Source organism: Arthrobacter sp. SO3 (assembly GCF_020532825.1).
GTDB lineage: Bacteria > Actinomycetota > Actinomycetes > Actinomycetales > Micrococcaceae > Arthrobacter.
Genome location: NZ_MQTS01000163.1, coordinates 4,584 through 53,730, shown reverse-complemented (window position 1 = coordinate 53,730; position 49,147 = coordinate 4,584). Strand labels below are relative to the sequence as shown.

Annotated in this window: 36 protein-coding genes, 3 tRNA genes, 1 pseudogene and 1 riboswitch; of the genes and pseudogenes, 18 read left to right on the top strand and 22 right to left on the bottom strand. The window is 68.1% G+C overall.

Going from position 1 to position 49,147, the window contains the following annotated elements; all coding sequences use genetic code 11:
- The 3 genes and pseudogenes from BJQ90_RS15300 to BJQ90_RS15290 form a co-directional block, all read right to left on the bottom strand.
- Window positions 1–371 (bottom strand): annotated as a pseudogene (locus BJQ90_RS15300) (hypothetical protein); the annotation flags it as partial.
- Between the two features lies 1 nt (window position 372).
- A riboswitch (cyclic di-AMP (ydaO/yuaA leader) is annotated at window positions 373–557 on the bottom strand.
- 77 nt (window positions 558–634) lie between these two features.
- Window positions 635–2,371 (bottom strand): ATP-binding protein, encoded by a 1,737-nt coding sequence (locus tag BJQ90_RS15295; protein WP_226761087.1) that lies wholly within the window; start codon window positions 2,369–2,371, stop codon window positions 635–637.
- 3 nt (window positions 2,372–2,374) lie between these two features.
- Complete coding sequence (locus BJQ90_RS15290; RefSeq protein ID WP_226761086.1) at window positions 2,375–3,115, bottom strand: response regulator transcription factor; 741 nt, start codon at window positions 3,113–3,115, stop codon at window positions 2,375–2,377.
- Window positions 3,116–3,739: 624 nt separating this feature from the next.
- Here BJQ90_RS15290 and BJQ90_RS15285 point away from each other — a divergent pair.
- The 5 genes from BJQ90_RS15285 (at window position 3,740) to BJQ90_RS15265 (ending at window position 7,407) form a co-directional block, all read left to right on the top strand.
- Window positions 3,740–4,603 (top strand): winged helix-turn-helix domain-containing protein, encoded by an 864-nt coding sequence (locus BJQ90_RS15285; RefSeq protein ID WP_226761085.1) that lies wholly within the window; start codon window positions 3,740–3,742, stop codon window positions 4,601–4,603.
- Between the two features lie 146 nt (window positions 4,604–4,749).
- On the top strand, window positions 4,750–4,953 hold the full coding sequence (locus tag BJQ90_RS15280) for a dodecin family protein (protein ID WP_024366200.1): 204 nt from the start codon (window positions 4,750–4,752) through the stop codon (window positions 4,951–4,953).
- Window positions 4,954–5,007: 54 nt separating this feature from the next.
- A complete protein-coding gene (locus BJQ90_RS15275; protein WP_226761084.1) occupies window positions 5,008–5,535 on the top strand; it encodes a SixA phosphatase family protein in 528 nt (175 codons plus the stop codon).
- A gap of 117 nt (window positions 5,536–5,652) precedes the next feature.
- Window positions 5,653–6,234 carry a hypothetical protein gene (locus BJQ90_RS15270; RefSeq protein WP_226761083.1) on the top strand — a complete coding sequence of 194 codons (582 nt, stop codon included), beginning with the start codon at window positions 5,653–5,655 and terminating at the stop codon, window positions 6,232–6,234.
- 78 nt (window positions 6,235–6,312) lie between these two features.
- Complete coding sequence (locus BJQ90_RS15265) at window positions 6,313–7,407, top strand: EamA family transporter (RefSeq protein WP_226761082.1); 1,095 nt, start codon at window positions 6,313–6,315, stop codon at window positions 7,405–7,407.
- Window positions 7,408–8,034: 627 nt separating this feature from the next.
- On the opposite strand, the gene BJQ90_RS15260 is transcribed toward BJQ90_RS15265, so the two are convergent.
- From BJQ90_RS15260 to BJQ90_RS15245, 4 genes are all read right to left on the bottom strand, one after another.
- A complete protein-coding gene (locus tag BJQ90_RS15260; protein WP_413463696.1) occupies window positions 8,035–8,694 on the bottom strand; it encodes a TetR/AcrR family transcriptional regulator in 660 nt (219 codons plus the stop codon).
- Window positions 8,691–10,739 (bottom strand): YhgE/Pip family protein, encoded by a 2,049-nt coding sequence (locus tag BJQ90_RS15255; protein ID WP_226761081.1) that lies wholly within the window; start codon window positions 10,737–10,739, stop codon window positions 8,691–8,693. Before BJQ90_RS15255 ends, BJQ90_RS15260 begins: the two co-directional genes overlap by 4 nt.
- The gene (locus BJQ90_RS15250; RefSeq protein WP_226761080.1) at window positions 10,739–11,443 is read right to left on the bottom strand and encodes an ABC transporter ATP-binding protein; all 705 of its coding nucleotides are present in this window, start codon (window positions 11,441–11,443) and stop codon (window positions 10,739–10,741) included. The genes BJQ90_RS15255 and BJQ90_RS15250 overlap by 1 nt, the downstream gene beginning before the upstream one ends.
- 160 nt (window positions 11,444–11,603) lie before the next feature.
- On the bottom strand, window positions 11,604–13,061 hold the full coding sequence (locus BJQ90_RS15245; RefSeq protein WP_226761079.1) for a dihydrolipoyl dehydrogenase family protein: 1,458 nt from the start codon (window positions 13,059–13,061) through the stop codon (window positions 11,604–11,606).
- 107 nt (window positions 13,062–13,168) lie between these two features.
- On the opposite strand from BJQ90_RS15245, the gene BJQ90_RS15240 reads away from it, so the two are divergent.
- A complete protein-coding gene (locus tag BJQ90_RS15240) occupies window positions 13,169–13,930 on the top strand; it encodes a FadR/GntR family transcriptional regulator (RefSeq protein ID WP_226761078.1) in 762 nt (253 codons plus the stop codon).
- 145 nt (window positions 13,931–14,075) lie between these two features.
- Here BJQ90_RS15240 and BJQ90_RS15235 read toward each other — a convergent pair.
- Window positions 14,076–14,149: transfer RNA gene (locus tag BJQ90_RS15235), tRNA-Arg, on the bottom strand.
- A 275-nt stretch (window positions 14,150–14,424) separates the two neighbouring features.
- Between BJQ90_RS15235 and BJQ90_RS15230 the strand changes: the two genes are divergently transcribed.
- Window positions 14,425–16,257 (top strand): phosphoenolpyruvate carboxykinase (GTP), encoded by a 1,833-nt coding sequence (locus BJQ90_RS15230; RefSeq protein ID WP_226761077.1) that lies wholly within the window; start codon window positions 14,425–14,427, stop codon window positions 16,255–16,257.
- Window positions 16,258–16,517: 260 nt separating this feature from the next.
- Here BJQ90_RS15230 and BJQ90_RS15225 read toward each other — a convergent pair whose 3' ends face one another.
- The 4 genes from BJQ90_RS15225 to BJQ90_RS15210 form a co-directional block, all read right to left on the bottom strand.
- Entirely contained in the window at window positions 16,518–17,678 is a 1,161-nt protein-coding gene (locus tag BJQ90_RS15225; RefSeq protein ID WP_226761076.1) for a globin domain-containing protein, read from the bottom strand.
- 150 nt (window positions 17,679–17,828) lie between these two features.
- Entirely contained in the window at window positions 17,829–18,278 is a 450-nt protein-coding gene (locus BJQ90_RS15220) for an RrF2 family transcriptional regulator (protein WP_226761075.1), read from the bottom strand.
- 20 nt (window positions 18,279–18,298) lie between these two features.
- The gene (locus tag BJQ90_RS15215) at window positions 18,299–18,808 is read right to left on the bottom strand and encodes a hypothetical protein (protein WP_226761090.1); all 510 of its coding nucleotides are present in this window, start codon (window positions 18,806–18,808) and stop codon (window positions 18,299–18,301) included.
- Between the two features lie 13 nt (window positions 18,809–18,821).
- The gene (locus tag BJQ90_RS15210) at window positions 18,822–20,240 is read right to left on the bottom strand and encodes a phosphomannomutase/phosphoglucomutase (RefSeq protein ID WP_226761074.1); all 1,419 of its coding nucleotides are present in this window, start codon (window positions 20,238–20,240) and stop codon (window positions 18,822–18,824) included.
- Window positions 20,241–20,392: 152 nt separating this feature from the next.
- On the opposite strand from BJQ90_RS15210, the gene BJQ90_RS15205 reads away from it, so the two are divergent.
- Complete coding sequence (locus BJQ90_RS15205) at window positions 20,393–22,615, top strand: RecQ family ATP-dependent DNA helicase (RefSeq protein ID WP_226761073.1); 2,223 nt, start codon at window positions 20,393–20,395, stop codon at window positions 22,613–22,615.
- Here BJQ90_RS15205 and BJQ90_RS15200 read toward each other — a convergent pair.
- The 4 genes from BJQ90_RS15200 to BJQ90_RS15185 all read right to left on the bottom strand — a co-directional run bounded on the left by BJQ90_RS15200 (window position 22,560) and on the right by BJQ90_RS15185 (window position 28,449).
- The gene (locus BJQ90_RS15200) at window positions 22,560–24,044 is read right to left on the bottom strand and encodes an MFS transporter (protein WP_226761072.1); all 1,485 of its coding nucleotides are present in this window, start codon (window positions 24,042–24,044) and stop codon (window positions 22,560–22,562) included. The two genes, BJQ90_RS15205 and BJQ90_RS15200, sit on opposite strands and share 56 nt — an antisense overlap.
- A gap of 110 nt (window positions 24,045–24,154) precedes the next feature.
- Window positions 24,155–25,786, bottom strand: coding sequence for a phytoene desaturase family protein (locus tag BJQ90_RS15195; RefSeq protein ID WP_226761071.1), 1,632 nt, complete (start codon window positions 25,784–25,786; stop codon window positions 24,155–24,157).
- A 125-nt stretch (window positions 25,787–25,911) separates the two neighbouring features.
- A tRNA-Ser gene (locus BJQ90_RS15190) sits at window positions 25,912–25,999 on the bottom strand.
- Window positions 26,000–26,160: 161 nt separating this feature from the next.
- Entirely contained in the window at window positions 26,161–28,449 is a 2,289-nt protein-coding gene (locus BJQ90_RS15185; protein WP_226761070.1) for a prolyl oligopeptidase family serine peptidase, read from the bottom strand.
- A 117-nt stretch (window positions 28,450–28,566) separates the two neighbouring features.
- On the opposite strand from BJQ90_RS15185, the gene BJQ90_RS15180 reads away from it, so the two are divergent.
- Window positions 28,567–30,549: an FAD/NAD(P)-binding protein gene (locus tag BJQ90_RS15180; RefSeq protein WP_226761069.1), complete on the top strand. Its 1,983-nt coding sequence runs from the start codon at window positions 28,567–28,569 to the stop codon at window positions 30,547–30,549.
- Window positions 30,550–30,709: 160 nt separating this feature from the next.
- Here BJQ90_RS15180 and BJQ90_RS15175 read toward each other — a convergent pair whose 3' ends face one another.
- The 3 genes from BJQ90_RS15175 to BJQ90_RS15165 form a co-directional block, all read right to left on the bottom strand.
- Window positions 30,710–35,281 (bottom strand): ExeM/NucH family extracellular endonuclease, encoded by a 4,572-nt coding sequence (locus tag BJQ90_RS15175; protein WP_226761068.1) that lies wholly within the window; start codon window positions 35,279–35,281, stop codon window positions 30,710–30,712.
- 398 nt (window positions 35,282–35,679) lie between these two features.
- Entirely contained in the window at window positions 35,680–36,489 is an 810-nt protein-coding gene (locus BJQ90_RS15170; protein ID WP_226761067.1) for a VOC family protein, read from the bottom strand.
- A gap of 404 nt (window positions 36,490–36,893) precedes the next feature.
- A tRNA-Ser gene (locus BJQ90_RS15165) sits at window positions 36,894–36,981 on the bottom strand.
- Window positions 36,982–37,167: 186 nt separating this feature from the next.
- Between BJQ90_RS15165 and BJQ90_RS15160 the strand changes: the two genes are divergently transcribed.
- From BJQ90_RS15160 to BJQ90_RS15130, 7 genes are all read left to right on the top strand, one after another.
- Window positions 37,168–38,151 (top strand): NAD(P)H-quinone oxidoreductase, encoded by a 984-nt coding sequence (locus tag BJQ90_RS15160; RefSeq protein WP_226761066.1) that lies wholly within the window; start codon window positions 37,168–37,170, stop codon window positions 38,149–38,151.
- 131 nt (window positions 38,152–38,282) lie between these two features.
- Entirely contained in the window at window positions 38,283–38,819 is a 537-nt protein-coding gene (locus BJQ90_RS15155) for a PadR family transcriptional regulator (RefSeq protein ID WP_226761065.1), read from the top strand.
- Between the two features lie 196 nt (window positions 38,820–39,015).
- Window positions 39,016–41,313, top strand: coding sequence for a carbon starvation CstA family protein (locus BJQ90_RS15150; RefSeq protein WP_413463695.1), 2,298 nt, complete (start codon window positions 39,016–39,018; stop codon window positions 41,311–41,313).
- Window positions 41,314–41,329: 16 nt separating this feature from the next.
- The gene (locus tag BJQ90_RS15145; protein ID WP_226761064.1) at window positions 41,330–41,521 is read left to right on the top strand and encodes a YbdD/YjiX family protein; all 192 of its coding nucleotides are present in this window, start codon (window positions 41,330–41,332) and stop codon (window positions 41,519–41,521) included.
- 176 nt (window positions 41,522–41,697) lie between these two features.
- Complete coding sequence (locus tag BJQ90_RS15140; RefSeq protein WP_226761063.1) at window positions 41,698–42,348, top strand: bacterial proteasome activator family protein; 651 nt, start codon at window positions 41,698–41,700, stop codon at window positions 42,346–42,348.
- Window positions 42,349–42,355: 7 nt separating this feature from the next.
- On the top strand, window positions 42,356–42,811 hold the full coding sequence (locus BJQ90_RS15135) for a hypothetical protein (RefSeq protein WP_226761062.1): 456 nt from the start codon (window positions 42,356–42,358) through the stop codon (window positions 42,809–42,811).
- A 106-nt stretch (window positions 42,812–42,917) separates the two neighbouring features.
- Entirely contained in the window at window positions 42,918–43,763 is an 846-nt protein-coding gene (locus tag BJQ90_RS15130; protein ID WP_226761061.1) for an aldo/keto reductase, read from the top strand.
- Window positions 43,764–43,863: 100 nt separating this feature from the next.
- Here the strand turns inward: BJQ90_RS15130 and BJQ90_RS15125 are convergent, their stop codons facing one another.
- Both BJQ90_RS15125 and BJQ90_RS15120 read right to left on the bottom strand, forming a co-directional pair.
- A complete protein-coding gene (locus BJQ90_RS15125) occupies window positions 43,864–44,043 on the bottom strand; it encodes a hypothetical protein (protein WP_226761060.1) in 180 nt (59 codons plus the stop codon).
- A 39-nt stretch (window positions 44,044–44,082) separates the two neighbouring features.
- Entirely contained in the window at window positions 44,083–45,084 is a 1,002-nt protein-coding gene (locus BJQ90_RS15120; RefSeq protein ID WP_226761059.1) for a hypothetical protein, read from the bottom strand.
- Window positions 45,085–45,155: 71 nt separating this feature from the next.
- Between BJQ90_RS15120 and BJQ90_RS15115 the strand changes: the two genes are divergently transcribed.
- Both BJQ90_RS15115 and BJQ90_RS15110 read left to right on the top strand, forming a co-directional pair.
- A complete protein-coding gene (locus BJQ90_RS15115) occupies window positions 45,156–45,629 on the top strand; it encodes a hypothetical protein (RefSeq protein ID WP_226761058.1) in 474 nt (157 codons plus the stop codon).
- Window positions 45,626–48,544: a cation-translocating P-type ATPase gene (locus tag BJQ90_RS15110; RefSeq protein ID WP_413463694.1), complete on the top strand. Its 2,919-nt coding sequence runs from the start codon at window positions 45,626–45,628 to the stop codon at window positions 48,542–48,544. Before BJQ90_RS15115 ends, BJQ90_RS15110 begins: the two co-directional genes overlap by 4 nt.
- Here BJQ90_RS15110 and BJQ90_RS15105 read toward each other — a convergent pair.
- Window positions 48,541–49,147 (bottom strand): MFS transporter (locus BJQ90_RS15105; protein WP_226761057.1); only part of this gene is annotated, 607 nt, incomplete at its 5' end. The genes BJQ90_RS15110 and BJQ90_RS15105 overlap by 4 nt on opposite strands.

The window sequence follows — 49,147 nt, the reverse complement described above, 5'->3', positions numbered from 1 at the left end:
GGGGCGGGTGCTTCGGCGGGCTTCACCTCGGCTGGCTGGGCCGCGACGACACCGGCGGGAATCACGGCCTGGTTATCGACCCGGACGCGTTCAAAATCGAGGTGCGTCAGCGGATCCGCGGTGGTGGCTGCCTGCGTGGAACTGCCCGCACTGGCATTGCGGGCCGCCGTCTCGGACGCCTGGCCGGCTGCGCCGACCCCCACAATGACCGCACACGCGGCGGCAACAACGGCCACCCGGCGGCCGGTTGCGCCGAGGCCGCTGCCAAACCGGGCCAGGGCTGAAGCGGGCTTAGCGCGGTGGCGCGAGGGATTGGAGCGGGTCGTCTTTGCAGCGTCGTCAGGGCGTGATTGTGCCTGGAATTCAGTCATGAGTGCCTCTCAACGCCTGCGGAGTTAGCTGTCGGGTTCGGATGAGGTCATCCGGCCGCACGGAAATTCACGTGTCGGCTTCACCCCAAGGGCGCAAAGATGCAAAATGCCCGGAAACTCTGGGTCCCCCGCCTCTGCCTGGTCGAACGGAATCCGGGAGGCGGCAGAGCTTGGCGTGCATCCGGATATGCGGCCCTAGTGATGGCCGCACCCTAAAGACCGTACAGGACCTGGACTGCTAAGTCACATTTTGGTAACAGGGATCACGCCAGCGGTGTGGCGTCTTGCGTCGTGTTCAGCAGCCGATGCTCTTTAGCTGCACCCGAGGCTTTTGCCGCACTCGGGGCCTTAGCCGCACCCGGAGCTTCAGCCGCACCCGGGGCCTTAGCCGCCCCCGGAGCTTCAGCCGCAAGGGGAGCGTCCGGCAAAAGAACGGTGAACTCTGTCCGTCCCGGAACCGACGTGACGCTGACAGTCCCGCCGTGCGCCTCAACAATTGACTGCACGATGGACAAGCCCAGCCCGCTGGTTCCCTCGGCGGACGCGCTGGTGATGGTGGCGGCGGAGGCAGCGGCCGCCGGAGACCCCGGAAGCGTGCGGGGCGGGTGGACCGGAAGGCGGGGAAGGTGCGTGTGGCCGGGCGCCGGCGTCGTGGTGGCCACCGGATTCTTCCGGGATGCGTCCGCGCGCGTGAAGCGCGCGAAGACGCGGTCCACGAACCCGGGGGCGATCCCTGGGCCGTTGTCCGTTACGGTCATCACGGCACCCCCGTCCGGGGCGCGCTTCACCCCGGTCACCACCATGGTGCCCGGTCCGGTGTGCTTGCGCGCGTTGGAGAGCAGGTTGGCCAGCACCTGGTGGAGCTGGGTCGCGTCGCCGCGGACCACCACTGGCTCTTCCGGGAGTTCCAGGTGCCAGACCCGGTCCGGGGCGATGACCTTCTCATCGCTTACCGTCTCGATGGCCAGTTGGGTGAGGTCCACCTCGCTGAGTTTGAGGGGCTGGCCTTCGTCCAGCCGGGCGAGCAGGAGCAGGTCCTCCACCAGGGTGGTCATCCGTTCGGACTGGCTCTGCACGCGGGCGAGGGACCTCTGTCCGTCGGGGGTGAAGTGTTCGGTCATCCGCATCAGTTCGGTGTATCCGCGGATGGCAGTGAGGGGGGTGCGCAGCTCATGCGACGCGTCCGCCACGAACTGTCGGACCTTCATCTCACTCTTCTGCCGGGCTTCGAGCGCGTTGGAGACGTTGTCCAGCATCAGGTTCAGGGCATGGCCGACGCTGCCGACCTCCGTTCCCGGATGGGCAGCGGAGTCCGGCACCCGCATGGCAAGTCCCACTTCGCCGGCGTCGAGCGGGAGGCGGGAGACCTGCGTCGCCACTTCGGAGAGCTGGTCGAGGGGCTTCATGGTCCGGCGGATCAGTGCCGTCCCGGCCAGGCCGATCACAACGAGTCCGCCGGCGGAGACCAGCAGCATGGTCCAGACCAGGGACGCAAGGGTGTTCTGTTTCTCGGCGAGCGGCAGCCCGGTCACAATCACGTCGCCGTCCGGGGTCTCGGCGGCAACAAGCCGGTAGGCTCCGGCGGACAGGGTCCGGTCCACGGACCCGTTCCGGGGGGTCAGCTTAAGGAGGATCTCGTCGTCGTCGTCGGTGAGGGACTTGCGGGTGGCGTCATCGGCGAGGAATCCGGCGCTGCGGACCGAATCATCCACGATCCTTGCGTTCAGGGTGCCGATTCCCTGGCCGCGCGCGTCAAGGGGATCGGCGCGGCCGCCGGTGCGGCCAAATTCTCGGGCACGGGCCGCGGCCTGCACCAGTTGGGTGTCGAGCTGCTTGCTCAGGAACGAGTCCATCGAGGCATAGCTGACGAGGCCCACCGCACCGCAGATCGCCACGAGCAGGGCCATGGTGACGAGGACCAGCCGGGTGCGCAGGTGCCAGGTGGACGGGTTGCGCCAATTGAGCCCGGAGGGGCGGATCCTGGCGGGGCGTTCAGGCACGGATCAGTCCGCCGGTTTCAGGACATAGCCGGCGCCGCGCACCGTGTGGATCATGGGCGGGTGGTTGGCGTCGACCTTCTTGCGCAGGTAGGAGATGTAGAGCTCCACGATGTTGGCCTGGCCGCCAAAGTCGTAGTCCCAGACCCGGTCCAGGATCTGGGCTTTGCTGACAACCCGTTTCGGGTTCTCCATGAGGTAGCGCAGCAGCTCGAACTGGGTGGCCGTGAGGTGGAGTTCCTCACCCGCGCGCCGCACTTCCCGCGTGTCGACGTTCAGGACGAGATCGCCGACGACGAGTTCGGCGGTGTCCATGGCTGCCACGCCGGAACGCTGGACCAGCCGGTGCAGCCGCAGCAGCACTTCCTCCATGCTGAACGGCTTGGTCACGTAGTCGTCTCCGCCCGCGGCCAGCCCGGTGATCCGGTCCTGGACGGCGTCCTTGGCTGTCAGGAACAGCGCCGGCACCTCCGGAGCGAAGGCGCGGATCCTGCCCAGCAGCTCAACGCCGTCGAACCCGGGAAGCATCACGTCGAGCACTAGCACGTCGGGGCGGAATTCCTTGGCAAGCTTCACAGCTTCGGGGCCGTCGGCGGCGACGGCGACCGACCAGCCCGCCATTCGCAGGCCCATGCTCATCAGCTCGGAGAGGCTGGGTTCGTCGTCCACGACCAGGGCGCGGATGGGGGAGCCATCCGGGTGGGTGAGCTGGGGGAGATTGTTGGTCATGGAGTGCGAGGTGGCCATGGGACAACTCTCCGATCTGACGGTTAGGCGCGGCTTTGGGGATCCTGTGCGGCACCTGTGAATCCCAGCCTAGCGAGCTGGGCATCCTTAAAGCCGTTGGTGAGGGCATGTTTTCCCGAAGATCGGGTGACCACTCTGTGGGACGCTGGACATCCAAAGGTAAGTAGGCGAACGGTTTGGTGGTTTCCCGTTACAGTGAATAATTTCGGGAAAATGGCGGACCGGAGCGAACATTCTTCGATAAAGGCCCGGAAACTGCCTTGGATGGTCGGAAGTGTGGTTGTTCTGTTGCCACGCCAGAATTGTGATCTGCGCTACAATTCCCCAGTTCGTCTCACATCGTGGACTTTAAGGTCCATTGTTACTTGCAAGTTTTCATTGTTACGTTGCACACTTCAATTGTGAACAAGAACTCAACAGCACCTGCAGCCGCAGTTTTTTGGATCAGCCCACCCGCTGATACCGAAAAGCGCTGTTGTCGAATGCACGCCTAACTTTTACATCCCAAAGGTTTCTAGGCATTCGCCCCCAGCCCAGCGTCGGGCGCCCCTCCCCAGTTTTCATTGCGGGGAAAAGTAGCATTCGAGCCGCGATGACGGCCATTCACATTGAGGTAAGCAATCCATGTCAGTTGCATCCGGATACGTCCACATCTCCGTCCGTAACGCCAGCAAGGCCGGCCAGGCCTCCGGTATCCGCCAGGGTTTCGGCAGCCGCGCCTCCTTCGCCCCCGCCGGATCCGGCAACAGCTTCCCCGCCCCGGGCTATGCGCCGCAGGGATACAACCCGAACTCCTACGGACAGCTCCGCGCTGTTCCGCCGGCGCCGGCCACCGCCCCGACTCCCGTGATTGCTCCGGGAAGCGGCAGCCCCGTCCGTCCCGTCCCGAGCGACAACGTTGCCCGCGGATTCGTGCTCTACATGGGCATCGATGAGGAAACCGCGGCGGCCGCCGGCACTTCCATTGCCAAGCTGGCCCAGGAGATCCGGGCCTACGCCCAGTCCCTGGTTTCCGGCGCCGAAAGCTACGCCGCTGTCGCCGTCGCCCCGGCCGGCGCTCCGGGCTCCGCGCTCGACGTCGTCCGTTCCACCTTTGGTGACCCCACGGTCGGCGCCCGCCAGCGTTCCGAGACGGCCCGCCTGCAGCAGCCGCAGGACCCCCGTCCGGCCGGCGTGCTGATTGACCTTGCCCGCCGCGAGGTGGCGCTCGACGGCGAATCCCTGAACCTTACGTTCAAGGAGTTCGAGCTCCTCAACTACCTCGTCGAGAACGGCACCCGCACCGTGGGCCGTGACGAGCTGCTTGAGGGACTGTGGCGGAATGCCGAAGAGGTGCCCAACGAGCGCACCATCGACGTCCACATCCGCCGCCTGCGCTCCAAGCTGGGCCGCCTCGCCAACACCGTGCGTACGGTCCGCGGCCAGGGCTACCGTTTCTACGAGCACCCCGAAGTTGTTGTCTGGGCCGCTCCGGAATACTCGATCTAGGTTCCAGCCCTTCGCAAAGCGTCCGTCCCTGAACTGGGGCGGGCGTTTCTTGCTTTCCCCGCGGGATTCCCGCGCTGTTGGGGGCTGTTGCGCTTCCTGCCTCCGGCGTAGTCTCGGACCGTTGAGCCGACCATTGGGAGGAAGAAATGTCTGTTGCACGGATTACTACCCTGAGCGCGAACTCCAAGACCTCGTTCGATGCCGCCATCAAGGAGGGCGTCGACCGGGCCAACAAAACCCTGCGCAATGTCACCGGGGCGTGGGTGAAGGAACAGAAGGTTGAAATCAGCGACGGCGCCGTCGTGGCCTGGCATGTCGTGCTGGAGGTGACCTTCGTCCTGGACGACTGAGCAAACGCTGGCGGGATGGGCGCCCGTGATCAGCCGCCGCACTAGGATTGGTCCATGAGCGCGCATCACATCAAACGGCTGGTGCTTATGCGGCATGCCAAGTCGGACTGGCCGGGCGGGGTCGCGGATCACGACCGCCCGCTTGAAGAGCGCGGCCATCGCGATGCCCCGCAGGCCGGAAAATGGCTGTTGAAGCACGGCGTGGTCCCCGATTTCATCCTCTGCTCCAGCGCGCTGCGCACCCGGCAGACCTGCACCTGGGTCTGCAGCGAACTCGGCGACAAAGCTCCGACGCCGAAACTGGAGGACGGCCTCTACGCCGCCTCGGCGTCGCGGATGCTGACGGTCATCAACCACGTCCCGGATACCGTGACCACCCTGATGGTGATCACGCACATGCCCGGCGTGCAGGACCTTGCCATGCACCTCGCCTCCCGCGATTCCAACCATGATGCCTACATGGACGCCGCTACGCGGTACCCCACCAGCGCGCTGACTGTCATGGAGACGGAGAAGTCCTGGGCCGAACTGGACGGCCAGGACGCCAGGCTCACGCATTTCAAGGTTCCCCGGGCCAAATAGCGCCCGGCGGTGCGGGCTGCCTCAGTCCTGGATGCATAGTCATGCAGGCGATTCTGCGGTTTACTGATGCTGTCCACTCGTGGACTACTGGCGATCTGGAGAAAAGGCGGACTCATCGTGGATTCAGGACAGCTCATAGGGATCATTATCGGCGTCGTTGTCGTGCTCGCAATTGTCGTCGTGGCAATCATGCTCAACCGCAGGCGCAAGGTCGAAGCGGACCGCAACAAGGCCGTCGAAATGCGAGAACAGGCCCGGACCGAGGAGATCGGTGCCCGGGAGCGCGAGGCGCAGGCTGCCCGGGCTGAGGCCGACGCGAAGCAGGCAGAAGTCGAGGCCGAGCGCCTGCGGGAGGAAGCCCGCGATCGCCAGCGGGAAGCGGAGCATGTTCGTGCCGGCGCGCAGGAGCAGCTGCGGAAGGCGGACGAACTGGACCCCGACGTCGCCACCACCGAACGTAAGGCCACCAACGGGGAGCAGACGCCCGGCGAAGCCGCAGGCCATGAAGAGCTGCGCCGCGACCGCAGCGCGCGGAACGCTGCCCCCGCGGAACAGGCGCCCAGCCCGGAGAGCGGCCGGGAGCCCAACAGTCAGGGGCCCAGCAGCCAGGTTCCCAACAACGAGGTTCCCAACAGCCAGGTTCCCCAGGAGCCGGTCCGCGGAGACGAGCACCGCACCGACAATCCCCGCAACCTCTGATCATTAGCACTCCACTAATCTCCGGCACGCAGGACGTATCTGGCTGCCGGAGACGTCCGGAACCGGCATAGTGGCAGGGTGAACCCCCGCCACTCCGCCCTGGCCCTGCTCGTCGCTGTGCTCTGGGGCGTCAACTTCGTCGCGATCGACCTTGGCCTGCACCCGGACGGGGCGGAGATGCCGCCCCTGTTGTTCGTGGCGATGCGGTTCACCCTCGTGGTGGTTCCCTGCATCTTCTTCATCCGGAAGCCGGACGTGGGCTGGAAGGCGATTATCGGCGTCGGGCTCCTGATGAGCGCCGGGCAGTTCGGCCTCCTGTATCTGGCCATGGCCCTTGGCATGCCCGCGGGCCTGGCGTCGCTGGTGCTGCAGGCGCAGGTGCTGCTGACGGTGCTCCTGGCGGCTGGCTTGCTCGGCGAGCGGCCGAGCCGGCGGCAGTTCGCGGGCGTGGTGCTCGGCGTGGCCGGTCTCGCTGTGGTGGCGGTCGGGCGCAGCCTGGTCGCCCCGGTGCTGCCGCTCATAATCGTGCTCGCCGCGGCGCTGTCCTGGGCCGCCGGCAACATCGTGGCCCGAAAGGCGAAGGCTGCGTCCGGGCTGGGACTCGTGGTGTGGTCCGGGGCAGTGGTGCCGCTGCCCCTGCTGGGACTGTCGCTGCTGGTCGACGGTCCGCCGGCGGTGGCGCAGGCACTGCTGGACGTCCAGCCCGTTACCCTGCTGAGCGCCCTGTATACGGCCGTTTTCGGTTCCCTGGTGGGCTACGGGGTCTGGAACCGGCTGCTCGGGCTGTACCCGTCCTCCGCCGTGGTGCCGTTTACCCTGCTGGTACCTGTGGTCGGGATGTCTGCGGCGTGGCTCGTCCTCGGCGAGGTGCCCACCCCCGCCGAGGTGGCTGGCGGACTTCTGCTGCTTGCCGGGGTGGCGACGGCCGTGCTGCGCCCCTGGAATCTTCGACGCCGGGACATGCGACGGCGGGACCCGCAGGGGGCTGCCCGGCAGCCGGGTGTTCAGCACCGGCACCCGCGGCCGGGGGCTCAGCGGCGGGTGGAGGTGCGAGCTGCGGGACGTGCCGGGGATTTCGCGGCGGATTTGGCAGCGGACGGACCCCCGCCGGAGGACGCCGGCCGCTTGAGCCCGGAGGCAGCCGCCCGCGGCGCGGAAACGCGCGCCGACTGAGACTGCGCCGACTGGGACTTGGCCGGCTGGGACTCGGTAAGTTGGGATTTGGCCGGCTGAGCCGCTGCCGGCCTGCCTGTCGCGGTCCTCGGTACCGGGCGCGGAGCGGCGGTCCGTGACGGCGCGCGGCGGGTGGCCGCCGCCCGGGGTGCCGGGCGCCGTGAGGCCGCCGGACGTCGCTGCGGCGCGCGGCCGGCGGCGCGTGGACGCCTGCCCCGGCCCGGCAGGACGGTACCGGCAACCAGCAGCAGCAGGGTGGCGGCGCCGGATGCTGCGGCGAGGTAGAAATACAGGTCCGGATGTTCGGCGTCCACCGGGGCCGACAACGCGTCCGGATCAGCGTTGAAAGCCAAGCCCCACTGCCGCAGGAACGCGATGCTGAAGGCGATGAACAGGATGCTCCCGATCCCGCTGGCGGCCAGTGTGCGGTGCCGCCGGCGGATGACCACCTCGGAGACGCACGCCACGTAGGCTGCCGCGGCGGCCGCCAGGAACCACAGGAATACTGTTTCGTGCAGGGTGATAGCGGTCAGCGCCAACAGCGCCAGCGCGGCAAGGAACGCTCCGATGGCAATCCTGCCGCTGTTACCCATGTGGCCCATGTGAATAATCATCGCCGAGCGGAGGCTACTTCACGACGTAGCCGCGCATGGTCGCCATAATCGCCATGACACTTTGCTCCCGGGTCCGCTCCGGGTTGTAGGTCTGCCGGTCCAGGCCCACCACGAAGCACGCCCCGAAGATGGCTGTCTCCAGGCTGCCCCGCGACACGGCCTGATCCACCGGGTAGACGGCAGCCACCGCGTCGATGGCCGCGCCGACCACGGCGAGCAGGAGGCCGCGGAGCTCCGTGAAGGTGTCCTGCCACTCGCTGGGGGTCCGCCAGTTCTCGCTGACCCAGAGCCGGGCAAAGGAGGGGTACTCGTCCATGAAATCCATGGCCTGGCCGATCATTTCGTCCATCGCCGCGAGCGGGTCGGCCGAGTCGTCCCGGACGCTCAGCAGCCGTGCCAGCAGGATGTCCACCCCGTGGCGCAGCAGCTGGGCAATCAGGTCCGACTTGCTGCCGAAGTTGTAGTAGACCGTGCCCTTGGACACCCCGGCGGCCGCCGCGATCTCATCGACCGTCACCCCAGCCACCCCGCGCTCGCCGATCAGTTCCATCGAGGCCTCAAACAGCTTCTGCTTGGTCGCGTTGGTGCGGGCCGGCCGGAGCCTCTTCGCCGCCGCGGCCGGGGTCTCCGCGTCGCCGGAAGACGCCATAATGCTGTCCGTGCGGCTGGTCATACGGTGATCTCCGGTTTCAGGGTCTTCAGGGTCCAGTACTTGTGCTTCCGGACGGCCAGGGTGGACATAGCCGTTCCCAGCACAGTGTAGCCAAGCAGCCCCAGCATCGTAGGCAGGATGACGGCAAGGTCTGCGCCGTAGATCAGGTGCCGCATGCCGTTGACTACGTACCCCATCGGCAGGAGCTGGTGCACCACGTGGAGGGGCTGGGGCGTTGTCTGCCACGGGAACGTGCCCCCCGAAGACACGAGCTGCAGCACCAGCAGGATCAGCACCACGAGCTTGCCGGGGGATCCCAGCAACGCGACGACGCCCTGGATGATCGCACTGAACGCCATGGCGGCGGCCAGCATAAGGAACCACATCAGCCAGGGATGGGCGGGATTGAGCCCCAGTCCCACGTCGACCACCAGGGTAAGCAGGCTCGCCTGGACGGCCGAGACAGCCAGGAACGGAAGCCAGCCGCCGACGGCGATCTTCCACGCAGGGGCGTTCGACGCCAGCGCCCGCTGGGTGATGGGCCGCATCGCCTGGATCAGCATAAAGACGCCGATCCACAGGGCCAGGGTGAGGAAGAACGGTGCCAGGCCTGCGCCGTAGGAGCCCGCCTTGGCCTGCGAGATGTTGCTGACGGCCACCGGGTCCGCCATCACCTTGGCGAGGCTGTTCTTCTGGGTGTCGTCGGGGTTGGGGACCTGGCCGGCGCCCTTGGCGAGTTCAGCTGCGAGAGTTCCGGCGCCGTCGGAGGCCGTTGCCGCACCGCTTTCCAGCTGGGCTGCACCGTCGTCGAGTTTCTGCGCGCCCTCGGAGAGTTTCGCGGCGCCGTCGAGGGCACCCTGCTGTCCGGCGGCGAGGGTGGCGGCGCCCCCGGCCAGCTGGTCCGCTCCGGTGGACGCCTGGCTGATGGCGCCGGCGAGGGCAGGGGTCGCTCCCGCCAGCCTGGCCGCACCCGAGCTGACGCCGGCGGAGCCGTCCGCCAGTTGCTGGATCTGCGCTGCCGCAGTCGTGAGAGAGGCGGCCGCGCCCGTGGATGCCGGCGCCGCAGGGTGGGCGTCGAAGTCGGCCAGGATAGCATCCGCCTGGGCCGGGGTGAGGGTACCGGCAGCGACGAGCCGGCTGTTGGCGGCGACGACCCGGCTGCGCTGTGCCTGGGCGGCTGCCTGTTCGGAGCCAGCCAGCTGGCCGGCGAGGCCCTGCACCTTGGAATTGAGCGCGGCGTTCCCGGCCGCCACCTGCGCTGCGCCGTCCGCGAGTGCCCGGGTATCGGCAGGCAGTGTGGCGGTTTTGTCCTTAAGCTGCGTCAGTCCGCCGCTGAGCTGGGCTGCCCCTGTGCTCAGGGAGTTGGCGCCGTCCCGGAGCTTGAGCTGGCCGCTATAGAGCTCGGCGGCGCCGTTCTTGAGATCGCTCGTGCCCTGATGGAGGGTGACCGTCCCGTCGTGAAGGCTGGCGACGCCGTCGGCGAGTTTGCCGGCGCCGTCCGAAGCTTTAAGCATCTGGGAGTGGATGGTCCCGAACCCGGTGAGGAGCTGGTTGGCGGTTTCCTCGCCGACCTCCGTGGCCACTGTGGTGTGCACGGCGGTGGTGAGTTTGTCCACGATGGTGCTCAGTAGGTAATTGTTCGCGTCATTGGTGGTGACGTTAAGCATGGCCTGGTTGGCGGCGTCGAAGCTGCCGGGGGAGACGAGGTTCGCCGAGAAATCCTTGGGGATCTTCAGGGCGAAGGCGTATTTGCCCGTGCTCACGCCCTGGTCCGCTTCCTCCGTCCCGGAGACCGTCTGCCAGTTGAAGACATGGCCATCCGTGAGGCTTTCCGCGACTTTTTGGCCGGCCTCGAGCCGGGTGCCGTCGGCGGAGGTGGCGCCGGTGTCCTCGACGACGAGTGCCGCGTCGATCTGGTTCAGCTTGCCGTAGGGATCCCAGTTGGCGTAGAGGTACACGGCGCCATAGAGCAGGGGCACCATGGTCAGCGCCAGAATGGTGAGCTTGGGCAGCAGACCGCCGGTCATGCGCTTGAGTTCGGAGCGGGCCAGCCGCAGCACAGTCACTATATTTCCTCAGTTTCGAGTGTGTTGGATGCGTGAAGTCGTGCGGGAGGAGGGCCGCCGGGGGCTGGGGATGCCGCGTTCCCGATCACTGCGGTGGGTCCGGTCCAGCCGGCCGGGACGCTCATCACGGTGGCGACGACGGCGAGCGGACGCCCGGCGTCGTAAGCCAGCTCCATAAGCCTCGGCAGCCAGTCCTCCGGATCGCCGTGGCGGTCCGGGGAGTCCACCACGAGCAGGTCCGTGTGCGGGTTGGTCAGGGCAAGCGCCGTGAGCAGTTCGAGCCGCCGGGCGGCCGGAAGTTGCTCGGTCCACAGCCCGGCGATGTCCTCGAAGCGGTTGACCTTGAGCCAGGGCTTGCTGAGCAGCGAACCCCGGTAGCGGCGTGGGATGAGGGCCAGGTCCTCGGTGACGAGGTCGCGGACGCTGAGGTGCTGCTCGGGCTCGTTCACCCCGGGGGAGTCCACCACGGCGCTCGCCTGTCGCAGGGGCGTGATCCGGGCGCTTCCGTCCCACTCTGCGCCATCCCATTCGAAGTGGCCGGCGGAGGGCTTGAGGCGCCCGCTCAGGGCCAGGGCCAGGGCGGTGCGCTGGGTCTGTCGTTTGTCGCAAACCAGCAGGAGTTCGCCGCGCCGGACCTGCAGGGAGGTAGCCGGCAGCAACTCGTCCCGTCTGCCGTTCACGGAGAGCTGTTGCACGCGGAGCAAGGGGGGCCTTTCGCAGATGAATGTCTACGACAAGGCTAACTGAACTGACCGGTCAGTTCAAATAGGATAGGTGGGGAGTGACGGGCCGGCCATCCCGCCGAGGTGAGACTTGGCGCCCATGTTCATGAAAAACATGGGCGCCAAGTGATACCTCGGCGGGTCAGAGGCCGTACTCCTCGAGCAGCCGGAGCCAGACCTCGCTGATCGTGGGGTAGGAGGGCACGGCGTGCCACAGCCGGTCCAGCGGCACTTCGCCGACGATCGCGATAGTGGCCGCGTGCAGCAGCTCGGCCACATCGGGACCGGCGAACGTGGCGCCCAGCAGCACCTGCCGGTCCTCGTCGACCACGAGCTGGGCCCAGCCCTCATACCGTTCGGAGTGCAGTGAGGATCCGGCCACCTGGATGGGCAGTTCCACGGAGGACGCCCTGAGGCCGCCCTGTTCCGCCTGCCGCACGGTCCGGCCCACATTGGCCAGCTCCGGATCGGTGAACACGACGTTGGGAACGGCGTGGTCGTTGGCCGTCCGGGCGTAGCGGCTCCAGGGGGCGGCCGCGCCACTGAGCCGGCCCCTGGCCCGGGCAGCAATGGCATCGCCCGTGGCGCGCGCCTCGTACTTGCCCTGGTGGGTCAGCATGACATTCCCGGCGGCATCGCCGGCGGCGTACAGCCACGGGTCGACGTCGTTCCCGGTGCCGCCCGCAACCAGACCGGTGGAGTCGGTGCTGAGCCGCAGTTCCTCCCCTTCCTTGGGGGCGAGGCCGACGGACTCGAGCCCAATCCCTTCGAGGGCGGGATGCCGGCCAGTGGTGACCAGGAGTTTGTCGGCCGTCACCGACGCGCCGCCCTCCAGCTCGAGACTGAGGGAGCCGTCGTCGTTCTCGCGGACGCTCTTGGTTCCGGTGTGGAGATGGAGACCAACGCCGTCCGCACGCAGCCCGGCGGCGACCAGCTTCGCCGCCTCCTCCGGGAACGCGCCCAGCAGGCCGCGGCGTGCCACCAGCGTTACCGAGGCTCCCAGTCGCGCGAAGGCCTGGGCGAGTTCGGTGCCGGCGACCCCGCCGCCCAGGACGGCCAGCCGGTCCGGGATCTCCCTCGCGGAGGTCGCCTCCCTCGTGGTCCAGTAGTCCACGTCGGCCAGTCCGTCGATGGGGGGCGCCGTTGGCGAGGAACCGGTGGCCACCACGACGGCGTGCCGCGCCGAGAGTGCGTAGCTGTTGCCGTCCAGTCCCGCGACTTCCACCTTCCGCATGTCCGTGATCCAGCCGTGGCCGCGGATCAGCTCTATCCCGGTGTCCGCGACCCACTTCGCCTGGCCGTCGTCCTGCCAGTTGGACGTGAAGTAGTCGCGGCGTTTGAGTACCGCCGCTGCGTCAAGGGTCCGGGTGACGGCTTCTGCGGCCCCTGGCACGGCCTGGGCGCCGTGGAGGGCGGTGCCCGGGCGCAGCAGCGCTTTGGAGGGCATGCAGGCCCAGTAGGAGCACTCGCCGCCCACCAGTTCCGCCTCGATCAGTACTGCGGTCAGTCCGCCGCGCACCGCGCGGTCCGCCACATTCTCGCCCACGGCGCCGGCGCCGATCACGATGACATCGAATTCCCGTTCAAGCTGTGCCGTCATGCCAAGATCCTACGCCCGGAGCCGCCCCGGTGAGCCGCGCGGGCAACCCTTTGCAGGACGTGGGACCACAGCTACTGTGGGGAACATACTTGGGGGAGGGCAGTGCGATGACGGCAGGCAGCGTGGGTGCGGGCGGTGTGGGTGCGGGCGGCGCTTTGCCACACGCAAGGTTCAGTGCGCAGGCAAGGCTGAGGGCGCTCCAGGCGGACATTATGGACCTGATCCTCGAGCGGGAGCTGGAAGCCGGGGATCCACTGCCGACCGAGCATGAGCTTTCCGCCGTGCTGGGCGTGGGCCGTAACACCCTGCGGGAATCCCTGAAAGTGCTCCAGGCCCTGGGCGTGATTGAAATCCGTCACGGCTTCGGCATGTTCGTCGCGCCGAGCAATTTCGATGCCCTCACCGATGGACTCACATTCCGGGGACGGTTGTCGCTGCGGCACCACGGGCAGGAGGCCCTGCAGCTCGTGGATGTCCGCCAGTCGCTGGAGGCCGGGCTGATTGCGGGGGCCATGGACCTGATGACCCCGGAGCACCTGATGGCGGTCGAGGAGTCCGTCCTCCGGATGGAGGCCCTGGCCGGTGCGGGGGAAACCTTCGTCGAGGCGGACGCCCAGTTCCACCGCCGGCTGTTCGAACCGGTCAACAACGAGCTGCTTCTCAGTTTGCTGGACGTTTTCTGGCAGGTTTACCGGAGGCTCTACATCGAGCTGGGCGGAGCGGAAGGGATCGACCTCCTGGCGGCAGCGGCCATGCACCGGGGGATTTACGATGCCGTCTCGACCGGCGACAGGGTTCTCGCGGCCCAGCGGCTCAACGCCCACTTCGACGGCATCCGTCTCCGGATCAGCCAGGCCATCTCGCCGTAGCCGCGCGTTTCCCGTCCCGGCGTCAGCAGCGGGAAGCCGGGCGCCGCCGTCGGGCGCTAAACAGAGGGCGGGCGCTGAGACTAAACAAAGGAAGGGTGTTAAACAAAAGATCCACACCGGCGGACCGGTGCGGATCTTTTCTCTGTGCGCCCAAAGGGATTCGAACCCCTGACCTTCTGTTCCGTAGACAGACGCTCTATCCAGCTGAGCTATGGGCGCATCTTCAGTTCCTGGAACTTCTCGCTCCCCGAACCTCGAATTACTTTACGCGAGGTGGGGCCATAGTTACAAATCGAAACAGGTGTAATCTAGGCGACTAGACCGGTCTACGTGACCTTGCTCACAAAATGAGGTCCTGTCGCACCATCGATTCCTTGAATTTCCGGGGTTTTTCATTTCTGCGCCCCCGGACATCCCACATCTTGCCTCAATTTTGGGGGGTGATCTAGCCCTACATTTAGGACACACGACTGAACCCGAGGAAGGGAACCGTAATGGGAGATCTGGCGCGACTGCCGTTGCTTGAAAAAGCACCCACCACACATGCCGGCCTGCTGGCATGGGTCGAAGAGGTAGCTGGACTGACCCAGCCGGACCGGATCCACTGGGTTGACGGCTCCGAGGAAGAGAACACCCGGCTCACGGACGAGCTCGTCGCCGCGGGCACGCTGACCCGCCTGAACGAGAAGCTGTTCCCCAAGTCCTTCGCGGCATTCTCTGACCCCGCCGATGTGGCCCGCGTCGAAGAGCAGACCTTCATCTGCTCCGAGAACGAACGCGATGCAGGCTTCACCAACAACTGGATGGCTCCGGCGGAGATGAAGGAGAAACTGCGCGGCCTCTTCAGCGGCTGCATGCGCGGCCGCACCATGTACGTCATTCCGTTTGTCATGGGCCACCTTGACGCCGAGGATCCCAAGTTTGGCGTGGAGATCACGGACAGCGCCTACGTTGTCGCCTCCATGCGCATCATGGCCACCATCGGCACCGAGGTCCTGGACAAGATCACCGCCACGAACGCGTTCTTCGTTCCGGCTCTGCATTCCCTGGGCGCGCCGCTGGCCCCCGGCCAGGCCGACGTCCTCTGGCCCTGCAACCCGGACAAGTGGATCGTGCACTTCCCCGAAGAGCGCTCCATCTGGTCCTTCGGCTCCGGCTACGGGGGCAACGCCCTGCTGGGCAAGAAGTGCTACGCCCTGCGCATCGCCTCGGTGATGGCCCGGGACGAAGGCTGGCTCGCGGAGCACATGCTCATCCTCAAGCTGACCTCCCCGGAGAAGAAGAACTACTACATCTCCGCCGCCTTCCCGTCGGCCTGCGGCAAGACCAACCTCGCGCTGCTGGATCCGGCCATCGAGGGCTGGGAAGTCGAAACCCTCGGTGACGACATCACCTGGATGCGGATCGGCAAGGAAGGCGAACTGCGCGCCACCAACCCGGAGGCCGGCCTGTTCGGCGTGGCCCCCGGTACCGGCTGGGGCACCAACCCCAACGCCATGCGCGCCATTGCCAAGGGCCACAGCATCTTCACCAATGTTGCCCTCACGGACGACGGCGGCGTCTGGTGGGAGGGCATGACCGACGAGGTTCCGGCGCACCTGACCGACTGGCAGGGCAATTCCTGGACGCCAGATTCGGACAAGCCCGCCGCCCACCCGAACTCCCGCTTCTGCACCCCGATCTCGCAGGTCGACATGCTGGCCGAGGAGTACTACAGCCCCGACGGCGTGGAGCTCTCCGCGATCCTCTTCGGCGGCCGCCGGAAGACCACGGTCCCCCTGGTCACGCAGGCCCGCAACTGGACCAACGGCATTTTCATGGGCTCCACCCTCTCCTCCGAGACGACTGCTGCTGCTGCCGGCCAGGTCGGCGTGCTGCGCCGCGACCCGATGGCCATGCTGCCGTTCATTGGCTATGACGCCGGCGACTACCTGAACCACTGGATCAGCGTCTCCGGAAAGGCCAATCCGGAACGCCTGCCCCACATCTTCCTGGTCAACTGGTTCCGGCGCACGGCCGACGGCGACTTCGCCTGGCCCGGTTTCGGCGACAACGCACGCGTCCTCAAGTGGGCCATCGAGCGTATCGAAGGCAAGGCGGACGCCGTCGAGACGCCCATCGGCTTCGTGCCGGCCGGGCATTCGCTGGACCTCACCGGCCTGGACCTGACGCACGCCCACGTGGAAGACGCCGTCCGCGTGGACCGAGAGGAGTGGGACACCGAGCTCGCCTCGATCGAGGAGTGGTACGCCAAGTTCGGCGATTCGCTCCCGACGGCCCTGCGCTCCGAGCTCGAAGGCCTGAAGGAACGCATGGCGGACCACTAGCGTCCTCAGCCTTAAAAACGACGGCGGCCCCGCACTTTTCCCAAGGTGCGGGGCCGCCGTCGTCGTTGCCGCGAATCTGGGGGAGCTCCGCGCGGGCAGATCGGGGCGGATGACGGGCCCGCATTCGCCCTGATCTGCCCGCCGGACGGGCTTGGAGGACCGGCGCCCGCGCAGCGCAACCCGTCTTTAACGATAAAGACGGCCCCGCACCTTCGTTGCTAAAGGTGCGGGGCCGCCGTCGTGCTTGAAGCGGTGGGGATCTAGCTGGCGAGCCAGATGTCCGGGCCGAAGACCTCGTAGTGGATCTTGGTGGCCGGGATGCCGGCGTTGATGGCCTCGTTGCGGATGCTCTTCATGAACGGCAGCGGACCACAGAGGTAGAGCGAGGCGTTGGCCGGGAGGTCGACTTCGCGCAGTGACATGAAGCCCTCCTTGGTTCCGGCGACCGGCTGCTCGAGCCAGAGCTGGAGGTCGGCGCCGTCGAGGCGTTCGACGTCGCCCGTCATCTGGCTGCGCAGCGCCCAGCTGTCCAGATCGCTTTCCGCGTGCAGGACGAGGACCTGGCGGTCCGAGCCGGAGTCCGCGAGGGAGCGCAGGATCGATGCGGTCGGTGTGCAGCCGATGCCGGCGGAGGCCAGGATAACGGGGCCGTCGCCTTCCTTGAGGGTGATCTCACCGTAGGGGTTGGAGATCTCGAGGATGTCGCCCACCTGGACGTTGTTGTGCAGAACGGGGGAGACTTCGCCGCCGTCGTCCATCTTGGTGGTGAACGTGCGGCTCGTTCCGGCGTCACCGGAGAGCGAGTACTGGCGGACCTGGCGCAGTCCGTCCGGGACGGTGACCTTGACGCTGACGTACTGGCCCGCGAGGGCGGGGGTGATGGGGGTGTCATCGGCCGGTTCCAGGGTGAAGGTCATGGAACCGGTGCCGGCGGCGGTCTTGGCGGCAACCCGCCACGGGCTCCACATCACGCTGTTTGCCTGTGCGGCGTAGAGGCCCTTTTCGAGCTTGATCAGGGCGTCCGCCATGAGCCAGTAGACCTCGGTCCAGGCTTCGGCGATTTCCGGGGTGATGACCTCGGCCAGGTCCTCGGCGATGGCGGCGAAGAGGTGCTCGTAGACCACCTGGTACTGCGGTTCGGTGATGCCGAGGGAAGTGTGGCGGTGGGCGATGCGGGCGAGCACGGTCTCCGGCAGGGTGCCGGGGTTGTTCACCAGGTGGGTGGCGAAAGCGGCGATGCTTCCGGCCAGGGCCTGCTGCTGGTTGCCGTTGCGCTGGTTGGAGCGGCTGAAGAGGCCGTCGAGCAGCTCCGGGTGCGCTGCGAAGAGGCGGGCATAAAACTTGGGGGTGATTTCACCGATCCGGGAACCGACCAGGGGGAGGGTGGCCTCGATGACGGGGAAGGACTTGTCCGAGAGCATGTTGTCTCCTGAGATAGTGGCCCGGGGTCTTCAGCCGGACCGATGGAAAATACCTGTATTTGAAATGCAAGTATTTGTACCTCAGTTCTACAGGGCGTAGAAAACATTCACAAATCGACGGGTTCCCGGGCGTGGCGGGTGGGGGCCGGCTCAGAGACCGGGGCGCAGGCCGATCGCCTGGAACACCGGCGCCATCTGCCGGGAGGTCGGCAGGGAGGCGACGACGATGTCGTCCAGTTCGCCGTAAAAGGCCTCGCGGGCGCGGGCGAGGGCCCCGCGGAGGCGGCACTCGTTGATCAGCGGACAGGGCCCGTCCGCGGCGATACAGTCGGCCGGGTCCATGCGGTTGTCCAGCTGGCGCAGGAGCTGTCCCACGGTGGCAGCCCGGCCGGCGCTGCTGAGCCGGGAGCCGCCGTGCCGGCCGCGTTCGACGTCGATCATTCCCAGCTCACGCAGCTTTGCCATCGCCTTGCTGACGTGGTTGTAGGGCGTCGCGACGGCGTCGGCGATGCTCTGGGTGGTGAGGAGCCCGCCGTCGGGAGCAGCCGCGAGTACCATCATGGCGCGCAGGCTGACATCCGCGAAGGCGTTGATCTTCATAACACCAGTTTACCGGCGGTCTAGTCCACCCAGACGCCGGGCTCGTTGGTATCGGCGGAGAGCTCGCCAAATTCCAGTTCGCGCGTCGCGGGATTCGCGGCGTAGGGCAGCACCGCGGCGAACAGCGATCCGTCCCGGTGTTCTGCGGCGACGTGGATGGCGTCCGAGGCTTCTTCCAGCAGGGTGATGTCACACACGATGGCGGCGGCGCGGAACTCGTCCCGGTGCTGCCGCAGGAGTTCCGTGAGGTCGCTGATCATCGAGTCTGCGTCAAAGTCCGCGTCCGTCCCCTCGGCCGCGTCGGCGGGAGTGACGGCAACCAGCCGCACCTCGCCGTCGTTCTCGACCACGAGGGCGAACGGCAGGAACCCGCCGTTGCGCTCAAGCTGCTCCTGGGCCGCGCCGACGCCGGTTCCCAGCAGGTTTTCCAGGTCGGTGGCGCTGGCCTCCGGAACGCTGTCCCGCCAGGCCCCCTCAGCGGGCTCGGCTGCGGGCCCGGTTACCTTCCCCGTGGCCGTTTCCGCCGGCAGTTCCGTCACGGGCCTAGCCCCGGACCAGTGCCAGGACGCGGTCGCGGACACGCTCCATGGTGTCTTTGTCCGTGGCCTCGACGTTCAGGCGGAGGAACGGCTCGGTGTTGGAGGGGCGCAGGTTGAACCAGTAGCTGCCGTCCGTGGCGATGAACGTGCTGCCGTCGAGGTAATCCACTTCGACGTCCTCGTCGCGGAAATCGTGCCGGACGCGTTCCACGGCGCCGGCCTTGTCTTCGATTTCTGAGTTGATCTCGCCGGAGGACATGTACGGCTCGTATTCGCGGCCGAGGTCCGACAGCGGGCCGTCCTGCTCGCCCAGGGCGGCCAGTACGTGCATGGCGGCCAGCATGCCGGTGTCTGCGTTCCAGAAGTCACGGAAGTAGAAGTGGGCGGAGTGTTCGCCGCCGAAGATGGCGCCCTCTGCGGCCATCACAGCCTTGATGAAGGAGTGGCCGACGCGGGTGCGGACTGCCCGGCCGCCGTGGCGTTCCACCAGTTCGGGGACGGCGCGTGAGGTCAGCAGGTTGTGGATGACGGTCGGATTGGCCTCGCCGAGCCCCTGCGCGCGGGCAATCTCGCGGCGGGCCACCATTCCGGTGATCGCCGACGGCGAGACGGGTTCGCCCTTTTCGTCGATGACGAAGCAGCGGTCTGCGTCGCCGTCGAACGCCAGCCCTATGTCCGCCCCGTGCTCGACGACGGCGGCCTGCAGGTCACACAGGTTCTCCGGCTCCAGCGGGTTGGCGGGGTGGTTCGGGAAGGACCCGTCGAGCTCGAAGTACAGCGGAATGATCTCCAGGGGGAGCTTGGGCAGCAGGGCGTCGCCGAGCACCGCCGGCGTCGTGAGCCCGGCCATGCCGTTGCCGGCGTCCACTACCACCTTGAGCGGGCGGGAGCCGCGGAGGTCCACGAGGCTGCGGAGGTACTCGGAGTAGCCCTTCAGGACATCGTGGACGCCGATCAGGCCGCGGACGGGGGCGGCGGGGATGGAGCCGGAGTTGAGGTACTCCTCGGCGCGGGCCTGGATTTCCTTGAGCCCGGATTCGGAGGAGATCGGCTCGGCGCCGGCCTTGGCCATCTTGATGCCGTTGTACTCGGCGGGGTTGTGGCTGGCGGTGAAGGTGGCACCGGCTGCATTGAGCGCACCGCAGGCGTAGTACAGCTCGTCGGTGGAGATCAGGTCAAGCAGCTGGACGTTGGCCCCGCGGCGGGCGGCGCCGCCGGCGAAGGCCTTGCTGAACTCGGGGGAGGAGGGGCGCATGTCGCCGCCGACCAGCACCGTCTTGCCCTCCAGTTGCAGGACGTCGACGAATGCCGCACCCACAGCCTCGACGATCTCAGCGGTGATCGATTCGCCGACAATGCCGCGCACGTCGTAGGCCTTGAAGGAGGCCGAGAGGTCAAAAGTCTTTGTCTGGTCCATAGTCACGCGTCTTATCTTACGTTGACGGCCGAACGGGGCTGTGGAGGGACACCGGCGGTGTCATCACGACGCCGGGCTCCCGGCGGATCCGCTGTGATTGTCCACATAGCGGAGCCCCTGGCTTCGTGGCTCCCGGAGCGGGCTGGGATACTGAAGCAATGGCCAATACCCAGAACGCTGCCGTCCTCTCCGTTTCCGCCGATCCCGCCGGAGGCGCCGGTTCCGCCGGTTCGGCCGGTTCGGCCGGGGTTCCCGGGACGCGGGAACAGGCCCAGGAAGTGCTGCGCGAGCTGGTCGGGCACCCGGCAGCGCAGTTCCATGACGGCCAGTTTGAAGCCATTGAGGCCCTCGTCGACGGCGGCCGGCGGGCCCTCGTCGTGCAGCGCACCGGCTGGGGCAAGTCGGCCGTGTACTTCGTCTCGTCCCTGCTGCTCCGGCGCCGCGGCGCCGGGCCCACCCTGATCGTGTCCCCGCTGCTGGCCCTCATGCGTGACCAGGTGGCCGCGGCGGCCCGGGCCGGGGTCCGGGCCGTGGCCATCAACTCCGCCAACCAGCTGGACTGGGACACCGTCCGCGAACAGCTCGCGGCGGATGAGGTCGATGTCCTGCTGGTCTCCCCAGAGCGCCTCACGAACCCCTCGTTCCGGGAAAACCAGCTCCCCGAGCTGATCCGCCGCACCGGGCTCCTGGTCATCGATGAGGCGCACTGCATCTCGGACTGGGGCCACGATTTCCGTCCCGACTACCGGCGCATCGCGGACCTGATCACCCAGCTGCCGGATACCGTTCCGGTCCTGGCCACCACTGCCACCGCCAACTCCCGGGTGGTCCACGACATCGAGGAGCAGCTGGGCGCCGGCGTGCTCACCATCCGCGGGGCCCTGGGCCGCGAATCGCTCCGGCTGGGGGTGCTGAGCCTGCCGGACTCCCGCGACCGGCTCGGCTGGCTGCTCACGCACCTGAAAGACCTCCCCGGCAGCGGCATCATTTACACCCTGACGGTCTCCGCGGCCGAAGACACCGCCCGGCTCCTGGCCGAGGCCGGGCACGAGGTGCTGGCCTACACCGGACGCACCGACCCCGCGGACCGGGAACGCGCCGAGCAGCTCCTCAAAGACAACCAGGTCAAGGCCCTTGTCGCTACCTCGGCGCTGGGCATGGGCTTCGACAAACCGGACCTCGGTTTCGTGGTGCACCTGGGGGCGCCGTCCTCCCCGGTGGCTTATTACCAGCAGGTCGGCCGTGCCGGCCGTGGCGCCGCCAACGCCGACGTGCTGCTGCTGCCCGGTTCCGAGGACCGCGACATCTGGCAGTACTTCGCCACCGCATCGATGCCCTCGGAGCAAAAGGCCGGCGCGGTGTTGACCGCCCTCGCCGAGGCGGGGACCGCCGTGTCCACGGTGGCGCTGGAAGCGCGGGTGGACCTGCGCAGGACGCCGCTGGAGCTGCTGCTGAAGGTGCTCGCCGTCGACGGCGCCGTCGAGCGCGTCGGCGGAGGCTGGCGGGCCACCGGCCAGCCCTGGAACTACGACGCCGAGCGCTACGGCCGGATCGCGGAGGCCCGGGTGGACGAACAGGACTCCATGGTGATCTATCAGGACACCGCGGGTTGCCGGATGGAGTACATCACCTCGGTCCTCGACGACGAGACCGCCCACGCCTGCGGCCGCTGTGACAACTGCGCCGGGCAGTGGTTCCCGGCGGACATTGCCGCCTCGGCCACCGAAGCCGCAGGACAGACGCTGAGCCGCGCCGGTGTCCCGCTGGAACCCCGGCTGCAGTGGCCCAGCGGCATGGACCGGCTGGGAGTACCCGTGAAGGGCAAGATCAAGCCCGACGAAAACGTCGCTGCGGGCCGGGCGCTGGCGCGGCTCACGGACCTGGGCTGGGGCGGTGCCCTGCGCGAAGCCTTCGCCGCGGGAGCCCCGGACCGCACGGTGGACCCGGGCATGCTGCAGGCGTGTGTCCAGGTGCTGCGCGAGTGGGGCGCCGGTGACGCCCGCACCCCCGGCTGGAGCGGGGCCGGCCGGCCGGCCGCCATCATCAGCGTCCCGTCCCGCGGCAAGCCGGCCCTGGTGGACTCGCTGGCCCGGGGCATCTCGGAAATCGGCCGGATCCCGTACCTGGGCCAGCTCCAGCTCGAGCACGGCGGACCGACCGGCGGGCGCGGCGGCAACAGCGCGTACCGTCTTGCCGGGGTCTGGGAACGCCTGGTGGTGGGTCCGGAACTGGAAGCAGCCCTGGCCGGGATCCAGGGCCAGAGCGTGATGCTGATTGACGATCTGGTCGACAGCCGCTGGACCGTGACTGTCGCAGGCCGCGCCCTCAGGCTCGCGGGAGCCGGGGCGGTGCTGCCGCTGGTGCTTGGCCAGGCCGGCTGACCTCGGCTCCCGCGTGGCGGGGCAGCGTCAGGCTGTCCAGGGTGCTCAGCAGCATAACCACCGCAATCGCCAGGAACGCCGCGCGGTACGGCGCGGCCGGATCCCCTCCGGCTGCACCCGCCCCGCCCAGCAGCGGGCCGCCGGCCCCGTAGACCCGGATCAGCAGGGCCCCGATGGCGATCCCGGCCGCCGTCGCGAGTTGCACAAGCGTCGCGGAAACGGCGTTGGCGGACGGCAGCTGGACGGGAACGACGTCGGCGTACTGCACCGAGGCGTAGGCGGAGAAACCGATGGACCGGAAGGCTCCGCTGGCCACGAGCAGTGCGAAGATCAGCGGCTCCGGGGTGCCGGCGTCGAGCAGGGCGCACAGCGCAAAAGTGGCCGCCGAGGCCAGCGACGCGAAGACCAGCACCGGCTTGAAGCCGAAGCGGCGGATCAGCGGGGTCGTGGCTGGTTTGACGCCGATGTTGCCGATGAACACCGCCGCGACGAGGACCCCGGCGTGCAGCGGATCCCAGCCGAAGCCGTTCTGGAACATCAGCGGCAGCAGGAAGGGCACAGCACTGATGGTCAGGCGGTAGATGAAGCCGCCGGTCGCTGTGGCGCGGAACGTCCGGGCGGAGAAGACGCCCAGGTCGAACAGGGGGGAGCGGGCCCGCCGCATCCACCAGACCGCCGTGACGAGGAACAGCAGCCCGGCGGTGATGCTGAGGGCGGCCAGGGCGTCGGACCCGCGGCCGCCCGCCAGCTCCAGGCCCACCACGGCGGACCCCACACCCAGGGTGGTGAGGGCGAGCCCCAGCCAGTCCAGGCGCCGGGAGCGGTCACCCGCGGTGCTCGGGACCAGCCGCAGCGCCGCGAGGAACGCCGCAAGTCCCAGCGGGAGATTGATCAGGAAGATCCAGTGCCAGGACAGAAACGTCGTGAGCGCGCCTCCGACCAGCGGCGCCAGGACGGGGGCCAGCAGGCCGGGCCACACCAGGTAGGCCGTGGCGCGGAGCAGGTCCTTCTTCGCTGTTCCGCGAAGCACCACGAGGGTCCCGACGGGTACCATCATGGCGCCGCCCGCACCCTGCAGCACCCGGCTCAGGGTCAGCATGGCCAAGTCCTGGCTGAGCGCGCACAGCAGCGACGCCACCGTGAACGTTGCAATGGCCAGGCAGAACACCCGCCGCGCGCCGAGGCGTTCGGCCAGCCAGCCGCTGAGCGGGATCCCCATTGCCACCGTCATGAGGTAGGCCGTCATGGTGATGTTGACGTCCGCTGACGGGACGGAGAAGTCCGCAGCGATGCTGGGGATCGCGGTGGTCAGGACGGTGCTGTCCAGGAACTCCATAAAGAACGTGGCAGCGACGAGCAAAGCCAGCCGCGGGCTCCAATCGTCCGCGGTTGTGCTGGCAGCCGGCGATGGGGGCGAGGGCTCACTCAAGCGCGGACCTTCCCGGCGCCGGGCGCAGCCCCCGGCGGCATGGCCGCCCAAGGGGCACGGCCGCCCCAGAAGGAACGGCCCTGGGAGGCGGGGCGCTGGGTGGCGCGGCGCTAGGTGGCATGGCCGGATTCAAGCCGTCCGGACTCCAGCACTGCCATGGCCGCGTTGTGCCCGCCGATGGCGCTGACGGCACCCCCGCGCCGGGCGCCGGAGCCGCAGAGCAGGATCCGCGCGTCGTCCGTTGCGACGCCCCAGCGCTGCGCCGGGGTGTCGAGGGGCGCATCGTCCTCGACGAAGGGCCAGTCGAGGCCGCCGTGGAAGATGTTGCCGCGCGGCATGCCGACCGCCCGCTCAATGTCCAGGGTCGTCTTGGTTTCGATGCAGGGCCGTCCGTCGCGGCCGGTCAGCAGCAGCTCCTCGATGGGTTCGGCCAGGACCGAGTTCAGCGATTTCAGGACGGCCGCCTGCAGTTCCGTCCGGCGCTGCTCGTTGTTCTCCGCCGTGATCAGCCGGTCCGGAACGTGCAGGCCGAACACGGTGAGGGTCTGCGCCCCCGCGGCCTGCAGTTCCGCGGACAGGATGCTGGGATCGGTGAGGGAATGGCAGTAGATCTCGCAGGGCAGCGGGTCGGGGATGGAACCGTCCGCGGCGGCGAGGTAGGCGGCGTCGAGCTGCGACCAGGTCTCGTTGATGTGGAACGTCCCGCCGAACGCCGCTTCCGGGCTGACGCCCTGATCGAGCAGCCGGGGCAGGCGCTTCAGCAGCAGGTTCACCTTGACCTGGGCGCCCTCCCGGAGATGGTTCGGGTTCCGCGTGGCGGGCGTGGCTGCGCTGGCGGCGTCGGAGCTCCGCAGCCGGTCCAGCACCACCGGGGCCACGTTGGCGAGGACCCATGAAGCGGTGGCCGTGTGCTCTGCGCCGTCGTGGCGGTAGCTCACAACGCCTCCCGGGCGGATGGCAGTGACTTCCGCGGACGTCAGAATCGTCGTCCCGGCTTCGCGGGCGGCCCGTTCCAGTTCCCCGGAGACCGCGCCCATGCCGCCGACGGGCACGTCCCAGTCCCCGGTTCCGCCGCCGACCAGGTGGTACAGGAAGCAGATGTTCTGCTGCAGATCCTGGTCGCCGGCCCGGGCGAAGGTCCCGATCAGGGCGTCCGTGAGCACCACTCCGCGGATCACGTCGTGCTGGAGTTCCTGGGCGATGGTGTCCCCGATGGGGCGCTCGATCATGGCGTCCCACGACTCCTCCGCCCCGGCCCGGGCCGCGAGATTCCGCGCCTCGGAGCGGGTCGGCAGCGGCGAGGTCATGGTGGGCCAGAGGACTCCGGTGAGTTGGCGGCAGCCCGCGTAGAAACCGGTGAAGGCCTCGAATTCGCCGTCGGGCGCCCCGACCGCGGCAAAGGATGCTGCGGTGGCCGCGGTGTCCCCGTTGTCGATCAGCAGGGCCTTGCCGGCGTTGCGCGGGTCGGGCGTGTACGACGAATACCGGCGCCGCGCCAGCCGGATGTCCAGGTCCAGGTCGTCAATGACTTGCTGCGGGAGGAGGCTCACGAGGTAGGAATACCGCGAGAGGCGAGCGTCGACGCCGTCGAACGCCCGGGCGGACACGGCGGCGCCGCCGGGATGCTCAAGCTTCTCCAGCAGGAGGACCTGCCGGCCGGCTTTGGACAGGTACGCGGCCGCGGCCAGGCCGTTGTGGCCGCCGCCAACGATGATCGCGTCAAACGCGTTGGTGCTCGACATGGGCCTATCCTCCCACCCGGGCCGCCGGGAAGGCGCCCGGTGTCCGGCACCCGGACGTGGCGCGGAGGCGGTCCCGCGGTGCCCGGGTACGCAAAAGGCCCCGGTCCGGGGACCGGGGCCAAACGCGGAGACGGGGGGATTTGAACCCCCGGTGGAGTTGTGCCCCACACTTCATTAGCAGTGAAGCCCATTCGGCCGCTCTGGCACGTCTCCAATTGCTATGAACTAGCCAACCAAGGATACGCAGAAGGGGCCATGCAGTGCAAAACGAGCATCGCGGGGTCATTTCGCGCCCGTGTTGGGCCCGCGCATGGGCCCGAAGTGACCCCGCGTTGCCCTGCGCGGGTGGGGAGACCCGGGCAGGGAGCGGGGGGTCAGGCGCCCCGGCCGGCCAGGGCGCGCCACAGGAAGTGCTGGCTGCGGCTCTGCAGGGCCGCAGCCTGGCGGTTGTCGGAGGCCCCGGCGTGGCCGCCTTCCAACGCCTCGTGGAACCAGACGTTGGGGATGCCCATCGCCTGCATGCGGGCGGCCATCTTGCGGGCCTGCACTGGCCCGACGCGGTCATCGGACGTCGCCGTCCAGATGAACGTCTCCGGGTAGTCCACGCCGTCCCGGAGCAGGTGGTACGGCGAGAACGTCCTGATGAACTCCCACTGTTCGGGCACGTCGGGGTCGCCGTATTCGGCGATCCAGGAGTGGCCGGCGGAGAGCTTGGTGTAGCGGCGCATGTCCAGCAGCGGGACCCCGCAGGACACGGCGCCGAAGAGCTCCGGGTAGCGGGTGAGCATGTTCCCCACCAGCAGGCCGCCGTTGGAGCCGCCCACGCAGCCGAGCCGCTCGCGGGACGTCACGCCGCGGGAGATCAGGTCCGCCGCCACGGCCGCGAAATCCTCGTAGGCCCGGTGCCGCTTCTCCTGCAGGGCCGCACGGTGCCACGCGGGGCCGTATTCGCCGCCGCCGCGGATGTTGGCCACAACGTAGACCCCGCCGCGGGTGTGTGGGGCATCCCCCTGCTGCCCGGCTGATTCGCCGGTGCGGCGTTCCAGCCACGCCCGCCCGATCGCGCCGCTGTAGGCCGGGGTCCGCGAGATCTCGAAGCCGCCGTAGCCGGAGAGCTGGGTGGGGTTCTGGCCGTCCAGCACGAGATCCTTCGAGGCCACCTGGAAATACGGCACCCGGGTGCCGTCCTTGGACACGGCAAAGTGCTGCTGGACCGCATAGGCCGCTTCATTGAAGAACGACGGCGAGGACCGGACCACCTCGTGGGTGCTGTCCACGCCGCCCCGGGCGGCACGCTTCAGGGTGCCGCGGGTGAGGGTGCTGGGCGTGGTGAAACCGGTGGCCACGAGCCAGAAGTCGTTCCCTGCACCGGGGGCCTCGCCCTCGGACACCGGTGCGGCGCCGTCGGTCCCGTCGTCGTCCGAGTCCTCAACGGTGTCCTCGTCGTCCACGGCGTAGGCCGTGACGTCGTGCAGCGGCGGGCAGGCGTCCAGCACGGTGGAGGCCCAGGCAGTGTCCGTTCCGGGCTGCAACGGATCGAGGACCCGGATCTCCGAGGAGACGTCGCGCAGCAGGTTCAGCAGCAGGAAGTCCCGGGTCCAGCTCCAGGACTGCAGGGAGGTGTGCTCATCCGGGGCGAACAGCACGGACAGCTCCCGGCAGCCGGCCAGGAAGTCCTCGAAGCCGGCGGCGAGCAGGGACCCGGCCGGGTAGTTCGTTCCGGCGACGGTCCAGTCCTTCTGCGGCCGGAACAGCAGCCAGCCGCGGTGCGCGCTGAGGTTCACATCCGTCGGGACATCGATCTGCACCCACTGCCCGTCGCGCAGCACCGCAGTTGTCCGCTCGAAGAAGCTGAGCCAGTCCACGGCAAAGGTCCGCTCGAAGCCCGGGGTGGAGTCGTGCGCCACGAGCGCCATCATGTGGTCTTCCGGGATGTCGAACAGCCGCTCCGCCGTGGTCAGGGACCCGCCGCGGCGCAACTTGACGCCGGTCCGGGCGTAGGAGGAGGTAGTGCTGGGCAGGCCCCCGGCCGTGGAGGAGACCAGCAGGGTGTCGGCGTCGAGCCAGGAGGCGTTGCCTTTCGCTGTCGGCAGGTCAAAGCCGCCGGCCGCGGGGTCCACGAAGCTGCGGGATTCAACGTCGAACTCGCGGTAACGGTTCGCGTCGCCGCCGTCGGGGGAGAGCGCCAGCAGGGCCCGACGGTAGGGTTCGCCCTCGGCGGGGCGCAGGAAATTGGCGCCGTGGAAGACCCACTCCTCGCCTTCAGCGGCGGCCAGTGCGTCCACATCCAGCAGGAGGTCCCACTCGGGTGATCCGCCGCGGTAGCTGTCCCAGCTGGTCCGGCGCCACAGGCCCTTGGGGTTCTCCCGGTCCTTCCAGAAGTTGTAGTACCACTCGCCGTGCTTGCCCACCATCGCGATCCTGTCGGTGGAGTCCAGCACCTCAAGAATGCTGTCCTCCAGCGCGGTGTACTCCGGGCCCTCGAGCAATTCCTCGGTGCGGGCGTTCTGTTCGCGGACCCAGGCGAGCGGTTCCTCGCCGTAGATCTCCTCAAGCCAGATGTTCTCGTCGACGGGTTCGGGTGCCGTTCCCGCGGCGGCGGGCGCGGTGTCCGCGGCGGGAGGGCCGGGCGCCGGAGGGGGAGCAGCTGGGGAGGTGGTCATTTTTCCATCCAAGCAACATCAGCGTGCCGGTAGCAAGTCACACCGGCCGTGCTGAACGGGCGGCGGGTGCGCCGGTCCGGTCCGGGCAGCGGGACGGTAGCGGATACGCTGGATGCCGTGGGCATATCGCAGAGCATCCGGACGGCAGTGATCGGCGCCGGTCCCCGGGGCACGAGCGTGCTGGAACGGCTGCTGGCCAACTGGGCGCCGGCGGGCCCGGACGCCACCCTGCACGTTGATGTCATTGATCCCTATCCGGCCGGGCCGGGGCACGTCTGGCAGCCCGGACAGTCCCGGCTCTACCTGATGAACACGCAGTCGTTCTACCCCACGGTCATCCCCGAGGACCCGGACCTTGCCCCGCCGCTGGCCGGCCACACGTTCGACCGCTGGCGTGAACTGCAGCGGGCCCGGCCCCATTCCTCCCTTACCGCCGAGGAGCGGGCCGAACTTTCCGGGCTGGGCTCCGCCGACTTCCCCAGCCGGGCGCTGTACGGGCGCTACCTCCGCTCCACCCTGGAAGAGCTGCTCTCCCGGCTTCCCGCCGGCGCCACGGTGTCTTTCCACGCCACGACGGCGACGGCGGTCCGCCACGCCGCCGCCCCCGGGGCCGGGTGTGACGACGGCCGGGTGAGGTTCGACGTCGGACTGGCCGACGGCGCGGTCCTCACCGTCGATTCCGTGGTGCTGGCCCTCGGCCACCTCGAATCACGGCTCAACCCTGAACAGCGCGGGCTCCAGGCGGCGGCGGAGGAATTCGGGCTGCTGTACCTGCCTCCGGCTGCTCCGGCCGACGTCGACTGGTCGCTGGTGCCGGCCGTCAAGCCGGTGCTGGTGCGCGGCATGGGACTGAACTTCTTTGATGCCATGGGCCAGCTGACCGAAGGCCGCGGCGGACGGTTCCTGTCCGGCCAGGACGGCCGGCTCAGCTACCTTCCCTCCGGCCGTGAACCCCTCATCATCGCCGCTTCCCGGCGCGGCACCCCGTACCGGGCCAAGGCGAGCCTCGCCGGCTATTACCCCGAAGCGGTGACGCTGAGGTACTGCACCGAAAGCGCCGTGGCGAAATTTGCGGAAGCTGGTATCCGGCCCGCCTTTGACCACGATCTCTGGCCCCTCCTGCACCGGGACGCGCTCTGGGCCTACTACTCCACGCTTGCGCGCTCGCAGCCGGCCGCGATCCTGACGGAGCCCAAGGAGTTCCTGAAGGCGCTGGAGCAAGCCCTGCGCCCGCACGCGCACTCCACCGCGAAATGGGAAGAGCTGGTGGACTCCGTCCTGGACGTGCACGTCCGGGCCGCCCACCGGCTGAACCTGCTGGGGCTTGCGGCTCCGCTGGCCGGGCGGTCGTTCGACTCCCGGGCGGAACTCGACGCCGCCGTCGTCGACTATCTGCTCGACGACGCCCGGCGCTCCGCGCTGGGGGAGAACGACCCGGTGAAGATGACCATCGGCGCCCTGCACCACGGCCGCGCGGTGCTGAAGACGGCGGTCGCGGACGGCGGCATCACCGATGAGTCGTGGGTCGCCGGGCTCCGCGGCTGGTTCGAATCGTTTGTGGAAGGCCTCGCCAGCGGGCCTCCCGCGGTGCGCGCCGAACAGCTCGCCGCCCTGGTCAGTGCCGGCGTCGTGCGGTTCGTCGGGCCGGACCCGAAGTTCGGGGTGGACCGCAAAGCAGGGACGTTCATGGCGGTGTCGCCCTGGGTGGGGAACGGCCCCGACGACGACGGCGGCGACGTCGTGACTGCCGTGGCCATGGTGGAGGCGCTGGCACCGGCCAACAAGGTGGCGGTCAACGACTCGCCCCTGCTGGAGCAGCTGCTGGCCGAAGGCCTGGTCCGCCCCCGGATCATGATGACGGTCGAGGGGGCTCCGGTGCCGACGTCCGGGCTGGACGTGGCACCGCACCCCTACCGGCCGCTGGGCGCGAACGGCTCGGTGACCGAAGGCCTGTATGTACTGGGGCTGCAGTTGTCCGCCGTGCAGTGGGGCACCGCCATCGCGGCCGAGGCCCGGCCGAAGAGCGGACCCGTGTACCGCAGCGGCCAGCGCACACTTTGGGACGCCGACGAGATCGCCCGGGCCATCCTCGGGCAGTAGCCGGGCCGAGCCGGCGCGCCCCCAACAATGAGCATGCCCTCCGGCCGTTTCCACGAAAAATGAGCATGCCCTCCGTCCGGGCTGAGCAATGGACATATGGGCTATATGTCCATTGCTGCAGCCCGGGGGAGGGCATGCTCACTGGTGCAGGACTATGCGGTCAGCCCTTGAGGCACTGGCGGTAGGCGGACATGGCTTTGCCGTAGTTCGCCTGGCCCACGATGTCCGCGGGCCGCTGCGGCTTGACCGGAGCGGTGCACTTCGGCGGGACCGGAACGCTGGCCGCGACCAGGACGCCCGCCTTCACCACGGTGCCGGATTCGGCGGCGGTGAGCACCAGGGTGCCCGCGCCTGCCGCGGCGCCGGCCGGAACCTTCACGTCCACCGTGGCGGCGCCGGCGGAGACCGGAACCGTTCCGAGCGCCGTGACCGTGCCGTTCGCGTCGGTGAACTCGGCGCGCAGCGAGGTGTTCACCGGGCTGCCCAGCGACGTGAGATCCAGCTTGGAGACCGCCAGGGTGATGGCCTCCCCGCCCTTGACCTCGGCGGCCGTGGTGTTGACCACGACGACGGAGCGGCGCGCGAAGTCCGGTGAGACCGGGTTGTGCGCCTGCAGGTACTTGATCCACGCGTCGCGGTCCACGAGCCCGGAGTCCTTGGTGCCGGTGCCGGACGTGAAGATGCGGAAGTTGTCGCCGCCCGTTGCCAGGAAGCTGAACGTCCCGATCCGGTAGGACTTCGCCGGATCGATCAGCACGCCGTTGACCCGGATCGAGGTGACCCGGTCACCGGCGGCGCGGGCGGCGTCGTACGTGTAGTTGACGTTCTTGGACAGGCCCAGTTGCTGGTAGGCGCGGCTGGGAACCGTGCCGTCCGGGTTGGTCTGCCACTGCTGCTCCAGCAGGGTCTTGAACTGCTCGCCGGTGAGCGAGGTGGTCCACAGGTTGTTCACGAACGGCAGGACCGCGTTGGCCTCGGCGTAGGTGATGGTCCCGTCCGGAGCGTAGTACAGCTCGTTGCGCAGCCCGCCCGGGTTGACGACGCCGATCTCGGCCCCGCCGAGGTCCGGGGTCTGGAGCGAGTCAAGCAGGGAATCCGCGACGAGGTTGCCCAGGGTGGACTCGCTGCCACGGTCATCCCGTGACGCCGGTGTGGTGGTGGTGGCAGGGGTGAACGCGGTGGTGATATCCGCCGTCACCGAGCCGACCGGCTGGTTGCCGACCACTGCCGCGTCGGCGACGGCCTTGTCAACGATGGTCTTGACGGCGGCGACCCGCGGGTACGCGGCCACAAGGTCGGCTGCCGGCTGGTCAGCGGAGGTGGTGCGCTTGACGTTGCCGGCCTTGTAGCTGGTCACCGACATGGTCTTGGTGTCGATGGTCAGCTGGATCTGGCCGATGTACTCGCCGTAGTTTCCGGTCTGGACGATCGGGCGGGTTTTGCCCTGAACGCCGGGGACCGGGGCATCCCAGGAGTACTGCTTGTGGGTGTGGCCGTTGAAGATGGCCGCAACGTCCGGGGTAACCCCGGTGACCATCTTGGCGAAGGGGCCGCCGGCGGCGACTTCCTGCGCCAGGGTGGAACCTTCGGGCGTGCCGGAACCGGCGCCGTCGTGGTTCTCCACGATGATCACGTCGGCGAGTTTGTCCGCCTTGATCTTCGCGGCCACCCGGTTGATGGCGTCGACGGCGTCACCGAACTCGAGGTCGGCGATGCCTGCGGGGGTGACCAGCGAGGGAACTTCCTGCGTGACGGTTCCGATCACGGCGACCTTGACGCCGTTCAGGTCGAGCACGGAGTACTCCGGCAGGGCCGGCTCGGTGGTGCCCTTCTTGTAGACGTTGGCGCCCAGGTACGGGTACTTGGCGTTGCTGCCGCCCGCGATGACACGGTCGCGCAGGTCGGCCCAGCCGGCGTCGAACTCGTGGTTGCCCACTGCCGAGGTGCGCAGGTCTAGGGCGTTCAGCACATCGATGGTCGGCTGGTCCTTGGCCACGGCCGAGGCGAACAGCGAGGCGCCGATGTTGTCGCCCGAGGAGAGGAATGCCGTGGCGCCGGGGGCAGCCGCGGCCCGCAGCTTCTCGATGGTCCCCGCGAAGAACACGGTGTTGGAATCGATGCGGCCGTGGAAGTCATTGATGCCGAGGAGGTTCAGCTCAACGCTGGCGGGGGTGGACGGCAGGTTCAGGCCCACCACTACCGGATCGTGGTCGCTCGCCCGGAACTGGTCCGGAGCGTAGTAGTCGGTCACGTTGTTGTTGTACCGGCTGTACTCCAGGGCGACGGACTCCACGGAGTTGATGTTCCAGATGTCGGCGCCGGTGACGATGGCGTTGGCACCCGCTGAGGCGAGGATGTGGTCCAGCGAACCCACGAGGCCGCCGAACAGGTAGGAATGCTTGGCGGACCCGTCTGCGTTCGTGGCCTTCTCATCCTGGTTGACGTACCCGGCGCCCGTGAGGACGTTGATCGGGTCCTCCTTGGCGTAGGAGTTGAAGTCACCGATCAGGAAGACCTTGTCGGTGCCTTTGGATTTCTGCAGTTCGTCCGAGAATGCCAGCAGCGACTGGGCCTGGGCCGTGCGGGCGAGGTTCGAGGCGCCCTGGCCCTTGTCGGTGTCGTCCGGCGTGGCGGCTGAGCCCTTGGACTTGAAGTGGTTGGCGATCGCGATGAACTTCTTGTCATCGGAGGCGCCGACCGGCTTGAAGACCTGTGCCAGCGGCTTGCGGGCTGTTGCGAAGGCCACAGTGTCGTTGTGGATGATGGATTCGCCCACCGGCTCTGCTGCGGCCTTCTTGAAGATGAAGGCGGTGCGGATCATGTCCTCGTCAGCCACCGGGGGTGCGTTGGCGGGCGTGCGGACGTAGTCCCAGATCCCCGGCGTGGCGATGTTGAGATTGTCGACCAGCTTGGCCAGGGCATCGTCACGGTTCTTACCGAACTGTGCCGAGTTCTCGACCTCCATCAGGGTCACGACGTCGGCGCCGGACTTGGAAATGGCGGCGACGATCTTGTCCTGCTGGCGCTGGAGGTTGGCGGCGTTGGCCGCGCCGCGGGCGTCGCAGCCGCCGCGGACGGTGATCGGGTTGCCGTCACGGTCCGTGTAGTAGGTGCATCCGGTGAGCTGGTCGCCGGTGGTGGGGAAGTAGTTGAGCACGTTGAACGAGGCGATCTTGAGATTGCCTCCGACGGCCGCCGGAGCGTCCGTGCGGGTGGTGGCGCCAAAGCTTGCCGGCTGGACCGTGTCCGCGTTTGCGGGGGTCAGCTGGGTCAGCGGCTGGAACTTCCAGGAGTTGTTGGTGTAGCTGAGCACAACGTTGGTCTTGAAGTTCACCGGTTCGCCGACACGGACGTGTTCCCCGGCGGTCAGGTACGGCAATTCCAGGGCCTTGCTGGCGGCGTCCTTGAGGAAGTTGGTGGTGGCGCCGTCGTCGAGTTTGATGCCGCGGGCGGCATTGGCGGCGACGGTGGCGGTGTACTCGGCCGAGCCGAACGGCGCGACGGCGGTGGGCTGCTCCAGTGGGGTGGTGCCTCCGGCCAGGCCGATTTCGCCGTACTGGTTCAGCGAGAAGTTGTCAGCGACGGTCAGAGGTCCCTGCGGGGTCAGCAGCATGCCTTCGAGGGATTCGCGGAAGGCTTCCCCGGCCGGGAGCGCAAAGCCGGTGGCCTTGACCTCGGGGGCGGCCTCGGTGAGCTTCTTGAGGTCCGCCGCGGCGGCAACACTTACCTGCGTCATGCCGAAGTATTCGCTGACGGCGCCGGTCACCTCGACGTAGTCGCCGATCTGGACGGAACCGGCCGTAGCGGCCGAGAAGACGAAGATGGCGTCCGACGCCGGGTGGTTGGCCGGCGTCAGATCGCCGCCGGTGCCGGGGGTCTGGATGTAGTAGCCGGCGAAGCCGCCGGTGGGGAACGTCGCGGTGACCTTGCCGCGCGTCGTGACCGAGGTCCCCACGAGCGGGCTCGCCGCGCCGCTGCCCTGGATCTCGGCGATGGTTTTGGCTGCCGGGGGAGTGCCGGGGCCCGGATCGACCGGAGGATCGACGGGCGCGGCTGCCCCGTTGGCTGCCTTGGGGGTGGCCGTGGCGTTCAGGGTGAAGTCGGCGGAGTTGTTGTTGCTGTCAACGCCGTTGGTGCGGTTCAGGCTCTTGACGTCGGTGTTGCTCGCCGGCGCGGTGGCTGCTTGGGTTTCGTAGGTGTTGGAGGTCCCGTAGCCGAGCAGATCGGCAACGTTGGCGGGCTCGATGACCGAGCCGGAGGCCAGCGGGTTGATTGCCGTCGCCTGCCTGGCCAGCACGATGGTGCCGGTGGTGCCGCTGGGCGCGAATTTGCTGCCTGCATCCAGATCCGCGGCAGGCAGTTCCGGCGCCGTCGACGTCGTGGGATTGTTGCCGGTTGCCTTGATCAGGTAGAAGCTCTTGGCGGCAATGCTGCCGGTCAGCGGGACGACGTTTCTGGGAATGCCGGTACCTGTCGCGGAACGGTACTGGAGTGACCAGCCGTCCAGCGGGACCGGCGCGTCGGAGGTGTTGTACAGCTCGACGAACTTGCTCTTGTAGGCGGCTCCCGCGCTGCCGCCGCTGAGGTATGCCTCGTTGATGATGACCGGCGAGGTGCCGGCCGCTGCCGGGGAGACCTCCACGGCGAACGCCGGCACAGCGGCCAGCGGGGCTGCGATGAGCCCCGCCGACAGCGCTGTGCCCAGCGCGGTTTTCCAAGGTATGTGTTTCATCCGCTCTAACTCTCATTAGGTGCCCGGTAGGGCTGGTGGAATGTGTCCGGGCGATGCCCGCGGACCGGCCGGTCTTTACTCCTGGTCAAGTAATGCCCGGCACATCAAAACAGGGGTGAATGAACACAGCGTGTCTGGCATGTGCATTCGGCGAGACGTCCCCCAGCGGAACGCGTCACAGCCGGCACGGGGCCACCAACGGTGCTCCCCAGCGACGGAGTTGGTGTTGCTCCCGACCTGAGCCGGGTGGACCTTGCAGGGCCACTCGGGACCGGCATGCCAAAAAGAATACCGGCCAGTAGCCCACGTGGCAGTGGCTGGCCGGTATTTCCCAGAGCAGTTTTGCGCAAGGATTCCTGAAGTTTTTCCTCAGCTTTCCCGGAGGTCAGCGGCGGGGCTCAGTTGCCCTGTGCCGGGGCGTCAGCGCCCTGCTGTGCGGTCTCCGCAATGATCTTGAACATCGCCCCGGTGGGGTCAGTGAGCGTGGCAAGCCGTCCGAACGGCGTATCGGCGGGCCCGTCGATCACCGTGGCGCCCAGGGACACGGCCTTCTCAGCGGAGGCGTCCGCGTCCTGAACGGCGAAGTAGACCTGCCAGTGGGAAGGGGCCTCGGCGGGGAGATAGCCCGAGGCATCCATGATTCCTGCCTTGGCGGCGTCGCCCGCGCCCAGCGTGGTGTAGCGGAAGTCGGGGGTGTCACTCATGACCTCGGTGTCCCAGCCAAAAACGTCCTCGTAAAACTTGACCGCGGTGGCATAGTCCTTGGTGTGGAGCTCGTGCCACGCCGGCGTTCCGGCTTCGGCGGCGAGTTCGTAGCCCTTCATCTCACCGGGCTGCCAGATGCCGACGGCCGCGCCGGTGGCGTCGCCGATCATGGCCATGCTTCCTTGCTCGGGCACGTCCATAGGTTCCAGGTAGACCTGGCCGCCATGCTCCGCCGCGATCTTGACCGTCGTCCTGGCGTCATCCGTGCGCAGGTAGGTGGACCACACGTCCGGGAAGTTCGACTGGCTTTCCTGTTTCTGCATCATTCCGGCCACGGACCTGCCGTTCTTCCGGGCCGTAATGTAGCCGCCGTATTTTTCCTGGTCGCCCGTCTCGAAGGTCCAGCCAAAAAGTTCGCCATAGAACGCCTTGGCCTTTTCGGGGTCGGAGGTCATCAGATCGATCCAGCACGGCGCTCCGTTGGTGTGTTGGGGTGTTGGCATGGTGGGCTCCTGCTCTGTGCTGCGGCCATTGTGCTGCCGCCGGGCCGCCGGATTCTTATGGGAGGTGAAGACACAGTGAGACTATTCCGGCGCACCGACGGTTTCAATGGTTTCCGGTCGCCTGGCCCCGGGGCGGGCCCCGCGGTCCCCACAGCAGTCCCCGATCGGGTCCTTCGGCGCCGGGGGTGCAGATCAGGGCGCATTCGCGCCGCGCATCCGCCCTGATCTGCACGCCGGCGGCCATTTGTACACGCACAGCTCTTTTTACCGCCCAGGCCCAAGCCCGGGCATCGCCCAAGCCGCACACGCCGCCCGCGGCCGCGCCAACGGCGCACGGCAGGCCGGGCCGCCACGCAAAAATGCCCCTGCTTTCGCGGCAAGCGCTGAAGCAGGGGCATTATTCGCGGAAGGTAAGAGATTCGAACTCTTGGTACGGGGTTACCGCACACTGGTTTTCAAGACCAGCTCCATCGGCCGCTCGGACAACCTTCCTTACGGAGTAGTGTTTCATAGGCGGTCGGCAGCAACAAAAACGCGGTGTGCCCGCTGCCGGGGGAACTCCTCCGCCTACTCTGGAAGACTGGAAGAATGGGCTTCGGGTGTGGGGTGCCACGGTGCATCCCTGCAAGGAGTCTGCAACAAGTCTGCAAGAAGTTAGTTACGAACCGGGAGTTCTCCATGAAGGCTGTCTATATCTCAAAGCCGGGCGGACCCGAGGCCCTGGAGGTCCGCGAGGTCCCGTCCCCGGTGCCCGGAGCCGGCGAGGTGCTGATCGACGTCGTCGCCGCGGGGCTCAACCGGGCGGACGTCCAGCAGCGCAAGGGCTACTACCCGCCCCCGCCCGGCGCCTCGGAGATCCCCGGGCTGGAAGTCTCCGGCCGTATCGCAGGCTTCGGTCCCGGCGTAGCCAAGCCGTTCTCCGTGGGCGACAAGGTGGTCGCCCTGCTGGCCGGCGGCGGCTATGCCGAACAGGTGGCCGTTCCGGCGGGACAGGTCCTGAGGGTTCCGGACGGCGTCGACCTCGTCACTGCCGCGTCCCTGCCGGAAGTTGCGGCCACGGTGTACTCCAACCTGATCATGACCGCGCAACTGCAGCCGGGCGAGACCGTGCTCATCCACGGGGCAACCGGCGGCATCGGCACGATGGCCATCCAGCTCGCGAAGGCCTTCGGAGCCGTGGTGGCCGCCACGGCGGGCAGCGCGGAAAAAGTCGGCACCGCCAAGGCGTTCCTTGGCGCGGACATCGCGATCAACTACGCCGAGGAAGACTTCCCGGAGAGCCTGCGCGCGCAGAACGGCGGCAAAGGCGCGGACGTCATTCTCGACGTCGTCGGGGCCAAGTACCTCACCCAGAACGTGGACGCGCTGGCCGACTACGGGCGGCTGGTGGTGATCGGCCTGCAGGGTGGCGCGAAAGGTGAACTGGACCTCGGCAAGCTGCTGAGCAAGCGTGCCGCGATCATTGCCACGGCGCTGCGCCCGCGGCCCGTGGAGGAGAAGGCCGTGATCATGGATGCGGTCCGCGAGGCGGTCTGGCCGCTACTCAGCGATGGCCGGATCCGCCCGCTCGTGGCAAAGACCTTCCCGCTGGAGCAGGTCAGCGCCGCGCACCGGTACTTCGACAGCGGCGACCATGTGGGGAAAATCCTGCTGGTTATGTAGCACACATATTCCAGTTCTGGTATATCCGAATTGCTTCGGAATACCGAATCACTGTAGTGTAATTCCATACGCGGTATACACGCGTCTTGGGGCGCGTGTATGCTGTCGTCCCGCTACCCTCCGGGAGCATAATGTCCATCCGTCACAGCCTCCTCGCACTCCTGCAGGACCGGCCACGCTATGGCTACCAGCTCAGGATCGAATTCGAAGATCGCACCGGATCCTCTTGGCCCCTCAATATCGGGCAGGTCTACACCACCCTCGATCGCCTGGAACGCGACGGCCTTGTCACCAAGGACGGTGCCGACGGCGAGGGGCACGTGGTTTACAGCATCACCCCCGAGGGCAGCGCTGAAGTCCGCCACTGGTTTACCTCTCCGGTGCCGCGGACCCGCCCTCCGCGGAATGAACTGGCTATCAAGCTCGCCCTGGGTCTCACGCTTCCCGGTGTGGACGTCGGCGCCGCCATCCACGCCCAGCGCGCCGTCTCCATCCGGGCCCTGCAGGACTACACCAAGGCGCGCAGGGATACGGCGTCCCAGTACCGTTCCGCGGACACCGCCCGGCTGCTGGTCCTGGATTCCCTGATCTTCCAGACCGAAGCCGAGGTGCGGTGGCTGGACCTCTGTGAGGCCCGGCTCATGCAGCTGGCCGGCCCGCCCGCCTGAACCCCTCATGCCGGCTACCCGCAAGTAACACCCGCCGGTAACCATTCCGCCGTTCGGCGCGTGTGGCCGACCGCTCGTCGACTCCACCGGCTCGTTTGGCGCAAAGCCATACCCAAGATTCGCCACCGTTGGTAGGGTGCCTTGGGGCACATCTGTCGAGTGGATTTGCCCGGTTGGGGTTTCTCAAGGAGGAGACATGGGCACAATGCCAGATGGCACGCCAAAAAACTTAGTAGTCGATGACGGCATCACGCCGGATCCGGCTCTGCCGCCCACATCCGTGGACGTCTCCGTGATCGAAGCCGAAGAGCGTACATGGACGCCGGCCAAGATTGCGCTTTGGGTGGCGATCTCCCTGCTGGGCGCCGTGGCATGGTTCATGCTTGCGATTGTCCGCGGTGAAACGGTCAACGCCATCTGGTTCGTGTTCGCCGCGGTCTGCACCTACCTGATCGGCTACCGCTTCTACTCCAAGGTCATCGAGCGCTACGTGCTCAAGCCGAACGACCGCCGGGCCACGCCCGCGGAGTACAAAGCTGACGGCAAGGACTACGTCCGCACGGACCGCAACGTCCTGTTCGGCCACCACTTCGCCGCCATCGCCGGCGCCGGCCCCCTGGTGGGCCCGATCCTCGCCGCCCAGATGGGCTACCTCCCGGGCACCATCTGGATCATCTTCGGCGTCGTGTTCGCCGGAGCCGTCCAGGACTACGTCGTGTTGTTCTTCTCGATGCGGCGCGGCGGACGCTCCCTGGGCCAGATGGCCCGCGAGGAACTCGGCGTCATCGGCGGCACCGCCGCCCTGGTCGCCACCCTGCTGATCATGGTGATCATCGTCGCCATCCTGGCCCTCGTCGTCGTCAACGCCCTGGCCGAAAGCCCGTGGGGCGTCTTCTCCGTCGGCATGACCATCCCGATCGCCCTCTTCATGGGCATCTACCTGCGCTTCATCCGCCCCGGCAAGATCATGGAAGTTTCCCTCATCGGGTTCGTGCTGCTGATGGCCGCCATCATCGGCGGCGGCGCCGTTGCCGCCACTGACTGGGGCCATGCCTTCTTCACGCTGGACAAGGTCACCATCGCGTGGGCGCTCATCATCTACGGCTTCATCGCCGCGATTCTGCCGGTCTGGCTCCTGCTGGCCCCGCGTGACTACCTCTCCACCTTCATGAAGATCGGCGTCATCGCGATGCTGGCCGTGGCAGTCATTGTGGTCCGCCCGGAAATCTCCGTCCCGGCCTTCAGCGAATTCGCCAGCCGCGATAATGGGCCCGTCTTCCCGGGCGCGGTGTTCCCGTTCCTCTTTGTCACAATCGCCTGTGGTGCGCTTTCGGGATTCCACGCCCTGATCGCCTCCGGCACCACGCCGAAGCTGATCGAGAAGGAACGCCAGACCCGCTTCATCGGGTACGGCGGAATGCTGATGGAGTCCTTCGTGGCAATCATGGCCCTCGTCGCGGCGATCTCCATTGACCGCGGGCTCTACTTCGCGATGAACTCCCCGGCCGCACTCACCGGCGGCACCGTGGAAACGGCGGCCGCCTGGGTCAACAGCCTGGGATTGTCCGGCGTGAACATCAGCCCCAACATGCTTGCCGAGACGGCCGCCAATGTCGGGGAGACCAGCATTATCTCCCGCACCGGCGGAGCGCCGACCCTCGCCGTGGGTCTTGCCCACATCATGCAGCAGTTCATCGGCGGCACCGCCATGATGGCCTTCTGGTACCACTTCGCCATCATGTTCGAGGCCCTGTTCATCCTCACCGCGGTCGACGCCGGCACCCGGGTTGCGCGCTTCATGCTGCAGGACTCGATCGGCAACTTCATCCCGAAATTCAAGGAACACTCCTGGCGTCCCGGCGCGTGGCTTGCCACCGCCGTGATGGTCGCGGCCTGGGGCGCGGTGCTGATCATGGGCGTCACGGACCCGCTGGGCGGCATCAACACGCTGTTCCCGCTCTTCGGTATCGCCAACCAGCTGCTGGCAGCCATCGCGCTGTCCGTCTGCCTGGCCATCGCGGCCAAGAGGGGCTCCTTCAAGTACCTCTGGATCGTGGCGGTCCCGATGGCCTTCGCGGCCGTCGTGACTATCACTGCCAGCTACCAGAAGATCTTCTCCTCCACTCCGGCGGTCGGCTACTTCGCCAACAACGCGGCCTTCTCCAAGGCACTCGCGGACGGCAAGACCTCCTTCGGCACGGCGAAGACCGTCCCGGCCATGGAAGCCGTGATCCGCAACACCGCGATCCAGGGCTGGCTCTCGGTCATCTTCGTGGTGCTCAGCATCATCGTCATCGTGGCGGCGCTTATCGCCACCTACAAGGCGTTCCGCCACACCAAGGCAGGTGTGATCAACACCGACAACGAGGATCCGGCCCTGCCGTCCCGTGTCTTCGCGCCGGCTGGACCAGCGCCCACTCCGGCAGAGCGTGAGCTCCTGGCGAAGTGGAACCAACTGCCGGCGGACCAGCGGACCGCCAAGGCCACCCACTAGTAATGCGGAGGCACAGATGAACGCTGTAGTGGCAGGCTTCCGGGGATTCACCCGGTACCTGGGCGGTGTGATGGGTGCGGATGCGTACGCAAAGTACCTGGCACACCATGCTGAAGCCGGTCACGGTTCCGCACCGATGACCGAAAAGGAATTCTGGCGGGACCAGACTGACCGCCAGGAAGCCAACCCGCAGGGCCGTTGCTGCTGATCGGTTTCGCCTGATCAGCGTTGCCGCGGCCGGAGGGCGCCGCCGGGCACATTAGTGCTCGACGGCGCCCTCCGCCGTCGTTGTATGTCATCCGATCCGCGCCGACTACTGAGCCGCGCGGCGTTACCCGCGGAATGGCCCGGTGCGCGGCTCCGGGCTCGTGAGAGTATGAAGCCATGAGCGATCCACATGACACTCAGCCCGCCGTCGACTTCCCGCTCGAAGGCACCACCCTGAACTCGCCGCCGGCCGGCGACGGCAGGCAGGCGGCGCCGGGTGGCCAACCCGCAGCCACCGCCGGCGCGCGGGCCAAATCCAGCCAGCTCCAGGACCTTGTTGACGAACCCGCGAAGGTGATGCGGATCGGCACCATGATGAAGCAGCTCCTGGACGAAGTGAAATCCGCACCCCTTGACGAGGCTGCGCGGGTCCGGCTGGCCGAAATCCATGAACGCTCGATCAAGGAGCTGGAGGACGGCCTGGCGCCGGAACTGGTCGAGGAGCTGGAGCGGATCACCCTTCCCTTCCCCGAGGACGGAACCCCGTCGGACGCGGAGCTGCGGATCGCCCAGGCCCAGCTGGTGGGCTGGCTGGAGGGCCTCTTCCACGGAATTCAGACCGCCCTTGCAGCCCAGCAAGCCGCCCGGCAGCACGCCGCCGCGCAGGCACAGCTCCGCCAGTTGCCGCCCGGAACGATGATCGCCCCCGGCGTGATCATCGGCGAGAACGGCGAGCCCCAGCGCGCCGCTGCGCCCCGACCCGGTGCGGATCCCTCGCAGCCTCCCCAACCCGCCGACCCGGACCACGGTCCCGGCCAGTACCTGTAAGGCAACGTTGGGATTTTTCAGCTCCGCCCGGCAGGGACGCAAAGACGACGCCGAACTCGGCAAAGGCCTCTGGCGGCGTGCCTACGACCGCTTCACCCGGGGCCTCGACCGCTACCACCAGATCCTCGAGGGGGTGGAGGACGAGGCCCTCTATGCCGAGCTCCTTGAGATCGCCAACGAGCTGTCCGCGCTCTCCGGGCGGGTCCGGCAGGTCTGCGTGGAAGCCCAGCGGCGCGCACCCAGCGAGGGACTCGACATTCCGGGGAGCCTTGCCGGAGTCCACCGCGCGCTGTCGACGGCCGGCAATTCCCTGGCGACCACGGCCGAAGCAGCCGCGATGCTCCGGCTCGCTCTCGGCCCCGCCCCGGCCGGCGCCGAGTCGGTGCGGCGCCGTGCCGCCTCGGTGCTGGAGCAGGTCAACGACGCCGAGCGCCGGCTTGCCGAGGCGGCCGGCACGGACTGATGGGCCACGCCTGCCGCCGCCGTCCACCGGTATTCCCGGTTAAGCGCCTAGCTTAGCTGCCCCCGATTCGCTGGCGGTCCGGCCCGTGCGTTGGCAGGATGGCCAGATGACTTTTTCACCGGTACTGACTTTCAATGACGGCAACACCATTCCCCAGCTTGGCTACGGAGTGTGGCAGGTTGAAGACGACGTCGCCGAGAAGGTGGTCGTCCAGGCTTTCGAGGCCGGCTTCCGCCACATCGACACCGCCAAGATCTACGGCAACGAGGCAGGCGTCGGCCGGGCGATCAAGCGCTCAGGGCTCCAGCCCGAGGAAATCTTCATCACCACCAAGCTGTGGAACGCGGACCAGGGTTACGACTCGACGCTGAAGGCCTTTGAGGAGTCCATGGAGCGTTTGGGCCTGGAAACCCTGGACATGTACCTGATCCACTGGATGCAGCCCAAGCAAGACAAGTACGTGGACACCTGGAAGGCTCTGATCGAGCTGCAGAAGCAGGGCCGCGTGAAGACCATCGGCGTCTCCAACTTCACCAAGGAAGGGCTGCAGCGCCTGATCGATGAGACCGGCGTCGTACCGGCCATCAACCAGATCGAACTGCACCCGTTCTTCAACCAGGCAGCGTTGCGCGAATTCAACGCCTCCAAGGGCATCCTCACCGAAGCATGGTCTCCGCTTGGCCAGGGCGGCGAGCTGCTCGAGAGCCCGGTCATCGGCCAGATCGCGGCAAAGCACAACGCCACCCCGGCGCAGGTTGTCATCGCCTGGCACCTGGCCATCGGCAACGTGGTCATCCCCAAGTCCGTCACCGAGGCCCGCATCCGGGAGAACTACGCCGCGCTGGATGTCAGCCTGGATGAGACCGATGTGCAGGCCATCAACGGCCTGGACAACTCAGCGGAGGGCGCCGGCCGCATCGGCGCCGACCCGGCAGTCTCCGACTTCGCTTAGGCCCGAGCCGGAGCAACTGCCGGCGGCCTAGCGAGCAGCAGGGCCTTCATCCGAAACGGGTGGGGGCCTTTCTGCTGTCCGGAGATGTTAGCCCTCCGGGCTAGGCGGCCTTCCGGCTTTCCTGCACTGGTACCGCGTCGATGATGGCCCAGGCTTGCTCGTCAGCGACCCGGCGGCTGGCGAAGCGTTCGGCGTCGGAGACGTCGTCGAAGGTCTCGGTGCGGATCCGGCCACAGTCGGTGTCCAGGTAGGTGACTTCAAAGTACTGGTTGGTGTCCATGATTTAAGTGTGCGGCCGGCCTCCGACACTATGAGGCCATCACTCCGGCGTGTTGCCAAGCCGCAGCACCCGTTCCCGGGCCAGGTCCTCGGTGCGGCGGGCCCTGTCCGCAGCCCGTGCGGCCTGTTGCGCCTGGGCAGTGGCCAGTTCACGCCATTTTCTGGCGGCCTTCAGTTCCTGCTCGCGCCGGGCCAGCTGCTCCCGCAACTCCCGGACGGTCTCGGAAAGCTCCGTGGTCAGGGCGGTGGTCGAGGCCAGCTCCTCCTCATGCTTTCGGGCGTCCGCTGCGGCTGCCTTGGCGGCCTCCTCCGCATCCCTGAGCGCTGCCCGGGCCCGTTCCAGCGCGGACGGTGTGGACCTCCGCGGCTCCTGCCGGACAGCCCGCAGACGGGGCTGCTCCGGCTCCTCCCGGGGTACCGTCCCGGTCCGGGGAGTTGTCCCGGTCCGGGCAGAGCCCCCGGCCCGGGCAGACTGCACGGGCGAGCCGGGCGGGGAAACCGCTGGCGCCGACGCGGCGGGCTCCAGCCCGGGAAGCGCAACGGCACCGGCAAGATCCACCACGTCGACGCCGTCGGCGGACAGCCCCCGGAGCAGGCGCCCGGACTGCACGGCAGCCGCGGCCCCCGCATCCGCTGTTGCCGCCCGCAGCGTCGCTTCCACTTCCGCCGCGATCGCGCCGCTGATCTTCCGGCCCTGCTGCTCGGCCACCTCCCGTGCTGCCTTGACCGCGCTGCCCAGGAGCTGGCGCCGTTCCTGTCCCAACCGGCGGAGCTCCGCGGCGTCGAGGGAGGACTGCGCGGCGCGCATGGACTGCCCCAGCCCGGCGAGTTCCCGGAGTGTCTCCGGCCGGAGGCGGGCGAGCATGTTCACCGTCCACGCCGCCACGGACGGCTTGGGCAGGGAACGGACCTCGGCGGCGCGGGACGGCCGTCCTCCAGCGGCGGCGGCGTCCTTGGCGGCAGCAGTCCGGGCGGCGACAAAATCATCGAACGGGAGGGCATAGAGTCGCGCCGCAACATCCGCCAGCGACTGCTCTCCCATGCAAGAATCATAGAAGCCCGGCCCCGGCGGAGACGCCGCCGCCGGGCAGTTACCCCGGAGAAAAGGGCACCATGATCGAAATAGCTGGGCTGCCGGCCCACATCCTGCTTATCCACGCCGTCGTCGTACTGGCGCCGATCGCCGGCCTCGCCGCGATCGTATATGCCGCGGCGCCACGCTTGCGCAGCTACCTGGCCTGGCCGCTGGGAGGGCTGTCCCTGGGGCTGGTACCGGTGTCCCTGCTCACAGCGCAGGCGGGGGAGCAGCTCCAGAAGGCCCGCCCTGCCTCCGCCCTGATCCATGAACATGCGGAACAGGGCGACGTGCTCAAGGCCGTTTCCGTGGTGTTCTTTGTGGTCATCGCGGCGACGCTGATCGTGAGCTATGAGCCCATCGGTCGGCGGTTCGCCTTCCTGGGGCACCTGCGGACCAACCGCGCCGTCCGGATAGCCCTTCTGGCCGTTGCGGCGGCAGCCGGGGCCTTCTTCGTCTACCAGAGCATCATCACCGGCCATTCCGGCGCTGCTTCCGTCTGGGCCCGTTGACCGGACCGCCACGCGGCGACGGACCCTGCGGCACCCCGCAGAGGCCAGCCAATCCGTGGTCCGGCGCCGCCGCGGGCGGACCCGGTGCCCTCCCATGGCACCTGCGCCGCGCCACGGAGGCCCTGCACACGCTCGACGTCAACCCGGACACCGGTCTGGATTCGGACGAGGCGGACCGGCGGCTCGAACTCCACGGCGCCAATGAACTCCGCTCCGCACCGCCTGTGCCGCTGTGGCGGAAAATCCTGCGGCAGTTCCAGGACCCGCTGATCTACCTGCTGCTGGCCGCCATCGTCATCTCGGTTCTGGCCTGGGCGGTGGAGGGTGCTGCCGGCATACCGGTTGACGCCCTGGTGATTGCGGCCGTGGTCCTGTTCAACGGCGTCCTCGGCTTCGTCCAGGAGAACAAAGCCGAAAGCGCCGTCGCCGCGCTGCGGCTGATGACGGCAGCGAACTCCGTGGTGCTGCGGGACGGCGAACTCAAGACGGTTCCGTCCGCAGGGTTGGTGCCGGGTGACATCCTGGTCCTCAACGAGGGTGAGTCCGTCGGTGCCGATGCCCGCCTGATCACGGCAAGTTCCCTGGGGGTTGCCGAGTCCTCCCTCACCGGTGAAAGTGCGCCCGTCTTCAAGGACCCCAGCACCCTGAGCGGCATTGTCCCGCTCGGCGACCGGCTGAACATGGTCTTCAAGGGGACGGCCGTGGCCCGGGGCGTGGGCCGCGCCGTGGTCACCGGAACCGCGATGGACACGGAGGTCGGCGCTATCGCGGGAATGCTGGCCGCCGTCGAGGCGGCGCCTACCCCGCTGCAGCGCGAAATCGCGGGCGTCAGCAAGCTGCTCGGCATCACGGTGATCGGGATCGCCGTGGCGGTGATGGCCACGATTATCGTGGTCAACGGCGTGTCCTCGCTGAGCGGGCTCGTCGCCGTTCTGCTGCTGGGCGTCTCGCTCGCGGTGGCGGCTGTTCCCGAGGGGCTGCCTGCCATCCTGTCCGTGGTGCTCGCCATCGGCGTCCAGAATATGGCCAAACGCAAGGCCGTCGTCAAGGAGCTGCACTCGGTGGAAACCCTCGGCTCCGCCTCGGTCATCGCTTCGGACAAGACCGGAACGCTCACGCGCAACGAGATGACCATCTGCAGGATCGCCACCGCCTCCGGCCGGGTCGAGCTCACCGGTGTCGGCTACCGGCCGGAGGGCGGCGTGCTCCGAGACGGCCAGGAAGTGCGGGATCCGGCCCTGCTCCAGGAAGCACGCATGGTGCTGGCCGGCGGTTCCTTCGCCAACAACGCGCAACTTCGGGAGCGCGACGGCGAATGGGAGATCCAGGGCGACCCTACGGAAGCGGCGTTCCTCGTCGCCGCCAGGAAGCTGGACGGCGTCACGGACCGCGTCGGGGAGTTCGAACGGCACGGCGAAATCCCGTTCACTTCGGAGCGGAAACTGATGTCCGCGCTGGCCCACCACCGGGAGGGTGGCACCCTGTCCCTGGTCACGAAGGGCGCTCCGGACGTCCTGCTGGAACGCTGCACCGGCCTGCAGCTCGGCGGGGAGGTCGTACCGCTGGACGCCGGCCGCCGCGCCCGGGCGCTGGGCGACGTCGAGGAACTCTCGGCCCAGGCCTTCCGCACCCTGGGGGTGGCCTACCGCCAGTACACCGACGCGGACCGCCACGAAGCGGACGTGCTCGATGAGGAAGATGAGAGCACGCTCGTGTACATCGGCGTCGTCGGAATCCTGGACCCGGCCCGGGCCGAGGCGGCACCCGCGGTGGCTGAGGCCCGGCGGGCCGGCATCCGCGTGGTGATGATCACCGGGGATCACCCGCTCAGCGCGGCGCGGATCGCCGCCGACCTGGGGATCTCCGGGCCGGGGGAACGGGCAGTCACGGGCGCCGAACTGGATGAACTGGACGAGGACGGCCTGCGCGCGCTCACCCTGAACACCTCGGTGTATGCGCGGGTGGCGCCGCAGAACAAACTGCAGATCATCACCGCCCTGCAGGCCCAGGGCAACGTCGTGGCAATGACCGGCGACGGCGTCAACGACGCGCCGGCGCTGAAGACGGCGGACATCGGCATCGCCATGGGGGTCACCGGCACCGAAGTCACGAAGGAAGCCTCGAACATGATCCTGGGCGATGACAACTTCGCCACGATCGTCTCGGCGGTGCACCAGGGCCGGGTCATCTTCGAGAACATCGAGAAATTCCTGCGCTACCTGCTGTCCTCGAACATGGGCGAGGTCTTTACGGTGTTCCTCGGCGTCGTGTTCGCCGGCGCCATGGGCCTGGCCGGGGCGAGCGCCGGTGAGGTCGCGGTACCGCTGCTGGCCACCCAGATCCTGTGGATCAATCTCGTGACCGACTCCGGTCCCGCTCTCGCGATGGGCGTTGACCCGGAAACTGACGACGTCATGGCACGCGGGCCCCGAAAACGCAGCGACCGCATCCTTGGCCGGCGGATGTGGCTGGGCATCCTGAGCATCGGCCTGGTCATGGGCGTCGCGTCGCTGCTGACCATCGACATCTTCCTGCCGGGCGGGCTGGTCCCGGGCGGCACCGAGCCACTCGACGTCGCACGGACCGCCGGTTTCACCACACTCGTGTTCGCCCAGCTGTTCAACGCCTTCAACTCCCGTTCGGAAACGACGACGGCCTTCCGCCGGCTCTTCGTGAACAAATGGCTCTGGGGATCCGTGCTCCTGGCCACGGTGCTTCAAGTAGCTGTCGTCGAGCTGCCGTTCCTGCAGCGGGCCTTCGGGACCGCGTCCCTGGACCCTGGTCAGTGGGCCGTCTGCGTTGCTATGGCCTCGACCGTCCTGTGGTTCGACGAGCTCCGCAAGGCCGCCCTCCGGCTGGTCGGACGGCGCCGGAACGCGGGCGCGCCGATGACGGGCGCCGGGTCCCGGCGCTAAGGCTGCCGCACGGCGCTGCGGGTACTGCGGAGCGCCACAACCAGCACCACAAACGCGACCAGCTGCAGGACCGCCACTGCCGCGATCAACAGGGGGCGGGTGCCATAAAGGACGCCGTAAAGTGCCCCGCCCGCTAGCGCGCCCGCCCCTTCGAAAGCGGCGAAGACACCGTACGCCGTCCCCTGGCGCCGGGCCGGCACCAGATCCGCGACCAGCGCCTTGACGGTCGAATCCTGGATGCCCACGGCGGTACCCCAGACGAGGACCCCGGAAAACGCCAGTCCGGCCGCCGGCGCCAGGGCCAGGACCGGGACGGCAGCGGTCAGCAGGGGAAGCGCGAGGAGCACCCGGGCGCCGGAACGGTCGTAGAGGACGCCGGTGGCGAGCGCGCCCAGGGCCGCCGCCGCCATCGCGCCGGCGTACAGCAGCGGGACGACGGCCACCGGAACGGCCGCCGTCGTCGTGAGGTGGTAGGAAATGACGCCGAAGGCAACCAGCCCGGCGCTCCAGAAGAACGCCGCGACAGCGAACAGGGCAAAGCTCCCCGTCAGCAACGACGCCGGACGGCCGGCGTCGCCCGGCGGTCCCGGTTCCACAGCGGCC

What these genes read in the sequence shown, in the direction of transcription:
- BJQ90_RS15280 (WP_024366200.1), top strand. Translation starts at nt 4,750, where the DNA reads ATGTCTGTTGCACGGATTACTACCCTGAGCGCGAACTCCAAGACCTCG.
- BJQ90_RS15160 (WP_226761066.1), top strand. Translation starts at nt 37,168, where the DNA reads ATGAAGGCTGTCTATATCTCAAAGCCGGGCGGACCCGAGGCCCTGGAG.
- BJQ90_RS15115 (WP_226761058.1), top strand. Translation starts at nt 45,156, where the DNA reads ATGATCGAAATAGCTGGGCTGCCGGCCCACATCCTGCTTATCCACGCC.
- BJQ90_RS15145 (WP_226761064.1), top strand. Translation starts at nt 41,330, where the DNA reads ATGAACGCTGTAGTGGCAGGCTTCCGGGGATTCACCCGGTACCTGGGC.
- BJQ90_RS15260 (WP_413463696.1), bottom strand. Translation starts at nt 8,694, where the DNA reads ATGACCAGCCGCACGGACAGCATTATGGCGTCTTCCGGCGACGCGGAG.
- BJQ90_RS15185 (WP_226761070.1), bottom strand. Translation starts at nt 28,449, where the DNA reads ATGACCACCTCCCCAGCTGCTCCCCCTCCGGCGCCCGGCCCTCCCGCC.
- BJQ90_RS15225 (WP_226761076.1), bottom strand. Translation starts at nt 17,678, where the DNA reads ATGCTCTCGGACAAGTCCTTCCCCGTCATCGAGGCCACCCTCCCCCTG.
- BJQ90_RS15140 (WP_226761063.1), top strand. Translation starts at nt 41,698, where the DNA reads ATGAGCGATCCACATGACACTCAGCCCGCCGTCGACTTCCCGCTCGAA.
- BJQ90_RS15245 (WP_226761079.1), bottom strand. Translation starts at nt 13,061, where the DNA reads ATGACGGCACAGCTTGAACGGGAATTCGATGTCATCGTGATCGGCGCC.
- BJQ90_RS15170 (WP_226761067.1), bottom strand. Translation starts at nt 36,489, where the DNA reads ATGCCAACACCCCAACACACCAACGGAGCGCCGTGCTGGATCGATCTG.
- BJQ90_RS15175 (WP_226761068.1), bottom strand. Translation starts at nt 35,281, where the DNA reads ATGAAACACATACCTTGGAAAACCGCGCTGGGCACAGCGCTGTCGGCG.
- BJQ90_RS15230 (WP_226761077.1), top strand. Translation starts at nt 14,425, where the DNA reads ATGGGAGATCTGGCGCGACTGCCGTTGCTTGAAAAAGCACCCACCACA.
- BJQ90_RS15205 (WP_226761073.1), top strand. Translation starts at nt 20,393, where the DNA reads ATGGCCAATACCCAGAACGCTGCCGTCCTCTCCGTTTCCGCCGATCCC.
- BJQ90_RS15285 (WP_226761085.1), top strand. Translation starts at nt 3,740, where the DNA reads ATGTCAGTTGCATCCGGATACGTCCACATCTCCGTCCGTAACGCCAGC.
- BJQ90_RS15220 (WP_226761075.1), bottom strand. Translation starts at nt 18,278, where the DNA reads ATGAAGATCAACGCCTTCGCGGATGTCAGCCTGCGCGCCATGATGGTA.
- BJQ90_RS15130 (WP_226761061.1), top strand. Translation starts at nt 42,918, where the DNA reads ATGACTTTTTCACCGGTACTGACTTTCAATGACGGCAACACCATTCCC.
- BJQ90_RS15275 (WP_226761084.1), top strand. Translation starts at nt 5,008, where the DNA reads ATGAGCGCGCATCACATCAAACGGCTGGTGCTTATGCGGCATGCCAAG.
- BJQ90_RS15240 (WP_226761078.1), top strand. Translation starts at nt 13,169, where the DNA reads ATGACGGCAGGCAGCGTGGGTGCGGGCGGTGTGGGTGCGGGCGGCGCT.
- BJQ90_RS15150 (WP_413463695.1), top strand. Translation starts at nt 39,016, where the DNA reads ATGGGCACAATGCCAGATGGCACGCCAAAAAACTTAGTAGTCGATGAC.
- BJQ90_RS15125 (WP_226761060.1), bottom strand. Translation starts at nt 44,043, where the DNA reads ATGGACACCAACCAGTACTTTGAAGTCACCTACCTGGACACCGACTGT.
- BJQ90_RS15195 (WP_226761071.1), bottom strand. Translation starts at nt 25,786, where the DNA reads ATGTCGAGCACCAACGCGTTTGACGCGATCATCGTTGGCGGCGGCCAC.
- BJQ90_RS15120 (WP_226761059.1), bottom strand. Translation starts at nt 45,084, where the DNA reads ATGGGAGAGCAGTCGCTGGCGGATGTTGCGGCGCGACTCTATGCCCTC.
- BJQ90_RS15290 (WP_226761086.1), bottom strand. Translation starts at nt 3,115, where the DNA reads ATGGCCACCTCGCACTCCATGACCAACAATCTCCCCCAGCTCACCCAC.
- BJQ90_RS15155 (WP_226761065.1), top strand. Translation starts at nt 38,283, where the DNA reads ATGTCCATCCGTCACAGCCTCCTCGCACTCCTGCAGGACCGGCCACGC.